The organism is Frankia torreyi (genome assembly GCF_000948395.1).
GTDB lineage: Bacteria > Actinomycetota > Actinomycetes > Frankiales > Frankiaceae > Frankia > Frankia torreyi.
Window position 1 is genome coordinate 1 of sequence record NZ_JYFN01000029.1, and the last position, 57,671, is coordinate 57,671.

Below are 57,671 nucleotides of genomic sequence, written 5' to 3' on the forward strand. Positions count from 1 at the left end.
ACCAGCGCCAAGTCCACTGGCACTTCACCACCGCCGACGCCCGCACCAAACTCCGCCACCTATACCCCAAACATTAGTGGCGACGGTCTACTAGAGCCAGCCGTTGCGTTTGAATGACCGGTACAGAAACAGGCATGCCGTCGCCATCACGGCAAGGACCGCCGGGTAACCCCAGGTCTGGCGCAGTTCGGGCATGTGCTCGAAGTTCATTCCGTAGATCCCGGCCAGGGCCGTGGGAACGGCGGCGATCGCGACCCAGGCGCTGATCCGCCGCATGTCCTCGTTCTGGGCGATCGTCACCTGGGTCAGGGTGGCCTGCAGCACCGACGACAGCAGCTCGTCGAAGTGTTCGATGCGCTCGCTGACCTGCTCGAGATGGTCGGCGACGTCCCGGAAGTACCGCCGCATCGCCGCATCGACCAGCCGCGGGCCGTCCGTCGTGAGCGTGCGCAGCGGGCCAGCCAGCGGCTGGACGGCGTGCTTGAGCTCCAGCAGCTCGCGCTTCAACTGGTAGGCGCTTTCCGTGGACGGGATCTGGTCGCGCCGGAACACGCCGGCCTCGATCTGGTCGACGTCGACCTGGATCTTCTCCACGGTGTCGACGTAGTTGTCGACGACGCTGTCGCAGATGGCATGCAGCACCGAGGTCGGCCCGTGCCGGAGCATCTCCGGGGCGGCCTCGAGTCGGCCCCGCAGCCTGGTCATCTCCCCGTGCTGGCCGTGCCGCACCGTCACCACGAAGTCCTCGCCGAGGAAGATCATGATCTCGCCGGTGGTGACCACCTCGGAGGTATCCGTCACCTCGGTGTGCGCCACATAGCTGGCGGTCTTGAGCACCACGAACAGGTGGTTCTCGTACTGCTCGAGCTTGGGCCGCTGGCCGCCGGTGACCGCGTCCTCCACGGCGAGCTTGTCCAGGCCGTACTCCTGCGCGATGGCGGCGAGCTGGTCGTAACTGGGCTCGAACAGGCCCAGCCAGGCGAAGCCGTCGCGTTCGGTCCGCGCCACCCGCAGCGCGTCGGAATGATCGACGTCCATCGTCACGCACTGCCCCTGGCTGTAGACCCCGCACGCCATCACCCGGCCGTCGGGCGTCGCCGGCAGCTCGACCCGCGGCGCCCGGCGGCGCTTGCGGCCGACCCGGACCAGCGACACCGGCCGGCTTAGCGCGCCGGCAAGCCGGTGCGCGTTCGCCGACGCCTGCCCCAGAGCGTCCTCCAGGGCGCCGAGCACCGGATGCTCGCCACCCACCTGGCCGGGCACGCCCGGGTGACCGCCCGGTCCCGCGCGCATCGGCTCCGCGCTTGCCGCGTCGTCTCGCACCATCGCCTCTTTTCCCTCGCCCGCTTTCCCGCCGCTCACGTTGCCAGTTACCCACGTTCCCGAGTTGCCACGTTCCCGGGTGCCTACGTTCCCGGGTGCCTACGTTCCGGGGTGCCTACGTCCTCGCGCTCGGGTGACCCGTCGCCCGGGGCTCCGGCCGCTCGAGCACCCGGCCGCCCACAGTCGATGGTCGCCGCGCGTTGCCGCGATGCGCCGGGCGGCCCGCGCGCCGTGGGATCCCGTTCGCCGACGTGGGCGGCCTCGTGGTCGAGGACGAGACGCGCGTCGTGTCCGATCCTGACGAGTTCCTCGCCGTACCAGGCTGATCCGCGACGCGGCGGGGGTGGACGGGCGGTCCGCAGGCTGATCATCCGCGCACTAGGCTGATCGGCCATGGTGAGCGATGACCTGCCGCAGCCCGTGCGACTCGACGCGCCGATCGCCTCGGTCGTCATCCACCCCCGGGGCGCCCGGATCATCCGGCGGGGCCGGGTCCGACTGCCCGTTCCCGTGGGTGACGGGTCCGCGGGGGCGGGCGTCCGGGTCGAGCTGGACGGCCTGCCCTGGGAGCTCGCGCCCGACTCGGTCCGCGTCGGCGGCCGGGGACCGGGCCGGGTGCTCGGGGTCGACGTGGTCGCCCGTACGCACCCGGAGCCCGCCGACACCGCCGGCGCGGATCTCGCCACGCGCCGGCTCGCGCTGGCCGCCGAGCTGTCCACCATCGCCGACGAGGATGACGCCGAGCAGGCACGGCGGGGCTTCCTCGACATCGCGACGCGCACCGCGGCCGCCGCCCTGGCACGGTCCTGGGCCTCGACCCCCGCTGCCGCCGAGGGGTTGGCCACCGCCGAGGACCTGCTCGCGGCCCGGATCGGCGAGGTCCACACCCGCCGCCGCGCCCTCGCCGAGCGCCGGGCCGACCTCGAACGGCGGCTCGCGGCGCTCGACCGGACGATCGAGGCCCGGCAGGCCCCCCGCGTCCCGGACACCCGCACCGTCGTCGTGAACCTCGACCTCGATGCTGGCGACAAGGCCGGCCGGAAGGCCGCCGACGAGGGAGTCGAGGTCGAGCTGGAGGTGACGTATCTGGTCCCGACCGCGGGCTGGCGGGCCGGCTACGACGCTCGCCTCGAGGGGGAGCGGGTCACGTTGACCTGGTTCGCGTTGATTGCCCAGCGCAGCGGCGAGGACTGGCCGGACACGGCCGATCTCGTGCTCTCGACGGCCCGCCCGGCCGCGCACGCGGAACTGCCCGAGCTCACCCCCCAGTTCGTGGACCTGAGCCAACCGCCGCCGCCCCCGCCGCCGGCTGCGGCCCCGACGCCGGCGATGTTCGCCGCCGGTGGGCCGCCGCAGGGCCTGTCCCGAGGTCGGTCGAAGGCGAAGCAGGTGAAGGTCCTGAGGACGGCGGTGGCCGACGAACCGGAGATCGACTTCGCCGGGTCGGCGACGTACCGGCCGCCCCGACAGGTCGCGATCCCGGCCGACGGCGACCGGCACCGCCTCACCGTCGCGGTAATCGAGTTCGGCGCCACTCTCGATCATCTGACCGTTCCCAGGATCTCTCCCGACGCCTACCTGCGGGCCACCATCACCAACACCTCGCCGCACACCCTGCTGCCCGGCAAGGTCTCGATCTTCCACGGCGGGGACTTCGCCGGCAGCGGCACCATCGGCACGGTGCCGCCGGGGGCCGAGGTCGAGCTGCATCTCGGCGTCGACGACCGGGTGCGGGTCGAGCGCGAGCTGGTCCACCGCGCCACGGGACGCCGCGTGGTCGGCGGCAACCGGCGGATCGAGGCCGGCTACCGCATCGAGGTGACCAACCACACCCCCCGGCCGGTCCGGACGGTGGTGCGCGACCAGATCCCGGTCTCCCGGCACGAGAGCGTCACCGTCCGGGACTTCCAGGCACGGCCCGAACCGGACGAGCGGACCGACGTCGGCCTGCTTTCGTGGACGCTTGCGCTCGATCCGGGCGCGACCGGGCGGGTGGAGTTCTCGTTCCGGCTGGAGCATCCTCGCGGGATGGAGCTGACCGGCTGGCGCGACTGAGCCGTCCGGAGAGGCAGTGCTGCCCGGAGAGGCAGTGCCGTCCGGAGCGGATGCCGCTCAGGTGGTCGTGTCCGCCGGGGCGCGCAGCCGGCGGGTCCACGCGCCCTCGACGATCTCGCCGCGGGCGTCGATGATCGCCCAGTCGACGACGTCGGCGCTGCGGATGCGCAGGGGTCGGCCCATCCGGATGTGCGCCACCGACGGGTGCGCGCCGTCGTTCAGGCTGCGCCCGCCCAGCAGGGTCGCGTGCTGCCAGTTGGACACCAGGGCCCAGGGCCATTCAGCCCCGTCCGGGACCGCCACCTGATGGCGGATGATCAGGGCCCCCAGGGGCGGAAGGTCATGGCCGAGAAACCGACGCCGGACGTCGACGAGGCGCGAGCGGGCGGCGAAGACGGCCTGGTCCCGGGCCATGGGGACATTACTGCCAATCATGTCCGCAATAGTAGTGGAATCCTTCCTTACGGTAGGCATCGATGTGGGCGACCGGCACCTTTTGTGATGCTCTCGGTCCCCTTGCGTGAGGACCGTCGGGATGCGGCCCCGGTCGCGAAGGCGTAGCTTCACTGTGCCAGTAACTCTCCGCTACGTTTCGACCCATCACGGGTGAGGTGATCATGGCTGAGACGTTGACGACCCTGGTGGACGCGGCGCACGAGGATGCTGTCCATCTCCTTGAACTGTCCCGCGACGGCCGCGACGCGGCCTCCCCCCCGGACGCGTCCCCCACCGATCCGCGCCAGGCGCTGCACGCCAGCGACGCGGCGGTGGCGGCCGTCTCGGCCCACCTCAGTGCGATGGAGGCAGTCGTCTACCCGGAGATGGCCCGCCGGGTGCCGGGCGGCCGGGCGCGGGTCGCGGAGCTGGGCCGGCTGGCCCGCCGGTGCTCGTCGGTGATGCGCGGCATCGAGCAGTACGTGCAGGGGGATCTCAATCGCCCGGCGGGCAGCGTCGCCAGCCTGCGGCGAGACCTCGCGGCGCTGCTCGCCGAGCACGCGAAGGCAGAGGACGAGCTGCTGCGTGAGCTCACCGAACGGCTCTCCGAGGCGGACCGCCGGCACCTGCTCGACCGCTTCGCCGACGCCATGCGCCACGCCCCGACCCGACCCCACCCGCATCTCGGGCACGGTGGGATCTTCGGCGGCAGCCTGGCGGTCCGGCTGCTCGGCAGCTTCGACCATCTGCTCGACGTGATGGATTCGCGCGAGGTGGCCGGCGCCCCGGTGCGGGCCCCCGCGCCTGCCGGGCTGTGGGGCTGGTACCTGCTCGGCCGGCCCACCTCGCCCGCCCCGGAGTGGCCGGCGGCGGATGAGCTCGCGCCGCCAGCCGACCAGTCCCAGTCCGGGTCCCAGTCCGGGTCCGAGAGCGGGTCCGAGAGCGGGTCCGGCCTGCGGCGCTGAGCCCACCGGCGCTCGCCCATCACGGGCCCGGTGTGGTCGTCCCCACGGAACTCCGGCGGATCGAGCACCGCCTGGCCTGACCCGATGGTGAAATAGTCCTAACCTCGCTCTGGTAGCGGCCGTGGCGCGTAGCGCGTTCGGCGTTCCGTTGCGCGCGGTCACCCCTGGGCATGCCATGCTTCGGGTCCAGGATGGGCCTAAATGGCCCGCGTGTCGTGCACTGCCGAGGAGATGTGTCAGGAACCGAGAGCACCGCGGTCCGGGTGCCAGGAACGGAACCGGCGGATGTGGTTTGGCCGATACTCCTCGTCGAGGACGATGACGCGGACGCCTTCCTGGTGTCCGAGCTGTTCGACGAGGTTGCGGCGCCGGTTGAACTAACCCGGGTGCGCACGGTGGCCGAGGCGGTCCGCCGTAGCGAGCAGGTCGCCTGCGTGCTGTTGGACCTCGGGTTGCCCGACAGCGAGGGCCTCTCGGCGCTGCGCCGGCTGCTGGCGGTGGAGGCGGGCGCGCCGGTGGTCGTGCTCACCGGTCTGGTCGACGAGTACCGGGGCGCCCAGGCGGTCGCCGCCGGAGCCCAGGACTACCTCGTCAAGGGCCAGGTCGATGGGCGGGATCTGGTGCGTGCCGTGCGCTACGCGATCGAGCGCAAGCGCGCCGACACGGCGGCCCAGGCGCTGCGCGAGTCGGAGCTGCAAGCGGACGAGCGGGCCCGGCTCGAACGGGGGCTGCTGCCCCGTCCGCTCTATGACGACCGCCGGCTGCGCCACGCCGCCCGCTACCGGCCTGGTCGGCAGCAGTCGCTGCTCGGCGGCGACTTCTACGACATGGTGTCCACCCCCGACGGGACGGTCCACGTGCTGCTCGGCGACGTCTGCGGGCACGGCCCGGACGAGGCCGCCCTCGGGGTCAGCCTGCGCATCGCCTGGCGCACCCTCGTCCTGGCCGGGGTGGCGGAGGCCGACCGGCTCGGGTATCTCCAGCGGGTGCTGGTCAGCGAACGCGAACACGAGGAGATCTTCGCCACCGTCTGTGCCCTCTCGATCGCGCCCGACCGGGATTCGATGCGGATGCGGCTGGCCGGCCACCCACCGCCCGCGCTGCTGCACCCCCGGCTTGCCGCGCTGCCCGGTGACGTCGTCGGGCCGGCGCTGGGCATCCTCGACGAGGACCTCACCGAGGATGTGCTGGTCGAACTCGGCCCGCGGTGGGTGCTGCTGCTGGCGACCGACGGCCTGCTGGAAGGTCGGGAGGGGCCGGGCGGGGAGCCCCTCGGCTGGGAGGGCGTGCTGCCCGAGATCGCCCGGCTCTGGCCCCCGGACGGGCCGGACGGCCTGCTCGACAGCCTCATCGACCGGGTCGAGGCCCGCAACGGCGGCCCACTCACCGACGACGTCGCCCTGCTGCTGCTGATGTGGGGGGCCGACTGATGGCAAAGCCCCGTGGATCTTCCGGCCCGGACGGCCCGTCCGGGCGGTTCGGGCGGTTCGGGTTGGCGTTCGCTCGAAGCTGGCGGTTGCGGCGCCGGCTTGGGGTGACCTACACGGCCGCGGCGGCGGCCCTGCTCATCATCGTCGGGCTGGTCGTGTCGTCGCTGGTGCGGCTCGACAACGCCATCCACACCCGCAGCGACATCATGGCCCCGGCCCTGCTGGGCTCCGCGCAACTCGTCAGCAGCCTGGTCGACCAGGAGACCGGCATGCGGGGCTACCTGCTCCAGGCCCGCGAGGAGTTCCTCGAGCCCTACGACAACGGCCGCCGCGAAGAGAGCGCCCAGCTTGCGGACCTGCAACGCCGCCTTGCCGAGCGGCCTGACCTGCTCGGGAAGCTCACCACCCTCCAGGACCGGATCCGGGCCTGGCACCGCGACTACGCCGACCCGGCCATCACCGCTGTCCGCGACCGGGGACCGAAGGCGGCGACGCTGCTGTCGCCAGAGCTCGGCAAGCGGCGCTTCGACGCGGTCCGCGCCGCGTCCGACGACCTGGAGTCGGCGCTGCGGACGAAGGCGATCACGGCCCGGGACAACGTCGGCGACGCGCTGCGCTTCCTCGTCCTCGCCCTGGCGATCGGCGCGCTGGTCCTGGTCGTCCTGCTGGCGGCGATCGCGCGGGCGTTGCGGGTCTGGGTCACCCGGCCGATCGAGCAGGTGGCCGGCGACGCGCGCACCGTGGCCTCCGGCCGGCTGGACCACGTGGTCAAACCCGCGGGGCCGCCCGACATGATCGCGCTGGCCAGCGACGTGGAGTCGATGCGCCAGCAGCTCCTGGGTGAACTGGGGGTCGCGCGGGCGGCGCGCATCGCGGTGGAGACGCAGGCCGAGGTCCTGCAGCGGTCCAACCGTGACCTGGAACAGTTCGCCTACGTCGCCTCGCACGACCTGCAGGAGCCGCTGCGGAAGGTGGCCAGCTTCTGCCAGCTGCTGGAGCGGCGCTACGGCGACAAGCTCGACGAGCGGGGCACGCAGTACATCGCCTTCGCCGTCGACGGCGCCAAGCGGATGCAGCAGCTCATCAACGACCTGCTCGCCTTCTCCCGGGTCGGGCGGACCACCGAGGGCTTCGTCGACATCCCGCTCGGCGACATCCTCGGCCGGGCCACGACCACCCTCTCCCTGACGATCGAGAGCCTGCAGGCCGAGGTCACCGCCGACGAGCTGCCCGTCGTGCGGGGGGATCCGGTGCTGCTCGCCCAGTTGCTGACGAACCTGATCGGCAACGCGCTGAAGTTCCGCGGCGACGAGGTCCCGCGCGTGCATGTCAGCGCCGTCGAGCGGGCAGAGGAGTGGGAGTTCGCCTGCGCGGACAACGGCATCGGCATCGACCCGGAGTACGCCGAGAAGATCTTTGTGATCTTCCAGCGCCTGCACGGCCGGGACGTGTACGAGGGCACGGGCATCGGGCTGGCCCTGTGCCGCAAGATCGTCGAGTTCCACGGCGGCAGGATCTGGCTGGACGCGACCGTGGATCACGGCACGACCTTCCGGTTCACCCTGCCGAAGAGGTCCCTGCCGGCCTCGATGTCCGAGCCGGCCGCGCTGGTCGACGCCGTCGGCCTGCTGTCCCCGCCGTCGGCGGCGTCGGCGGCACCGGCGTCCGCGGATGAACCGCCCGCACCCGCACCGTCCACCCCTGCCCCCGCCCCCAGCAGCGCACGGCCATCCGGAGGATCATCGTGAGCGAATCGCTCGTTCCTGTCGAGGTGCTTCTCGTCGAGGATGATCCCGGGGACGTGCTGATGACCCGGGAGGCGTTCGAGGATCACAAGCTGCGCAACCATCTCAACGTGGTCAGCGACGGTGTCGAGGCGCTGGCCTACCTGCGCGGCGAGGGGGAGTACGCGGGCGCGCCCCGCCCCGACCTGATCCTGCTCGACCTGAATCTGCCGCGCCGCGACGGGCGGGAAGTGCTGCGCGAGGTCAAGGCCGACGAGCGGCTACGGCGGATCCCGGTGGTGGTGCTCACCACCTCCGAAGCCGAAGAGGACGTGCTGCGCAGCTACGACCTGCACGCCAATGCCTACATCACCAAGCCCGTCGACTTCGAGCGGTTCGTGGCGGTGGTGCGCCACATCGACGACTTCTTCGTGACGGTCGCCCGCCTGCCCGGCCAGTAGACCCACCTGGCCCGCCGCCCGCCGCCCGCACCGCCGGGTGGCACGGCGCCGGTGGGACATCTCACCGGTGGCGACGGTGGCATCGCCGATGCTGGCCGACTGCGGGGTGGATGACCTGCCGGGCGGCGCTCCTCCCGCCGGTGCCGGGCGGTCCCGGGCGGGGCAAAGGTCGGGGAATCGGTGCGCGGCGCCCGTCGCGGTGCGCCCCGTCACGGCCGGCGTCGCCTAGAGTGCGGCTCATGGCGACCGGACCGGAACCCGCCCAGCGCCGCGCCCGCGCACAGCGGCAGGCGCTCGCGGATCTGCTCACCGACCTCGGCCCGGGTCATCCCACCCTCTGCACCGGGTGGACCAACCACGATCTGGTCGCGCACCTCGTCACCCGGGAGCGGGTGCCCTGGGCCGCGCCCGGCCTGGTCATCAGCAGCCTGCACGGCATCACCGAGCGGGCCGAGCGGGCCACCATGCGGGCCCATCCCTATCCCGAGCTGGTCGAGACCTTCCGGGCCGGACCGCCGTGGTGGCAACCGACCCGCGTCGGGCTGATCGACGATGCGGCGAACTTCGTCGAGTTCTTCGTCCACGCCGAGGACATCCGCCGCGCGGACGCCGGCTGGGAGCCGCGCCCGCTGGACGACACGGGCCGCGACGCGATGTGGATGGCCCTGTGGCTGATCGGATTCGCCGGGTTCCGCCGGGCCGGCGTCGGTGTCGTCGCCGAGCGCACGGATCGGCCAGGCCGGCGCACCCTGCACGCCGGCGAGCCGACCGTGGAGATCATGGGGCCGCCGGAGGAACTCGTCCTCTACGCGTTCGGGCGGGTCGAGGCCGCACGGGTCGAGTTGCGCGGCGCCGACGACGACGTCGAGCTCCTGCGCGCCACCCCCGTAGGTCTTTAGCGCGCCGTCCATGAACGTTGTACCGGGTTGGTGACACGCCGAGCGGCGTCCGCCCGGACGAGGCGGTCGGTGCGGGACGAGGTCACGCGACCGTGAGTACGATCTTGCCTTGGATGTGCCCACGGGCGGCTCGTTCGTGCGCCCCTCGAGCATCCGCAAGCGGAAACGTGCTGTCCAGGGCGACGCGCAGCGTGCCCGCATCGAGCAAGGATCCGAGTTCCGCGAGCTGCGAGCCGTTCGAGCGCACTTGGGTGCCCGAGATCGTGACGCCCAGCTTCGCGGTTTCCGCGGGGTTGTAGCCACCGAAGAACACCGGGTACAGTGCGCCGCCGCGCCTGAGCGTGCGCAGGAAACGACTGCTGTCGGGACCGCCGACGGTATCGAGAACGAGATCAACGTTGTGCGCGACTTCCTCGGGACGGCTCTTGGTGTAGTCGATGAACTGGTCGGCGCCGAGCTCGCGCAGGAACGACTCATGCGCACTCGACGCCACCGCGATGATGCGTGCACGCTTCCATTTTGCTAGCTGCACCGCGAAGTGCCCCACGCCGCCCGCGGCGCCGTTGATGAGCACCGTCGTGTCGGCGCCGAGTGCCATCGGGCGATGCTGCGTCGCTTGAAACGGCGACAGCTGATCGTGCCCGAGCTCGATCAGGAACTGCCAGGCGGTGAGCCCTGCCATGGGCACCCCTGCCGCCTGCACGTGATCGATGCGAGCCGGCTTGCGTGCGAAGTTCGACGCGGGCGCAGCCACATACTCGGCGTAGGCGCTGGCCTCGAGGCTGGGAAAGCGAAGGAGGCCGAAGACCTCATCGCCGCGGGAGAGGCCATCCACATCCGCGGCGACGGCCTCGACGACGCCCGACACGTCCGTCCCCGGAATGATGGGCAAGTGCAAAGGCGGCCTTATCTCAGGAGGCACGTTGGGCATTCCTTCGCGCACGTACCAGTCGGGGGGGTTGACGCCGACCGCGTGCACGCGAACGAGCACCTCGCCCGGCTTCGGCGCGGGAATCGGCACCTCGTCGTAACGCAGCACCTCGGGACCACCGTGCTCGTGCAGCCGAATCGCCTTCATCGTGCTCGTCGGCATCGCTTCCCCTGTTCAGCGCAGCTGGGTACACTTATCGGAGCACTGCTCCGAATATATGGAGCACTGCTCCGATTGTCAAGGTGGGCACTATGCGAGCCGACGCCAGGAAGAACTACGACCACCTACTCGCCGTCGCGCGCGCCGTCGTGACCGAGCAAGGCGCCGACGCATCGCTGCGCGACATCGCCCGCAAGGCTGGCGTCGGGCTCGGCACGCTGTACCGTCACTTCCCGACGCGAGAGGCGTTGCTCGAGGCCTTGCTCCGCACCGGCTTCGACGAGCTGACGGCAAGGGCGGGCGACCTCGAGACGTCGGGCTCGCCCGAGGATGCTCTCGTGTCGTGGCTACGCGACTTCGTCGCGTGCGCGCACACCTATCGCGGCGTTGTGGCGTCGATGATGGCCGCCATCGCGGACGCGCAGTCCGCACTCCATGCTTCGTGCGTCACGATGCGCGCGGCAGGCACGCGGCTGCTCATCCGAGCTCAGGCCGAGGGCATGGCGCGGACCGACATCGATGGCACTGACCTGTTTGCGCTGGCCGGGGCGCTCGCCTGGCTCGGCGACCAACCCTCGCTCGCGCCACGCGCCGATCATCTCGTCGGTGTTGTCGCGAGCGCGATCCTGACGGATCGAGCGAGCAGCGATGTCGGGGGGAATGCCGCCCGCGGGCCCGCCGCTGACGTTGTCGAGCACGCGGACAGGTGAACCTGGCCGTGGGACGGCCGCGATTCCCGCCACATCGCGACGGTTGGGTGCCGGTGGGGACGACCCGGGCTGCGAGGCTGGTGGGATGGCCCTGCAGATTCGCCTGGCCGCGCGGGTCGTGCTTGTCGACCCTTCCGACGCGGTGCTCCTGCTCAGGTCGCACGATCCGACCCTCGACGACGCCCCGCAGTGGTGGCATGTGCCCGGCGGCGGCCTTGACGAGGGGGAGAGCACCGAGCAGGCCGCGGTCCGGGAGGTGTTCGAGGAGGTCGGTTACCGCCTGGCCGACCCGGGCCCGGCGGTCGCCACCCGCCGGGCGTCGTTCACCTTCCTGGGCCGCACGTTCCAGCAGTTCGACACGTTCTACGTCGCGCGGGTCCCACACCGCCTCGAACTCGACCCGTCGTCCTGGACGGAGACCGAACGCGGGTCGCTCCTCGGCTGGGCCTGGTGGACCGTGCCCGAGCTGCGGGCGACGGAGCAGACCGTGTATCCGACGCGCCTGGTCGGCCTCGTCGAGGGTTGGCTGCGCTCGGGACCGCCGGCGGCGCCGATCCGACTGTGACGCCCCGCCACGCGGTTCACCACAGCGAGGCGTAGGTGGCGGCGGCGCTCGGGTTCTCGTTCGGGCCGACCAGGGACGAGTGCACGTTGCCGGCCTCGGAGTTGTTGAAGTACGTCTCGTAGGCGAGCACGTCCCGGTTCGCGGCGAACGTCTGGTACATGTTGCGGATGTAGACGGGGTTGTCCCCGCCGGCCTGCCCGGCCCGGCCCGCGCCCGTGTCGGACTTGGAGACCAGCCCCCACTCGGGGACCGAGAACTGCTTGCCGTGCACCCGCGCGAACGCGATCACCGAGCACAGGCCGGTCGGGTCGGCGCACTGCTGGGCGAAGGCCGCGTCGGTGGTGCTCGCCGGCCACTGGTCGTAGCTGTCGATGCCGATGATGTCGACGTACTGGTCACCCGGGTACACCGACCAGGCACCGCCGCTGTGGGCGTTGAGCGCCCAGTCGATCCGGGCCTGCGGGTCCGTCGAGCGGATCGCGCCGACGACCTGCCGGAAGCAGTTCACCCACGTGGTGGCGCTCGTCTTGGACACCGACCAGGGGAACCAGTTGCCGTTGAACTCCCAGGCGAGCCGGATGATGCTCGCCGGGCGGCCCTTGCCGACCAGCCAGCGGCCGAAGTCGGCCCAGTGGCCGGAGTAGGCGCCGCTCGCGCACGAGTTCATGTCGCCGCCGCCGGTCGGGAAGAAGGGCTGCGAGATGACCCAGGTGCCGTTGAACGTCGAGAACTTCTCCGGCCCGCTGCCGACCCAGGGGTTGGTGATGGTCTGCCAGCTCGACCGGTCGGCGAAGGTGAGCACGGCGTTGACGGACGAGCCGCGGAAGCTCTCCCACGCTCGCACCTGGGTCATCGAGCCGGCGGAGACGCCGCTCATGCCGCCGGGCACGGAGCCGCCCCCGCCGCCGACGGGCACGACGGGTACCTGGGCGGCCGGTGGCTTCGTCGTTGGCTGCGTGGTCGGGATCGTCGGCTTGGTGAGGGCCGGTACCGCCGGCTTCGCGGCGGTCGTGCCGGTCGGCGCGCCCGCGGCCGATTGGCTGGGAGACGACGGCGATGCGGCCGTGACGTGACTGCGGCCCGTGCCGCTCGGCCGCGCCGACGCGCTGGGCGTCGCCTTCGGGTCGCCGCCGCGATGGCGCGAGTTCACGTGGACGGCGGCGGCCTCGACGGTGGTGGAGCCGTTCTCGCCGGCCGAGTCGTGTGCGGGGGCGATGTTCCAGCCGAGGGCGGCCGCCAGCAGGGCCAGGACGCCGAGTGAGGCGATCCAGGCGGGATGGTGTGGGCGGCGGCGTCGACGTCGGGAGCCGGCTCGGGCTCTGGGCGGGCTGGGGTTGCCCTCCGATCGGTGTTTCACCGCGGGTATCCCTCCGTGCGTGGCGGTGGCGTCGTCAGAACCCCCCCGGGTCCCTGCTTCGGCGTCGAAGCTGATGACCTCCGTGTCGCGCAGCGGCCTGAGATGTATGGATCGGCTGCCGGGTTACCCCCTCGGTGCCCCGACTGGCTGCCTAGTTAGATACGACGAGACCCTACACGGACGGAATTCGAGGCGTTGTCCCAGCTCGGGCGCTATGGGTGATTCGTCCGCACTGGTGGCTCTCGAGCCATGTGTGTGCCTTGTGTGAGCCGTGGGTTTGATGGGTCCGGTGGCCGCTCGGGGACCCCCGGCTGTCCGCTGGTCCGGCGGTCCGGTGCCCGGGTCGTTCCGATCGCGCCGCGTGGTGTGGAACGTATGGTGGGCAGAGGTTCCGGTTGTGTCACAATGTGCGCGCGGACTGGGGCGCCGTGGTGGTTCACGTCGGTGACCCACGGATTCCGCAGGGATCGGGAGTCATGGCCGGCGCGCGTCGGCGGCTCCTGGTTTGGTGCCCCGGTGGTCATGCCAGCCAGGCGCGGCGGCGGCCGGGCTTCGGCCTGGACGCCCCGCCGACATCAGGAGCGCACCGTATGTCCCAGCCACCCGAGTACCCGCCGGGCGGGTACCCGCAGGGCGGTCACGACCAGGGTGGCCACCCCCAGGGCCAAGGCGGCTACGGCCAGGGTGGCCAGGGCCAGGGCGGCTACGGCCAGGGTCCGGGTCCGGGTGGCTACGGCCAGGGCCAGGGCGGCTACGAGCAGGGCGGCTACGAGCAGGGCGGCTACGGCCAGGGTGGCCAGGGTCCGGGTGGCTACGGTCAGGGCCAGGGCGGCTACGAGCAGGGCGGCTACGGGGCTCCGGCGCCTGGCTACGGACCGCCGCCCGGTGGGTACGGGGCGCCGCAGGGCTTCGGCGGCCCGGAGGGCTACGGAGCGCCGCCCGGCTATGGGGCTCCCGGGGGTTACGGCGGCCCCGGCGGATTCGGCCCGCCGCCGCCGTATGGCCGGCCGATCTCGAACTACCTCTGGCAGTCGATCGCCGTGACCATTCTGTGCTGCCTGCCTGCAGGGGTCGTGGCGATCGTCTATGCGACCAAGGTCGACGGTCGCCGGCAGATGGGCGACGTCAACGGGGCGCTCGACGCCTCGAAGAAGGCGCGGATGTGGTGCATCATCTCGGTGCTCGCCGGTGTGGCGTCGTTCGTCATCTTTCTCATCGTGGCCCTGGTCGGCGGTTTCGACAGCAGCTCGAGCACGTCGTACTCGACGCTCGGGCCGGCCGCGGTCTGAGGGCACTTCGCGGTGTCCAGTCCGCCCGGTGGTGAACGTCCGGATCCCTCCGGCGTCGGCCCGTCCTCGGCGTGGAACCAGCCCGTCGGCGACCCCGGCGATCCCGGCGACTCCGGCGATCCCGGACACCCCCGCTACGCCGACAGTCCCGGGACCACCGGCTGGCCGGACGGGTCCGGTCAGCCAGGCGGCTGGCCGCAGCCGGAGCCGGGCGGCGCCGTCGCGACGCCCGCCGCGGACCGGCCCATCCGGACCTACCTGTGGCAGTCGCTCGTCGCGACGCTGCTGTGCTGCCTGCCCACGGGGATCGTGGCGATCGTCTACGCCACCCAGACCCAGACCCGGCTGCAGACCGGCAATCTCGCGGGTGCCCGGGAGGCGTCGGGCCGGGCCAGGCGCTGGTGCATCATCTCGCTCATCGCCTTTGTGGTGGTCCTGCTGGTGTACGTCGTCGCCATCGTGATCACCGTGGCGATCGTGTCGCGCAACAACTGATCTTGCCGCCGTCCCGGTCCGTGGTCTCGCTCACCGGGGCGGGCGGGGCGGGACGGCCGCCCCCGGCGACCAGGCGGGATGCTCCCGGGCGGCCCACCAGACGGGCACCGTGCCGGTGCGCATCCCGACCAGTGCCACCGGGTCGTGGGCCGCCATCCACAGGTGCCCGACGACTCCGAAGAACAGGCCGTAGGCGAGCAGATCGTGCACGAACGTGGCGCCGGTGCGGTAGCCGACCGGAATCGGGCCCAGCGGCCCGGCCCCCCACTTCATGATCACGCCGGTGCCCAGCATCACGAGGGCGCCCCCCGCGACGAAGGCGGCGAACAGCTTCTGCCCGGCGTTGAACTTCCCGACGCCGGCCGCGATCCGGGCCCGGGCGGCGGCCCGCCGCCAGGAGCCGAACCGCAGGCTGGCACGCAGCCAGGCGCGGTCGGCCGCGGTGAACCGGTTGAGCGCCCGCAGGTCGCGGCGGTAGCCGGCCGAGGCGGCGGCGGCGAGCATGGGCACCGGCAGGGCGAGCCCGGCGTAGAGGTGAACGGTCTCGACGAGCGGGCGGCGACCGACCAGGCGGGCCAGCGGCGGTAGGTAGAGCGTGGCGCCGGTGAGCAGGCAGCAGCCCATCAGGGCCGCCGTCCACCAGTGCACCCACCGGGGCACCCGGCCGAACCGGCGGACCAGGCCCGCCGCGGGCGCGGGCAGGTCGGCGGGCGCCGGCGGCGGGTCAGACGGCTTCATCGGCCCGACCGTTCGACCGGCCGACCCAGCCGTCGACGTCGTACCCCTGGCGTTCCCAGTAGCCCGGAGTGACCGCGTCGACCACCTCGATCTCGCCCAGCCATTTGATCGACTTGTAGCCGTACATCGGCGCCACGTACAGCCGGACGGGCCCGCCGTGGTCGTGTGTCACCGGCGCGCCGAGCATGGTCAGGGCGACCAGGACGTCCGGTCGGGTGGCCTGGTCGAGGGTGAGGCTCTCGGTGTAGAGGCCGTCGAAGGACCGGAAGGTCAGCGCGGTGGCGGCGGGCTGGGCGCCGGCCGCCGCGAGCAGGTCGCGCAGCAGCACGCCCGACCAGTGCACCGCCCCGACCCGCCAGCCCGTCACGCACTGGAAATCGCGCACGAGGGTCGTCTGCCGCATCCGGCCGAGGTCGGCCAGCGTCAGCGTCAGCGGCCGATCGACCAGGCCGTGCACGCGCAGCCGGTAGTCGTCCGGGCCGAGCCTGGGGACGCTGGAGGTCACTGTGTAGTAGCGGAAGCCCCCGATGGGCACGAAGTCGGACAGCCCCGTCGGGTCCTTCTCCCGGATCGGGGTGACCACCCGCTCGACGGCACGCTCCACCGGCGCTCCGAACACGACCCCCGCGGCACCGAGGGTGATCATGCTGAGGACGACCCGTCGTCCCACCGGCGAGCCATCGGATGCCACACCATCCAGTGAACACCGCCACCGGCCCGGCCGGCCGCCGCGCCCGAGATCGACAGCGTTCCGTAAGCCCCGGGCCGCCGTCAGCCCGGGCCGTTGCGACCCCCGACGGCGGCCAGGACGCTCAGCAGGACGACGCCGGCGGCGGTCGCGGCCAGGCACCAGGCACGGCAGCGCCGGGAGGCCAGCCGCGCCCCGGCCACGTCGCCCCGGGCGAGCCGGTCGCTGGTCCGCAGCGAGTACACCAGCCCGAACGCCCCGACCGGCGCGCACAGGATGGTCGCCACGATGGACAGTCCGAGGTGGTTGCGGACCCGCACGGCCCGGTGGCTGGGCGCCCGCCGCTGCGGCAGCCGATCCCCGCCGCTCGCCCGCGTGCGGGCCGGCGGCCAGACCCGGGGATCCCGCGGATCGGGTCGCGGATCCGGCCCGCCCCGGGGCCCGCCCTCGGACTGGACGCCGTTCCCGCCTCGGGTACTGCTCGCGCCTCGGGTACCGCTCGTGCCTCGGGCACTGCTCTCGGTGCGGAGGCCGAAGCCGATGCGGAGGTCGAAGTCGGTGCCGGGGCCGGAGGCGGAGGCGGTGCCGGAATCGGAGCGGATGCCGGAACCGGTGCGGAGAACGGAGCCCGTGGGGGTGGCGGCTGCGCTGGCCGGCCGAACCGGCGGATACGCCGACCAGGCTGCCCGGCGGTGGGGATGGGTGCCCGGCCCCTGGGACCGGCTCGTCGGGTAGCCGGTCGAATAGTGGTGGCCGCTGGAGAAGAAATGGTGGCCGGTGGTGTCCCCGCCGCCCGCGACCCGGTGGGTGGAGCGCCGGGCCCGGACGTCCGCGGCTGGCGAGGTCGATGCGGCTGGTGGGTCCGATGCGGCTGGTCGGGTGGATGCGGGCCGCGGGGTGGCGCGTGCGTCCCGGTGCGGGCGGCCGGGGCGGCCGGTGCGGGCGTCGTAGTCGCCTCGCCACTTCTCGAGCAGCTCGTGCGATGCGACGATGAGCTGCATCGCGCGGATCGAACCGGGATGCCGGCTGCTCGGGTTGTCCGGGTGATGGGCGCGCACCCGGGCCCGGTAGGCGCGGCGGATCTCGGCGCGATCGGCGGAGCGGCTCACACCGAGGACGGCGTAGGCGTCGGTCCCGTCGAGTTCGCGCAGGAGCCGGTCGAAGGGGCTCACCGGGCAGGGCGATCGCAGCCGGCGGAGCGCCGCTGCCGTGTCGGAGGCGCCATCCGATCCCCTGTCGTCGTCGGCCGGGCACGTTAGGTGGTTATTATAGGCTTTGTCTGGCCCGCCGTCTGCTCTCATTGCATATGTGTGATCAGGCGGTGACATCCCGGCGCGACAGGGTGATCGCGCCCAGCAGGGCAGCCCCGAGCGCGTAGGCCGTCCCGACGAGCAGCGCCGTCCCGTAGCCGGCTTCGCTGACGCCGCCCTGGCCGATCGCGTCGAACACGAGGCCGGGCAACACCCGATTCGATGCGCCCCACGACTCCTGGATGATGTGCTCGATCGGGAACGTCCAGGCGACCCCGACCGCCAGGGTGAGCGCGGTCGAGCGCAGCACGAGCCCGAGCGCCGTGCCGGCCACCCCGAAGAAGGCGGCGGCGACCAGCGCGTTGAGGTAACCCGAGGCGAGATGCCGGACACCGTCGGCGCTCCACCAGGCGGACGTGTCGATCCCGCGCAGCGTCGCGACGACGTACCCGACGCCCACGCTCAGGACGACCGCGCAGATCAACGCCACCGCGGTCAGGGCCAGCGTCAGCGACATCCGACCGGCCAGCCAGCCCAGCCGGCGGGGTTCGCGCAGGAACAGCGTCCGCAGTGTTCCCTGGCTGTACTCGAGGGTGATGGTGATCGCGAAGACGAGGAAGACCAGCAGCCCGGTGAAGGTGCTGCTGCTGGTGAGGCCGAGAGCCATTCCGCCCGCCGTCGACACCTGTCCGGTGGTGACGTCGAAGCCTCCCGAGCCGCCGGCGCCGGCGGCACCGGGTTCGCCGGCATCGGCCAGGCCGAAAAGCAGAGCGGTGGACAGCACGCTGAGGACGGCGAGAATCGCCATCGCGACGGCGGTGCTCGGCCGCCACAGCTTGATGAGCTCGGCGTGGAAGGAACGTCGGGCTGCCAGGACGAGGTTCATCGCGAGATCTCCGGGTCGGTCGTGACGGGCGTGGGCGGCAGGACGGCGGCGTCGGCGCGGGACTGCGCGACCAGGCTCTGGTAGCGGTCCTCCAGGCTGGGTCGGCGCGGCGAGATCTCGATGAGGGTGATGCCACGGTCCGCGGCGGCCCGGTTGATGCCGGCGAGCAGGCGAGCGTGCTCCCGGGAGTCCGGCGCCATGCTCAGGCTGGCGACGACGTCGTGGACCCGGCGGACCGCCGGCACGGACAGGCCGGCGAGCAGGTCCGCGACCAGCGCGACGTCCTCGTCGTGTTCGGGGCGCAGCACGACGTCGTGCGCGCGGGTGGCCATCAGGCTCTCGGTCGGGCCCTGGTACGCCAGCCGGCCGCCCTCGACGACGATCAGCCAGTCGCAGATCTGCTCCACCTCGGCGAGCAGGTGCGAGGAGATCAGTACCGTGCGGGTGCGTCTCGGGCCGCCGGACGCGGCGGGCGCACCGGACGGGGCCTCCGCCAGCGTGCGGATGAGCTCGCGCATCTGGCGGATGCCGGTGGGGTCCAGGCCGTTCGTCGGCTCGTCGAGGATCAGCAGGTCCGGGTCGGCGAGCAGGGCGGCGCCGATGGCGAGCCGTTGCTTCATGCCCAGCGAGTAGGACCGGACCCGGTCGCCGCCGCGGCCGGCCAGGCCCACCTCGTCGAGGATGCCGTTCACCCGGGCGGGATCCTGGCCGCCGAGTACGGCGAGCGCGGTGAGGTTGCGAGCCCCGGACAGCGCCGGGTACAGCGCTGGACTCTCGATCAGCGCGCCCACCCGGGGCAGGTAGGCGGCGGGCGTGTGCAGCGGCCGCCCGAGCACGGTGCCCCGCCCGCCGCTGGGGCGGACCAGGCCGAGCAGCATCCGCAGCGTCGTGGTCTTGCCGGCGCCGTTGGGCCCGACGAAGCCGGCGACGACCCCTTCGGGAACGGCGATGTCCAGTCCGCTGACCACGGTGCGCCGGCCGTACCGTTTCGTCAGGCCGCGGACGTCGATGGCGAGACGGCGATCCGGGTTCGCTTCGCCCAGGGCCCCGCCGGGCCGGTGGACGGGGACCTCGATCGGAACGTGCGGGTCGGCCGCCGCGGTGCGCCGGCCTGTGGTTGTCGTCATGCCGATCAGAGTGCCGGCGCGACCGGGGGACGTCGTCCGTCGACGGACGACACCGGCGTACGCAAATGAGCGTGGCCCAGCGGTGTTCTCGGTACGCGCAGACGCGGGCCCGGTCCAGGCCGGGTCGGCTCAGACCAGGCCGGCTCAGACCAGGCCGGCCTGGTTGGCCAGGACGGCGAGCTGGGCCCGGTCGCGGGCGGCCAGCTTCACCATCACCCGGCTGACGTGGGTGCGGGCCGTCGCGGGGCTGATCACCAGCCGGGCGGCGATCTCGTCGTTGGACATCCCATGACCGACGAGGCTCATCACCTCACGCTCACGTACGGTGAGCCCACTCAGATCCGGGGCCGTCACGGCCGGTCGGCGGGCGAACGTCTCGATGACGAGCCTGGTCACCGTGGGCGACAGCAGCGACTCGCCCGCCGCCACGACCCGGATCGCCCGCAGCAGGTCCGCGGGCTCGGTGTCCTTGAGGACGAAGCCCGAGGCACCGGCGCGCAGGGCCTCGAAGACGTACTCGTCTACCTCGAAGGTGGTGACGATGACGATCCTGGTCGCGGCCAGTCGCGGGTCCGCCACGATCGTCCGCAGCGCCGCCAGGCCGTCGACCACCGGCATCCGGATGTCGAGCAGCACCACGTCCGGCCGGGTGGCCCGGACGATTTCGACGGCAGCCCGGCCGTCCTCGGCCTCGCCGACGAGGTCGAGATCGTCCTCGGTCTCGATGAGGACCCGCAACCCGAGCCGGACCAGCGGCTGGTCGTCGGCGATCACGACCCGAATCACGCGCGGACCTCCGCCTGCTCGCGGCGCAGCAGCGGCAGCTCGGCCCGGACCTGCCAGCCGCCGTCGGATCCCGGGCCGGCCGACAGGACCCCGCCCAGTTCCGCGGCGCGTTCACGTAACCCTGTCAGTCCCTGGCCACCCGGCCGCTGGCTGTCGGGGAGTGCGTTGTCCGCCCGCGCTGATCCGCCCGCGCCGAACGGTCCGGACAGGTCCGAACGTTCGGCGGGCGAGGGCCGGTCGGACGGCTGTGACGGCTCGGGCCGCTCGGGCCGGTCGGACGGCTGTGACGGCTCGGACGGCTCGGGCCGGTCGGTGACGTCGAGGGCGAGCCGGCCTCCCGCAGTGGCCAGGGCCACCCGGACCCGGGTGCGGCCCGGCGGCGCGTGGCGCAGGACGTTCGTCAGCGACTCCTGGATGATCCGGTAGGCGGCCAGGTCGAGGTCGGCGGGCAGCCCGGTCAGTAGGTCGCCGTCATCCTCGGTGACGAGCTCGATGGGAACACCGCAGAGTCGCACCTCGTGCAGCAGGGTCGGCAGTCGGCCCAGCCCGGTCAGCGGCGGCTCGGGCAGCGGGCTCGCACGGGCCGTGACGAGGGAACCGACCGAGCCGGCCCGAGTGGCCGCGTGCGGGCGGTCGTCGGCCGCGCCGGTGCTGCCTGCGACGGTCCCGCCGCCGATGGTCCCGCCGCCGACGGTCCCGCTGGCGGCGGTGCTGTTGGCGGTGGTGCTGTTGGCGGTGGTGCTGACGCCGTCGCGCTGGCCGTCGCCGACGACGGTTGCGCCGCCCTGCTGGCCGGCGCGGGTGAGGGCGAGGGTGGAGCGCAGCTCGTCGAGCGCGTCGACGCTCGTGCGGCGGATCGCTTCCAGGGCTACCTGGGCCTGCTCGGGCCGCCGGTCCAGCACGTGCAGGGCCACCGCGGACTGCAACGAGATGACCGACAGGCTGTGCCCGACCACGTCGTGCACCTCGCGCGCCATCCGCAGTCGTTCCTGCTCGATCCGGCGTCCGGTCGCCTCCTGGGCGGCCTGGGCCGCGGCGAAGCGGTTCAGCCGGATCAGCGCGCCGACCAGCGCCGGCGCGCTGCACAGCGTAACCCCGCCGACCATCTCGAACACAAACCCCCAGCCGCCGGTGGCGTAGCCGCGGGCATCGCCCACGGCCGACCCGGCCAGCAGGGCGACGTTCGCGACCAGCACCGCCCGCCAGGACGTGCGCCGATCATGGTGCAGGCCGACGGACAGTGCCGCCACGACCAGTGGAGTGACCGCCGGGCCGTGCGGGTAGCCGGCGGCGAAGTACGCACCGAGCAGCAGGCTCGTCGAGAGCAGCATCACCAGCGGGACGCGGCGGCGTAGCAGGACGGTCCCGGTGAGCAGGATGAGCAGCACGAAGGCCGGCGCGTCGAGGGCCCGGGCGGGTGGGACCTGGTCCTGGGCGGCACCGTTCGACCCGCCGATGACCACGGCGGCAGTAGCGACCAGAGCCGTGACGTCACACACGGCACGCGGGGGCCCCCAGCGTCGCGCCCCTGGGCGACCGGGCGGCGGCGAAGGGCGTGCGAGCGCCAGCGCCCGTCCGGCCGCCGACCTGTCCGTGCTCGTCATTGACATTGACGGTAGCGAGCCGGTGGCGTCGGGACATCCGTCGGTGGACGTACTCGACGTACCTGTCCCGACGTACCTGCCGTGACCGACCTGTCCCGACGTACCTGCCCCGACCTACCTGCCGCGGCGTGCCGACCGCGAGGCGCCCGGCTTGTTACGCTCCCGACCGGATCCGGTCGCCGCCGGGCCGGCCGTAGACTGCGCCCACGGCGGCGACCGGATCCGGTGGATGCCGTCGGCGGGGAGGCCGCATGCTCGTGTCGGGAACGCCGCCGACGTTGCTGTCGCTGTGGTATCTGGCGGCCTGCCTGGCCGAGCGGGGCGATCGGCTGGAGTACCGCCACCCCCTGGTCGCGGTCCGCAACGCGAACAACCTGGTCGTCGGCGGCCTGGACGTGGTGCGAGGCGAGCCGGTGGCGTCGGCGGTCATCCGCGGGGATGGCTGGTGGTCGCGCGCGGTGCTCGGCACCGCCGCCGCGGCCCTTCCGCCGATCGACGGCCAGGTGCTCACCGGGCTGTGGGCGACTTTCCAGGGCAAGGCGGGCGCGGTCGCGCTGCTGCCGTCCGAGCTGCGCTATGCCCGGATCGAGGCGGCGGCGGCTCGGGCGGGTATCCCCGCCACCCTCGCCGGCCGGCTGTTGAGCTGGTCCGACGCGGTCGTGGAGCACTTCCGCCGGCAGCCGGTGGCCGGATGATCATCGCCATCGAAGGCGTCGACGGAGCCGGCAAGAACACGCTGACCGGCAGGCTCGTCGCCCGGCTCACCGACTCCGGGCGCAGCGTGGCGACCCTCGCCTACCCGCGATACGCCGCCGAGCCCCTCGGCCCGGCCATGCGCGGGCTGCTCGGGGGCGACGCGCGGCTCGCCCCGCTGGCCGCCCTCCCCCGCGCCACGGCGATGATGTTCGCGCTCGACCGGGCGGCGTCGCGGCCCGAGCTCGACGCCCTGACCGACGCCAACGACGTGGTCATCCTCGACCGGTACATCGCGTCGAACGCCGCCTACGGCGCGGCGCGGCTCCCGGCGGCCGAGCGGGCCGGCTTCCCGGCCTGGGTCGCCGATCTCGAACTTGGCTCGCTGGCCCTGCCGGCCCCCGACCTGCAGGTGCTGTTGCGGGTGCCGGTCGCCAAGGCGCGGGCGGGCGCGGCGGCGCGGGCCGGCGACGACCCTGCCCGGCCGCTGGACGCCTTCGAGGCCGACGGCGGCCTGCAGGAGCGGTGCGCGCGGATGTACGAGGACCTGGCGGCCCGGAACTGGATCTCACCCTGGTTGATCGTCGACCGGGACAGCGCTGTCGGCATCATCGAGGGGTGGCTCGGCGCGCTGCTGCGCTGATCGCGTCGGCGGGCCGGCGGGCCGGCGGGTCGGCGGGTCAGCAGTCGACGAGGCAGCTCGGCAGGACGATCGGCGGCACCTGCACGACGACGCCGGAATCGGCGCGCGAGCCGTGGCCGCGCGGCGCGGGTGTCGGGGCGTGGTTCGACCCGGACGGGGCCACCGCGGTCAGGGCCGGCCGGCCGGTGCCCGCGGTGCTGCCGGCACTCGGGCCGGCGGAGACCGGGTTCGGCGCCGACGGGTGCCGGACGGTGGCGGGCCGAGGCGGGGACACCGAGTCCTTGCGCCCGCCCGACGGCGAGGTGGTGCCTCCGCCGGCCGCGACCGAAGCGGCGGCGGAGGGGCGGCCCGGGAGAGGCCGGCCGGGAAGGGGCGCGGCGGTGGTGCCGCCGGTGGCGGAGGGGGTCGGCTGTCTGGCGCCGACCGCGTCGTCTGGCGCGGCGGCGCCGCGCTGCCCGATCAGCACCGCGACGGCCACGGTGGCGATGGCCACGATCCCCAGCGCGAGTTGCGGAAAGGTGATCCGGTGGAGGCTCCCTCGGTGCACGCTCACGCGGGCTCCATCCGTCGACGGCGGCGACGGCCGGACCGTAGCACGTGCCTCCCAGATCGGGACACTATCGCCTGATCAGGGCACTACGGACACTCGGTGAAGCCCGCCCGGACGGCTCCGGTCAGACGGCGGTCAACGCCTCCGCGCGCCGTGCCAACCGGGCCTGGGTCTGTTCGAACTTCGCCTGCTGCTGCGTGGCGGCCGCATCGAGGCCGGCGAGGAAGGTGGCGACCTCCTCGCGGGCCCGTTCGCCCTCGGCGTCCAGTCCCGTCAGGTCGAAGAAACGCCACTGGCGCAGGATCGGCGTCACCACGTCGTCATGGTGGATGCGCAGGTTGTAGATGCCGGCCCGGGCGATCTGGATGGCCTTGCGGCCGAAGTCGCGGATGCCGACGCCGGGCATCTCGAAACCGAGGATCTCGTCCCGGATGGCCTCCACCGTCCGGGAGGGGGCGATCTCCAGCGCGGCGGCCACGAGGTTGCGGTAGAAGATCATGTGCAGGTTCTCGTCGGCGGCGACGCGGGCCAGCAGCTTCTCGGCGACCGGCTCCGCGCAGAAACGACCCGTGTTGCGGTGGCTGACCCGGGTCGCCAGCTCCTGGAAGGACACGTACGCCATCGACTGCAGCGGCGTGATGCCGGGCCGGTCGAAGCCCCGGCTCATCTGGTACATGCGGTCACGTTCGAGGGCGACCGGGTCGACCCCCCGGGTGACCATCAGGTAGTCGCGCATCGCGATCGCGTGGCGGCCCTCCTCGGCCGTCCACCGGTGCACCCAGGTGCCCCAGGCGCCGTCCCGGCCGAAACCCTCCGCGATGACCCGGTGATAGCTCGGGAGGTTGTCCTCCGTGAGCAGATTGACCTCGAAGGCGATCTGCGCCGCCTTCGCCAGGGATGACTGGCCGGGCTCCCAGGGAACGGTGTCGAAATCCCGGCCCAGGCTCCAGGGGACGTAGTCGTGCGGCATCCACTCGGTGGCGATGCCGAGATGCCGGTTCACGTTCGCCTCGGCGACGGGCTCCAGCTCGCGAATCAGCTCGGTGTCCGTGAGTGATCTCATTGGGAGACTGTTCCAGACTGGACGCCCGTCAACCATGTCCCACGGGTGTGGATTCCCGCTCGCGAGACTGTTCCGGCCGGCCAGTTCGCCTGCGCGACCAGGACTTTCACCACCGGGCCGAGGGCGGGCCGGCCGACGTGCGTTTCCGGTCCCTTCACATGGAACTCTCACGATGCTCCGATGAACTCGACATCCGGACCGGACCCGGACCAACCCGGACCCGGGCCGGCCGGTGGGCCGCCGGGCCCCGGCCACGGGACATCGAGGGAGCCGGACATGGTGGCAGCAGCTCCGCGGGTGCTGGTCGTCGACGACGAGCCCAACATCGTCGACCTGCTCCGGATGGCCCTGCGCTTCCACGGCTTCGACGTCCTGACCGCGGCGACCGGGCGGGCCGCGCTGGAGCTCGCGGTCCAGGCCCGGCCGGACCTGATGATCCTCGACGTGATGCTGCCCGACGTCGACGGCTTCGAGGTCTGCCGGACCCTGCGGGCCGGCGGTCAGAGTGTGCCCGTCGTCTATCTCACCGCCCGGGACGCCCACCGAGACAAGATCGCCGGCCTGACCTACGGCGGGGACGACTACGTCACCAAGCCGTTCGCGGTGGACGAGCTGGTCGCCCGGGTGCGGGCCGTGCTGCGCCGAACGTCCCCGCCGCGGCCCGAGCCCGCGCCCGACCCGCCGGCCATCCTTCGCTTCGCCGATGTCGAACTCGACCCGGACACCCACGTCGTCCGCCGGGCCGGCGAGCCGATCGAGCTGTCGCCGACCGAGTTCACCCTGCTGCGATACTTCCTGACCAACCCCAACCGGGTGCTGTCGCGGGCGCAGATCCTCGACGCGGTGTGGAGCTACGACTTCGCGGGCGAACCGACCGTGGTCGACCAGTACGTCAGCTACCTGCGGCGCAAGCTGGGCCGGCACGGGCCGTCGCTCATCCACACGCAGCGCGGCTTCGGCTACGCGCTGCGCCTGCCCGCGGCGGGGACCGACCGGTGACCCTGCGACTGAAGCTGATGGCCGGGCTGGTGGCGCTGTGCGCTCTCGGCCTGACCATCGCCGGCACGGCGAGCGCGTTCGCGCTGCGCTCCTACCTCTACGACCGCGTCGACCAGCAGCTCGGCCGCGCCGAGGTGCTCGGCCGGCTGCCGGTCGGGACCCTGCTGACCCGCCCGTCGATGCTGGACCGGGCCGGGGTGCAGCGAGCCCTGGGCCCCACCGACTACCTGGTGGAGATCCGTCGGCCCAACGGCACGGTGCTGCGGGTGGCCGGCTCCGCGAGCCCCCCGCCGCCGGCCACCCCGCTGCTGGACGTCGTCGGACGGTCCGGCGTCGGACCATCCGACGTCGGACGGTCCGGCGCCGGCGGTGCGGGCGGTGTTGCCGGGACCGGGCCGGGCTCGTCGCGGCGCCCGGTCCCCTTCACCGTCGTCTCCGATCACGAGCGCTACCGGGCGGTGCAGCGCACCTTCTCGGGTGGCACCCGGGTGCTCGTCGCGCTGCCGCTGCGGCCGGTCGCGGACACGGTGCGCCGGCTGGTGCGCATCGAGCTGGCGGTCGGGGCGGCCGTGCTCGCCGCGGTGGCCGCCCTGGCCTGGCTGTGGCTCACCCGTGGCCTGCGCCCGCTGCGGCAGATGGTCGACACCGCGGCGGCGATCGCCGGCGGCGACCTCGACCGGCGCGTGCCGGCCGGGCCGCCCAGCTCCGAGACCGGGCAGCTCGCCGCGGCGCTCAACGCGATGCTCGGCCAGATCCAGGCCGCGTTCGCCGCGCGGGTGGCCTCCCAGGAGCAGGTGCGCCGGTTCGCCGCGGACGCCTCGCACGAGCTGCGCACGCCGCTGACGTCCATCCGCGGCTACGCCGACCTGCTGCGCGCCGGGATGGTGCCGCCGGACGAGGCCGACCAGGCGCTGCGCCGCATCCAGCAGGAGGCGGCGCGGATGGGCGACCTCGTCGACGACCTGCTCTATCTCGCCCACCTCGACGAGCAGCGGCCGATGCGGCGGGCCGCGCTCGACCTCGCCGACCTCGTCCGCGACGCCGTCGCCGACCTGCGCGCCGTCGCCCCCGACCGCCCGGTGCGCGCCGAGCTCCCGGCGAGCTGCCCCGTCCTCGGCGACCCGGACGCACTGCGCCAGCTCGTCGGCAACCTGCTCACCAACGCCCGCGTCCACACCCCGCCCGACGCGGCCATCGAGGTGCGCCTGCGCGACGTGCCCCCACCGGCCGCCGGGTCCGCAGGATCACCCCACCCGGCCGGGCCGGGTGGATCGGGGGGCCGTCCTGAACCTCCGCCAGGTTCCGGCGGGCCGATGCCGCCCGGCGGCGCCGTGCTCGACGTGATCGACCACGGGCCGGGCCTGCCGCCCGAGGTCGCCGACCACGTCTTCGACCGTTTCTACCGGGCCGCGGACAGCCGGGCCCAGGGCCGGGGCGGCAGCGGGCTGGGCCTGTCGATCGTCGCGGCGACGGCGCAGGCCCACGGCGGCCGGGTCGAGGTCACCAGCGCCGTCGGCGCCGGCAGCACCTTCCGCCTGATACTGCCCCCGCAACCGGTCGCAGAGAGGCACGAGATCAGCAGCTTCCGGGTGGCACCGTCGGCCTGACCGCGCCGGATGGCGCCGGGGCCGCGACGTCGTAGAGGCGGGCGAGGGCGGCCGCGGCGCGAGCCAGGGCGGCGCGTAGCTCGGGGGGATCGAGTACCTCCAGCTCGGGGCCGAGTGCCAACAGCTCGCCCTGCGCGTGGCGGACCGACTCGATCGGCAGCCGCGCGCGGACCCATCCGTCCGCCTCCGGCGGCCCCGCGCTGTCCCGGATGCTCCGGCTGACGGCCGGTGGCAACCGGTGCGGCGCCAGCGCGAACCCGGCCGGCGACAGGCGCACCGTCGCCGTCGCCCGATAGACCTCCGCCTCGTAGCGGGCTGTCCAGGCGGCCCAGTAGGCGGCGAGGTCGAAGTCGGGCGGCCGGTCGAAGCCCTCCCCTGTCGGCGTCAACGACAGGATCTTCCCGACCCGGTACACCCGCGGCCCGGTGGGCACGCCGTCCACTCCGATCTCCTCGCCGTCGCGGCTGCCGTCCGCGTCCAGGGGCACGGCGGCGACCAGGTACCAGATGCCGCTCTTGAGCACGACGCCGAGCGGGTCGAGGACGCGATCGACCTCCCGGGGGGCCCGCCAGCGCCGGTAGGTGACCCGGAGGCGGCGCTGCGCCCAGACCGCGTCGGCCACCTCGGCGAGCAGGGGCGTCTCCTCGGTCGCCCGGAACCAGCCGGGCGCGTCGAGGTGGAAGCGCTCGCGCACCCGGCCGGCCCGCTCGCGCAGCGGCTCCGGCAGCGCCGCCAGCAGCTTCAGCTCGGCCGCCGCGAGCATCGCGCCGAGGCCCAGCTCGGCGGCGGCCCCCGGCATCCCGGCGAGGAAGAGCGAGTCGGCCTCGTTCGCGGTCAGTCCCGTCAGCCGGGTCCGGTAGCCGGCGAGCAGCCGGTAGCCGCCGGTGACCCCGCGGTCGGCCAGCACCGGGACGCCGGCCTGCGCGAGGGAGTCCAGATCCCGATGGACGGTCCGGACGGACACCTCCAGCTCGTCGGCGATCTGGCGCGCCGTCAGCTTGCCGCGCGTCTGCAACAGCATCAGGACGGACAGCAGGCGGCTGGCACGCACGCCCGCATTCTCGCGCGCCAATCCTGACAGAGGAAGTCAGGTATCCCGCCCAGGATGGGTGGCGCAGGCAACACCAGCAGGTCCGAGAGGAGATGACCATGACGGGAACGGAGACGGTCGCCGGCACTGTGGCTGAGGAGCCGGCCGCTGAGGAGTCGGCCGCCGAGGAGTCGGCTGCCGAGGAGACGGTGGTCGAGGCGGGCGTGACGCCGACGGTGTGGGCCGGGCTGATGCTCGACTGTCCGGATGCCCGGGAGCTCGCCACCTTCTACGGCGAACTGACGGGCTGGGGCGTCGGCGGCGCCGACGACGAGGGCGCCTGGGCCTACCTGACTCCGCCGGGCACCACGCTCACGTTCGGATTCCAGCGGGTGGCGGACTACCGGCCGCCGCGCTGGCCGGACCAGGAGGTGCCGCAGCAGTTCCACCTCGACTTCCGGGTCGCGGACCTGCCCGCCGCGATCCGCCGGGCCGAGGAGCTCGGCGCCACCCAGGCGGAGTTCCAGCCCGGCGGCGAGCGCTGGCGGGTACTGCTCGACCCCGCCGGGCACCCCTTCTGCCTGTGCCCGCCGGCCCCCCACCGACAGGGCTGACGCCGAGTCCGGGGTGATTCCCCCGCGCGCCGACGCCGTTGCGCGGGGGAGTCAGCCCATGGTGCGGGCGCCGTCGAGGGACTCGCGCAGGATGTCGGCGTGCCCGCAGTGGTGGGCGGTCTCGGCGATGAGATGCAGCAGGACCTGCCGCACCGACCAGCTCGCGCCGGGCTCGAACCAGGGCGCCACGGGCAGCGGGTGGGCGTCGTCGAGGTCCGCGACCTCGGCGACGATCCGTTCGGTGCGGCGGGCAACCTCGTCGAAGCGGTCGAGCATGCCGGCCAGCGTCTCCCCGGGCAGCAGCCGGAAGCCGTCGCGGAACTCCTCCTCGCGGGCCGTCATGTCGCCGTCGAACGCCGCGGCGCCGACGAGGACGAAGTTCAGCCACCGCTGTTCCACGACGGCGACGTGCTTGACCAGGCCGGCGAGGGTCAGCTCGCTGACCGTGGTGCGCCGCGAGGCCTGCTCGTCGTCGAGGTTCTGGACGGTGAACCGGAGGAAGGCGCGGCGCCGGGCCAGGTTCGCCAGCAGGTCCGCGCGCTCGCCGGTGAGCGCGGGCGGGGCGGGGTCCGCCGCCTGCTCGTCGGTCCCCGTGCTCGCAGTGGCTCTGGTCGCGCTCTCCATGGCGGGGCCCGCGCTGGTCGGGCTTGCTGTGGTCGAGATGGCTGTGGTCGAGATCGCCGTGGTCGCACCGGTTTGCGTGGTGGTCATCGCCTGTCGCCCTTCGTTGTCTGTCTGATGAGGTCACGCTAGGGGTCATTGCGGTCAAGTCCTGACCTCAATCGGATGGCAGGCCTTGGCTGGATGGGTCGCACAGCTCGTGGCGGGCGGGGGCCGGCTGGACGGCGTGGCCCGGTTCCGCAGGGAACGCCATGATCACCGAGGGTGGGTGCGGAGGCGTGGTCCGGTTCCGCACCATGATCGGTGGAACCGGAATCGGGGCCCGGCTGTGGGGTGCGGTTCCGCGGAACACCGGAATCGCTGGGGTCTAGGCCGGGGCTGCTGGGCCGGGGCTGCTGGGCCGCGGAGGCGAGTCCGCGTTCACCATGCTGACGCCCTACTGAGCGTAGGGGACTTACTCGTCTGGGTCTAGGACAGGGCGTAGACGCGGCGGGCGTTGTCGGCGCAGACGAGCCGGGCGATCCGGGCGGCGTCGGCGGCGGTCCAGGCATCGTCGTCGACGCCGTCGGCGAGGAAGGCGGCCAGGCCGCGGCGGAACAGGGTCGCGCCGAGCAGGAACAGCTCGCCGAGGGCGTAGGCGTCGGTGGAGAACAGGAACTTGCCGAACGGGGCGAGTTCGAGGGCCTGCGCGATCAGGCCGATGGAGCCGCGACCCGTGTTGTTGATCGCGAGCCCCAGGTCGAGGTGGACGTTGGCGAACACCTGGGCGAGGTAGGCGGCCTCGCGGTGGAACGGATAGCAGTGCAGCAGCAGGACGGCGACCTCGGTCGGCGCGATCGCCCGCAGCAGGCCGGTGAGCAGCAGCGGGTTGCCGCGGGCGAGGTCCAGATCGGCGTCGCCGTAACCGACGTGGATCTGTACCGGCAGCCGCGCCTCGACCCCGCACCAGATCAGGAACGAATGCAGGACGGGGTCGTGCAGCCGGATCGCGGCGCCGCCCCGGATCTCGTTGATCCAGGTACGGGTGGCGGCGGCGACCTCCCGATCGGTGGGTCGCCGCGCCGGCAGGGCCAGTCCGGCCCGGTAGGCGGCGACCGACTTCACCGCGACCGTCGACGGGGTGCGTTCCGCCAGCCGGGCGCGCACCGTGTCGGCGAGGTGGGTGACCCCGATCTGTCCGGTGAGCACGTCCACGGCCGCCCGTTCCGCGATCCGTTCGAGGCGCACGACGTCGAGACCCCGCCCGCCGGCGAACCCGGCGAGGTCCTCGGCGCCGGTCAGCGGCTCGGGCTGGAAGCCGGCGTCGACGCAGAAGGTGCTGATGCCGGACGCGCCGAGCAGCCGCCGGTGCACCTCGGCGTGGCCGAGCTCGGCCCGCCGCTCCAGGTAGGTCTCGGGGTCGGCGTGCGGCGGAAGGTCGAGCGCCGGGGCGCACCAGCGCCGCAGGGCGAGGCCGATCTGGCTGTCGAACAGCGTCGTTCCGGGTGGACCGGGCCGATCGGCCTCGGTGAGCATGCTCTCGAACTCCGGGCGGGTGAGGTCACGCCGGACGAGGCCGTGGCAGTGATGGTCGACGAGCTCGAGGTCGACGAGTCCGTGGTCGACGAGCTTGAGGTCGACGGGCCCGTGGTCGACGGGCCCGTGATCGACGAGGTCGGGTCCGCCGACACCTCCGGAGCGCCCCATCCCTGACTGATCCCCACGGGACGGCGCGGTCATGCCTGGCCACGGCAATCACCTTGAGTAACCATTCTCTGTGCGCGGCGCCTGTGGATAACATGTGGATTACTTTGGCCTGCCTGGGGACAGTCGAGCCGAACATCAGTGATGTTGGCGTATTTTCAGATCTTCTTGCCGAGGCGAAAGCTGTGGACAACTCCTCGGACGGTCGCCCGATGCACAGTGGGCATCTCCGGTGGGATCGCAACTCAATCTTACTGTCAGTGACAGTCGGACCGGTGTGGGCGGGGTCTCGTCCGGCGTCTCGCCCGACATGGAGTCCGCTGACGCGCGAGCATGGTGCCAGGCGAGAGCCACCCGTGGTCGGATCCGTGGGGAAGGCGACATCCGTGGGACAGCGATATCCGTGCCGCACGCGGCCTCCGCGGGAAGGCCGATCATGAACGACCCTGCGTGGGACCGCGCCGCGCCGCGGATCAGCGCCACCGGCGGCCGCGAGCGCGACCGGCTCGCCGCGGCGGCCCGGCATGCGGCGACGAACCTGGAGGTCCGCGGCGTCGTCTGCGTCGCCTGCACCTTCGTCGACAACAGCGGCATCACCCGGATGAAGGGCGTGCCGGTGGGCCGGCTGGACGCGGCGGTGGTGTGGGGCGTCGGCGCGTCCCCGGTGTTCGACGCGTTCGGCGCCGACGACGGGATCACCGCCGGCCGCGTCGCCGGTGGTCCGGTCGGCGACCTGCGGCTGCATCCGGACCTGGACCGGCTGACCGCGCTCGCCGCCCAACCCGGGTGGGCGTGGGCGCCGGCGGACCGCCGTGATCAGAGCGGTGTGCCCCATCCCCAGGACGCCCGGGAGCTCGTCCGGGTCGAGACGGCGCGCCTGGCCGCACGCGGGCTACGGGTGGCGATGGCCTTCGAGATCGAATGGGCTGTCGCGCCGGCCGGTGCCGACGGGTTCACCCCCGCCGCCGGCGGCCCCGCCTACGGGATGACCCGCGTCGCCGAGCTCGGCGACTATCTCCGCGACGTGGTCGCGGCGCTGACCGACGAGGGGCTCGTCGTCGAGCAGATCCATCCCGAATACGCGGCCGGCCAGTTCGAGGTCTCGGTCGCCGCGCAGGACCCGCTCGCCGCCGCCGATACCTGCGTGCTGGTGAAGGAGACTGTGCGCGCGGTCAGCGGGCGCCACGGCCTGCGCGCCTCGTTCGCGCCGAAGGTCCTCGCCGACGGCGTCGGCAACGGCGGGCACGTCCATCTGAGCCTGTGGGGCGAGGATGACGGCGAGGACGGGGGCGGCGCGGCGCCGGGCGCCGGGTGGAACGGCGGTAGTCGGGTCAACCTGATGGGGGGCGGGGACGGCCCGGGCGGACTGACCGCGGCCGGCGAGGCGTTCACCGCCGGGATCCTCGCCCGGCTGCCCGCGTTGATGGCGCTCGGCGCGCCGAGCGTGGCCTCCTATCTGCGGCTGGTGCCGTCCCAGTGGGCGAGTGCCTATGCCTGCTGGGGGTTGGAGAACCGGGAGGCTGCGCTGCGGATGATCCCCGGCCCGCCGGCGGCTGCGGGCCGGGCGGCGAACCTGGAGATCAAGTGCTTCGATCTCGCCGCCAACCCCTACCTCGTGGCGGCCGGGCTGCTCGCCGCCGGGCACGCCGGCCTGGACGGCGAGGCGCGGCTGCCCCCGCCCGTCGACGTCGACCCGGCCTCGCTCGACCCCGCCGAGCGGACCCGGCGCGGGATCGTCCGGCTGCCGACCGACCTCGGCCTGGCCGTCGCCGCCTTCGCGGCCGACGACGTCCTGCGCCGCGCCTGCGGTCCGGCGCTGCACGACACCGTCGCCACCGTCCGGCGCGCGGAGATCGACCGGTTCGCCGATGCCGACGCGGCTACCGTCGTGGCCGCCACCCGCTGGCGCTACTGATCCCGCCGGGGCTTCAGGTGAGGCGGTGCAGCCCGGCGGTCTGGAGGGCCCGCTCCAGGTCGTCCACGCCGAACGCCTCGACCGGGCCGAGTGCGCCGACGTGACGAACCGTGCCCGCGGCGAGGTGCCCCGCCATCCAGGCCATGATCCGCCCGGTGAACGTGTACGGGTCGTGGCCGGCCAGCGCGACGGTGGCGAGCTCCCGGCCGGCGCCGTCGCGGGCGCAGGCGATCACCCGAACCCCGGCGCGCGCCCGGCTCGGGGCGTCCGGGCCTCGCCCGCTGGTCGACCGGGCGGCGCGGGCCAGCGCGCCGAGCGCCGCCCGCGTCGGCGGCAGGCGCCGCAGCCCGGCCAGCGGGAACGACAGCGCCTGCGCCGCCCGGGCGCCGCCACCGCCGCCGAAGTAGGTGGCGACGTCGGTCAGCGCCGGCGCCAGGCGGGGCAGCGTGATCGCCTCCCCGCCGGACCACAACACGGCCCGCCGGGCGCGCCGTGCCGCCCGGCCGGCGTCCACGGCCCGGTCGGCGGGGGTCGAGAAGGTGCGCGCCTCCCGGGCGAGGGGACGCTGCACGAGCCGGCCGCCGCGCAGGGCGAGGACGCCGTCGCCGAGCGCGGCCAGCAGCGTCGCCCGCGTTCCGCTGCTCATCCCCGTCGGGCCGGTGACGAGGTAGCCGACGTCGAGCCGGCGGGCCGCGCCGCCGGCCTGGTGCAGGGCCAGCGCGCCGGCCAGGTTGCCCGGCACGAACTCGAAGCCGGCGCCGGGCAGCAGCGCGCACCCGGCCGCCGCCGCCTGCGGCCCGACGTCGGCGAAGACGTGGCGCAGGAACGCCCCTTCGCCGGAGCAGTCGACGTAGTGCGCCCCCGCCGCGGCGGCGGCCGCCACCGCCGGGCGGCCGAGCTGGTCGAACGGGCCGACCGTGGAGACGAGCACGTCGCCCGCGTGCAGCAGCCGGCGCAGCGCCGCGGCGTCCCCGGCGTCGGCGACGGCGGTCGGCAGCCCGTCATGGCCGGCGGCGAGCGCGGCGACCCGCGGGCCGGCGCGGCCGGCCAGCACCGGCCGGTGCCCGGCCGCGACGAGCGCGGCGGTGACCAGCCGGCCCGTGTAACCGGTCGCCCCGAACACCACGATGGTCCCCGGCGGCGCGGAGTTCGGCGGCGCGGAGTCCGGTGGCGCGGAGTTCGGCGATTGCATGAAGTTCTCCGGCCGCGTGGGGGCACCGCCCGCTGCGGCCGCCGCCGTGCCGTGGTCCTTCATAGCGCCGTCCTTGTGGTGACGTTTGTCTGAACAGTCGAACGTGACCCCCGACACGTTGCTTTGGCGCGTGGGAGCGTCGGCCCCTCACAATGATGCGCACCCCGTCCGAGGAGGCGCGCGTGCGTAAGGTTCTGGTCGCAAATCGCAGTGAGATAGCCGTCCGCGTCTTCCGAGCCGCACAGGAACTAGGGCTGCGCACCGTCGCGGTCTACACGCCGGAGGACGTCTCCGCGCTGCACCGGACGAAGGCGTCCGAAGCCTACGAGCTCGGCGGGCCGGGCCATCCGGTGCGGGGCTACCTCGACATCGACGCGCTGCTCACGGTGGCCAAGCAGGCGGAGGCGGACGCGCTGCACCCCGGCTACGGCTTCCTGTCGGAATCGGCGGTGCTGGCCGAGGCGTGCGCGGCGGCGGGCGTGACCTTCGTCGGCCCGCCGCCGGCGGTGCTGCGGCTGACGGGAGACAAGGTCGCCGCGCGCGACGCGGCGATGGCGGCCGGGCTGCCGGTGCTGCGCGCGTCGGCGCCGCTGCCGGACGGGCAGGGCGCGGCGCAGGCGGCCGAGGAGGTCGGGTTCCCGCTGTTCGTGAAGGCCTCGGCGGGCGGCGGCGGGCGGGGCCTGCGCCGGGTGGAGCGGGCGGCGGACCTCGCCGACGCGGTGGCCAGCGCCTCCCGGGAGGCCGCGGCGGCGTTCGGCGACGGGACCGTGTTCCTGGAGCAGGCGGTGGATCGCCCCCGCCACATCGAGGTGCAGGTCTTCGCCGACTCCTACGGCAACATCATCCACCTGTTCGAGCGGGACTGCTCGGTGCAGCGCCGCCATCAGAAGGTCGTCGAGATCGCCCCGGCCCCGATGCTGGACGAGGCGATCCGGGCGAGCATCTGCGCGGACGCGGTTCGCTTCGCCCGGCACGTCGGCTACGTCAACGCCGGCACCGTCGAGTTCCTCCTCGGCGCCGACGGCCGGTACACGTTCATGGAGATGAACCCGCGCATCCAGGTCGAGCACACGGTCACCGAGGAGGTCACCGGCGTCGACCTTGTCGCGGCCCAGCTCCGCATCGCCGACGGGGAGAGCCTCGCCGACCTCAATCTCGGCCAGGAGCAGATCACGCTGCGTGGCACCGCGATCCAGTGCCGGGTCACCACGGAGGACCCGGCGGACGGCTTCCGGCCCGACACCGGGACGATCAGCTTCTACCAGTCCCCGGGTGGCCCCGGCGTCCGCCTCGACGGCGCGACCTACGCCGGCGCGGAGATCAGCCCCTACTTCGACTCGTTGCTGGTGAAGCTGACCGCGCGGGGCAGCACGCTGGAGAAGGCGGCTCGGCGGGCGCGCCGGGCGCTCAACGAGTTCCGGGTCCGCGGTGTCCGGACCAACATCGACTTCCTGGGGCGGGTGCTGACCGACCCCGACTTCCTCGCCGGCGGGGTGACGACGTCGTTCATCGACGAGCGCCCGGAGCTGCTCCTGCCCGGCCGGGGCACCGACCAGACCAGCCGGACGCTCGCCCGCCTCGCCGAGAGCACCGTCAACGGGTTCCGGCGACCGGCGACCGCCCTGGTCGACCCGCGCTCCCGGCTGCCCGAGCTGCCGCTGCTGCCCGACGGTCAGGGGGTGCCGATCGGCCCCGGCTCGCCCGCCTGCCTCGGGGCCGGGGCCGGGGCCGCCGGCGTCCAGGGGTTGCCCGGCGCGGGCGTCGCCGGCGTCGGGGTGCCCGCCGGCTCGCGGCAGCTGCTCACCGAGCTCGGCCCCGCCGGCTGGGCGGCGCGGCTGCGAGCCCAGGAGGCGCTGGCCGTCACCGACACCACCCTGCGTGACGCCCACCAGTCGTTGCTGGCCACCCGGCTGCGCAGCTTCGACATCCTCGCGGCGGCGCCGTCGTTCGCCGCCCTGACGCCGAACCTGCTCAGCCTGGAGGCGTGGGGCGGGGCGACGTACGACGTGGCGCTGCGGTTCCTGGCCGAGGACCCGTGGGAGCGGCTCGCGGCGCTGCGGTCCACCGCGCCGAACCAGTGCCTGCAGATGCTGCTGCGCGGCCGCAACGCGGTCGGCTACACGCCGTACCCGGACGACGTGGTGCGGGCGTTCGTCGCCGAGGCCGCCGCGACCGGCGTCGACATCTTCCGGATCTTCGACGCGCTTAACGACATGGAACAGATGCGCCCGGCGATCGAGGCGGTCCTGGAGACCGGCACGGCGATCGCCGAGGGCACCCTGTGCTACACCGGCGACCTGTCCGACCCCGGCGAGCAGATCTACACCCTCGACTACTACCTGCGTCTCGCCGAGCGGCTCGTCGCCGCCGGCGTGCACGTGCTGGCGATCAAGGACATGGCCGGGCTGCTGCGTCCCGCCGCGGCGGCGACGCTGGTCACCGCTCTGCGTGAGCGGTTCGACCTGCCCGTCCATCTGCACACCCACGACACCGCCGGCGGCCAGCTCGCCACCCTGCTCGCCGCGTCCGCGGCCGGGGTGGACGCCGTCGACGCCGCCGCCGCGCCGATGTCCGGGGGCACCAGCCAGGTGAACATGTCGGCGCTGGTCGCCGCGACCGACCACACCCCGCGGGCGACGGGGATCGCGCTGTCGGCGCTGTCGTCGATGGAGGCCTACTGGGAGGCGGTGCGCGACCTGTACGCGCCGTTCGAGGCGGGCCTGCGGGCGCCGACCGGGGCGGTGTACCGGCACGAGATCCCCGGCGGGCAGCTCACCAACCTGCGCCAGCAGGCGATCGCGCTGGGGCTCGGGGAGCGCTGGCCGGCCGTGCAGGAGGCGTACGCGGTCGCCAACGAGCTGCTCGGCAAGCCGATCAAGGTGACGCCGACCAGCAAGGTCGTCGGCGATCTGGCGCTGTTCCTCGTCGGTGGCGGGGTGGACGTCGCCACACTGCGGGAGCATCCGGAGCGCTTCGACCTGCCCGCGAGCGTGCTGGGCTACCTCGCCGGGGAGCTCGGCACGCCGCCGGCCGGGTTCGCCGAGCCGTTCCGGGAGCGGGCGCTGGCCGGCCGCCACCCGGCGCCCCCGTCCGCCGACCTCGACCCCGCCGACGCCGCCGAGCTCGCCGTCCCCGGCGCCCGGCGCCGCGCGGCGCTGTCCCGACTGCTGTTCCCCGGCCCGTGGAAGGACTACCTGGCCGCCGCCGACAGCTACGGCGACTCCTCGCTGGTCCCGACGGAGGCCTACCTGTACGGGCTGCGGCCGGGCGCGCCGGTGGCCGTCACGCTGGAGCCCGGCGTCGAGATCATCATCGAGCTGGAGACGCTGTCCGAGCCGGACGACGCCGCCATGCGAACCCTCTACCTGCGGGTCAACGGCCAGCCCCGCCCGGTCCGGGTCCGCGACAACTCCATCACGGCGACGACGGCCTCGGCGCGGCGCGCCGACCCGGCGGACGCGAACCAGATCGGTGCCGGGCTGCCCGGCATCGTCACCTTCACCGTCGCCGCCGGGGACGCCATCACCCAGGGCCAGAAGCTCGCGGTGGTCGAGGCGATGAAGATGGAGGCCGCCGTGACCAGCCCCGTCGCCGGCACCGTCGGCGAGCTCGTCCGCGCCAGCGGCGACTCCGTCGAGGTCGGCGACCTCCTGCTCGTCGTCCGCCCCTGATCAGAGGGCTCTCGACTTCGCACCCGCAGGGCCCGCCGCGCGATCCCGGCGGCGGGCCCTGCGGGTCGGGTCCGGCCTCACCGGGCCCCGGGCGTCGCCGGGCGCGGGCGGAACACCCAGGCCCGCAGCAGCAGGAACCGGATGACGGTGGACAGCAGGTTCGCCAGCACGAGGACCGTGACCTCCAGGCCGCGGCCGGGATGGTCGCTCGCCGCGTGCAGCGTCGCGAGCGAGCCGCTGGTCAGCCCCAGCCCGATGGCGAACACCACCAGACCCTGCAGGTGGTGGCGGCCGGCCTGGGCCGCACCGGAGAGCCCGAAGGTGAGCCGCCGGTTCGCCGCCGTGTTCGCCACCGCGGTGATGAGCAGCGCCAACAGGTTCGCCGCCTGCGCGCCGGTGGCCGTCCGCAGCAGGACGAACAGCACCAGGTAGGCCAGGGTGCTGGCCACGCCGATGACGGCGAAGCGGACGAGCTGACCCGGCAGCCCCCGCGGCACTCCCGGCACCTGCACCCCTCCCGCCGCCCCGCCGCTACCGTCCATGCCGCCGCCGTTCACGCCGCTACCGTCCCCGCCGTTACCGTCCCCGCCGCCGCCGGCGAGGCCGGCCGCGGCGGTCAGCGGGCCGCGGCCGAACTCCCGGCGCAGCTCGGCCAGCGGCAGCGCCCCGGTACCCAGCGCCCGTAGCAGCCGGACGACCCCCTTGAGGTCCGCGATCGCCGTGTTGAGCACGTCGACGCGGCTGTCCGGATCGTCGATCCAGTCGACGGGCACCTCGTGGATGCGCATCCCGGCCCGCTCGGCGAGGACGAGCAGCTCGGTGTCGAAGAACCAGCCGGTGTCCTCCACCAGGGGCAGCAGCGCCGCGGCGGCGTCGGCCCGGATCGCCTTGAAGCCGCACTGCGCGTCGGAGAACCGGGCGGCGAGCGTCCCGCGCAGGATCAGGTTGTAGCAGCGGGAGATCACCTCCCGGCGTGGCCCGCGCACGACCCGGGAGGTGCGGGCGAGCCGGGTGCCGATCGCGAGGTCCGAATGCCCGCTGATCAACGGCGCGACCAGCGGCAGCAGCGCGGCGAGGTCGGTCGACAGATCGACGTCCATGTAGGCGAGCACCGGCGCGGGCGACATCGCCCAGGCCGCGCGCAGCGCCCGGCCGCGGCCCTTCGCGTCGAGATGCACCGTGCGCACCCCGGGCAGCTCCTCCGCCAGCGCCAGCGCGATCCCGAGAGTGCCGTCGGTGCTGGCGTTGTCGGCGATCGTGAGCTGGAACGGGTAGGGGAACGTGTCGCGCAGGTGCGCGTGCAGCCGCCGCACGCAGGGGGCGAGGTCGTCCTCCTCGTTGTAGACCGGGATGACGACATCGAGCACCGGGCGGGGTCGGCCATCGTCCTCCACCGCCGTGCTGGCGTGCGTCTGCTCCACGGGAACGCGCTGCGTGGGGGCACCGGTTCCGGTCGCCGAGGAAGGCATCCACGTCGTCATGCTCCTCACTCTCGGTCGGCGAGCTGTGTCACCCGTGTGCCCATGCTGTGTGCCGCCTGTGAGACTCCAGCCTTCGCCCTGAGCAGAGCCGTCGGCACCCCCACCAGAGTGGCGCACCACGCCCGGACACCGCGTGCCGCGGCCGGAGCCACTTCCGTCGACCTATAGTGATCGTGTAGCCTTCGAACGCATCACCGTCGATCCCGAGCGTATGGGCGGCCTTCCCTGCATTCGTGGCCTGCGAGTGACGGTAGGTGCGGTCATCGGGCAGCTGGCGGCCGGTAGATCCATCGGCGAGGTCCTTGTGGACTATCCCTACCTTGAGCACGCCGATGTTCTGGCCGCGCTGGCCTATGCGGCGGCGGCGGTCAGCGAACGAGAGCTACCACTGGCCACTTCGGCGTGAAGTTCCTCATCGACGCGAATCTGTCTCCTCGCGTCGCGGTGAGGCTTCGCGAGGGTGGTTACCCGGTCAGTCACGTCATCGATTCTTCTTCTTGCGAACCTTCCGCTTCTTGCGAACCTTCCGCGGGTTGCCGATGATCTGTGGGCCGGCGCGATTGTGACGATCGTCCGCGATCGGATGCGCGTGCGCCCGCTGCCCTTCCGCCCGGTGGATTGAATCTTCGTGCTCCGAATGTGGGCGCCTTGTCGGGTATCTGCCGCGACGCGGCGAAAGCCTGACCGGCGACGGCCGTGTGCTCCGGGCCTGGGGGAGGGCCCGGAGCGCACGGCCGGTCTGGTGATGACGACGGATCAGGTGGTGCGGGTGGTGGTGGTGGCGGCGGAGGTGCCGGTGCTCGCCTTGGGGGCGGTCAGGTCGTAGAGGGTGACCCCGCCGACCGTCTTCTCGGTGAAGGTCTCCGTCACCCAGGTGGCGATCGCCTGCGAGGAGTTGCTGCCGCCGTTGGCCTGGCCGAAGCCGCCGCCACCGATGAAGTAGTGAATCTTTCCTTCGGTCACGTACTTCTTGAACTGCGCCAGGGTCGGCGACGGGTCGCTGCCGTTGAAGCCACCGATCGGCATGACCGGTTCGCGGGTCGCGAGCTGGTAGCCGGCGGCGCTGTTCGAGCCCACCGCGGCCGCGACCCAGGTGTAGGAGTCGGCGTCCTGCTTGAACAGCTTCACGATGGCGTCGCTCGGCTTCGCGGCGTCGAGCAGGCCGCCCATGCCGCCGCGCATGCCGCCCCGGCCCTGGGTGGTGCCCGGGCTGCCCGTCGCGCCGTTGCCGGTGCCGCCGCCGGTCGTGCCGCCGGGGAATCCGGGGAATCCGCCGGTCTGGCCGCCGCCGGGGAAGCCGCCCTGGCCGCCGCCTGGGAAGGTGCCGGTCTGGCCGCCGCCCGGGAAGGCGCCGCCTGCCTGGTTGCGGCCTGTGCCGCCCGGCTGGCCGTTCAGGCGGCGCATGAAGCCGCCCGGGCCGCCCGGGCCGCCGAAGCCGGCGCCGGCCGGGCCGGCCGAGGGGATCGAGCCGGTGTGCGGCGTTCCGGCGGTGGCCACCGCGTACGCGCCCGGACCGAGCAGGCCGGCGACGAGGGCCACCGCGGCGACCCCGATGGAGGCCCGGCGGGGCAGCCGGACGGTGGCGAGGAAGCCGAGCGTGGCGATGATGCCCGCGACCAGCACGGCGTAGCGAATCCACGGGTGCCAGTCGGCGGTGCGGTGCAGCAGCGTCCACGACCACGCGGTGGTCGCCGCGATCGTCGCCGCGCCGGCCAGCGCGGCGGCGGGGTGACGCCGGTGCCGCCACAGCAGGACGGCTCCCATGCCCACCAGGGCGCCGACCGCCGGGGCCAGGGCCACCGTGTAGTAGGCGTGGAAGATGCCCTTCATCTGGCTGAAGATGATCCCGGTGACGAGCAGCCAGCCACCCCAGAGTGCGAACGCGGCCCGCAGCCGGTCGGTGCGCGGTGCCCGTCGGGTGATCCACAGCCCGGCGACCAGCAGAATCAGCGCGGCCGGAAGCAGCCAGGAGATCTGACCGCCGACCTCCGAGCCGAACATCCGGGTCCAGCCGGTCGAGCCCCACATGCCGCCGCGCCCGCCGCCGGGGCCACCGCCGCCCGGGAACGGCATCCCGCCGGCGGCGCCGTTCGCCAGCCCGGCCGCACCGCCCGTGCCCGTGCCGCCGCCCGGCAGCGCCGCGGCCGCGCCGTTCTGGAGTAGGCCGAAGCCGCGGCGGCCGCCGGCTCCACCGCCGCCGACGCTGCCGGTCTCGTTGCCGGTGAGCCGGCCGAGCCCGTTGTAACCGAGGGTGAGCTCCAGCAGGCTGTTGTGCTGGGAGCCGCCGATGTACGGCCGCGACGAGTCGGGGACCAGTTCCACGATCGCGATGAACAGCCCGGCGGGGATCAGCAGGCCGAGGCCGCCGGCCAGCGTCTGGCGGACCCGGCGCCAGAACGACGTCGGCGCGCAGGCCAGGTAGACCAGCGCGAAGATCGGCACCACGACCAGCGCCTGCAGCAGCTTCGTCAGGAACGCGAAGCTGACGAACACGCCGGCCAGCACCATCCAGCGGGTGCTGGCCTGCTCCACCGCGCGCAGCGTCGCGTACGCGCCGGCGACGAGCAGGAGAACCAGCAGCGCGTCCGGGTTGTTGAACCGGAACATCAGCGCCGCCACCGGGGTGAGCGCGAGCACCGCGCCGGCGAGCAGCCCCGCCCCGGCGGAAACCTGGCGGCGCACCGTCGCGTAGAGCAGCCCGACGGTGCCCACGCCCATCAACGCCTGCGGGACGAGCAGGCTCCACGAGTTCAACCCGAAGATGCGGGCCGACAGCGCCATCACCCACAGGGAGGCCGGCGGCTTGTCGACGGTGATCGAGTTGCCGGCGTCCGAGGAGCCGTAGAAGAACGCCTTCCAGCTCACCGAGCCCGCCTGGACCGCAGCCGAATAGAAGGCGTTGGCCCAGCCCGAGGCGCTCAGGTCCCACAGATACAGCACGCCGGTGCCGACCAGCAGGACGATCAGCGCCGGGCGGACCCAACGCGGGTCCGGCTCTGCGGCGGCGGGCGGTGCGGTGTCCTCGGTGGCGGGCCCGAGAACGGTGGGCGCGTCGTGGTCCGTCGGCGCGTCGTGGTCCGTCGGTGCAGCGGGGTCCGTCGGTGCAGCGGGGTCCGTCCTGCTCCACGGCAGCCGGCGACGGTGTCCCTGAGCGCGCCGACCCCCGGCGTGCGGAATCGGGTCGGTGAGAGTGGGCGACATAAGGGTCACCCTGGGCCATCGACCTTTCGAGTCCTTGTGCTCTGCCTGTGCGCAACCTGTGAAGCTCGGCCTGGGGCCGTCTCCACCTCACATCGCCGACGGTCCTGGCAGCGCGGTCAGGACCGGGGTCATGGTCGCCGGGGTCGCCGGCTCGCCCTGTGCCGAGACCGCGGCCGACCAGCGCGGCAGCGCGACGACGAAGGCCGTGCGCCCGGGTCGGCTGGTCGCCTCCACCCGGCCATGGTGGGCCTCGACGACGGCGGCGACGATGGCGAGACCGAGCCCGGTGCTGCCCGCGGCCCGGGATCGGGAGCTGTCCCCGCGGGCGAAGCGCTCGAAGACCTCGGGCAGCAGGTCGGGAGGGATGCCGGGGCCGTCGTCCACGATGGCGACGGTGACCTCGTCGTCGGTGACCGCCAGGCTGGCCGTCACCCGGGTACCCGGCGGGGTGTGGGCGCGGGCGTTGGCCAGCAGGTTCGCGAGCACCTGGTGCAGCCGGGCCGAGTCGCCGGTGACGGTGACCGGCTCCTCGGGCAGGTCGAGCGCGAAGCGGTGGTCGGGGGCGGCGACGTGCGCGTCGCTGACGGCGTCGACGACCATCCGGGAGATGTCGACCGGCTCGTGCTCCAACGGGCGCCCGGAGTCGAGCCGCGCGAGCAGCAGCAGGTCCGAGACCAGGGCCGTCATCCGCGCGCTTTCCGACTCGACCCGGCTCATCGCGTAGGTGACGTCGGGGGGGACGGGCTCGCGGGTGCGCCGGGTGAGCTCCGCGTAGCCGCTGATCGCGGCGAGCGGGGTGCGCAGCTCGTGGCTGACGTCTGCGAGGAACTGCCGCATCCGCGTCTCGCTGGCATGCCGGGCCGCCAGCGCCGCCCCGATGTGACCGAGCATCCTGTTGAGCGCCGAACCCACCTGGCCGACCTCGGTCCTCGGGTCGGTGTCGACGTCCGGCACGCGGATCGACAGCGCCACCTCGCCCCGGTCGAGCGGGATCTCCGCGACGCGGGACGCGGTCGCCGCGACCCGGCGCAGCGGTCGCAGGGTCACCCGGACGATCACCGTGCCGGCGAGCGCCGCCGCGGCCACCCCCGCCAGCGCGACCGCGCCGGCGATGGCGGCCATCTTGGTCAGCGTCGCGTTGACCTGCTTCATCGGCAGGCCGGTGACGACGGTGGTGCCGTCCGCCTGGGTGCGGCTGAGCAGCCGGTAGTCGCCGGCGTCCGCGAGACCGCGAGTATGCGTTCCGTTGTCGCGCGGGACGGCCGCGACGGCGGCGGCCTGACTGGCGGAGAGCACCTGCGCGGAGTCGGCCGAACCGATGTAGGCGCCGTAGATGCCGGAGTCGTCGATGACCGCGGCCAGCATGCCGGGCTCGACCGGCCCGGCGAAGAAGCGGCTGAGCAGGGTGCGGCCGCTCACGCCGTACAGCGTCTGCACCGCGGCCGTCGTCGTCCCGGCTGTCGTCGTGCCGGCCGCCGTGGCGCCGGCCGCTGTTGTCTTCGAGACCGCGGGGGAGATCACGCGCACGGATCCCCCTTGAGCCGTGACTGCGCGTGCCGAGGTGGTGCCGGTCGTGCTGCTCCCGCTGGCCGTGGTGGCCGTGGTGGCGGCAGGCTGCCAGGAGGTTGTCGTGCCCGAGCCCGTGCCCGAGCCCGATCCGTAGCCGTAGCCCGGCGCGGGGATCGTGCCTGATCCGGAGCCCGATCCGTCGCCGGGGAGCTGCTGCGGCAGGGGCGTGTCGAAGAACCGCGACGGCGGGGGGCGGTCCCACCGCTTGCTTGCCTCGTACAGCCGGTGGTCGAGTTGGTCGAGCAGGACGCCGCGCAACGCCACCGCGGTGACGAACACGATCGCCAGCGACACGGTGGCGAGCAACACCATGAGCAGCGCGAGCAGCCGTGTCCGCAGTGACCAGCGGGACGGGGCTACCGACCAGCCGTGCCGGTCGCGGTGCGCGCGCCGACGACCAGCGCGCGCCGAGGGCCCGACCTCGATCGTCGGGTCGGCGGGCTGCACGGAGGCCATCGTCGCGTCAGCTCCGGCGGGTGCGCCAATGGCCCCCGCCCGGTCCGCCGGACCGGTTGGGCCGGCCGGTCTCGGTGGCTTCCGGCGCGAGCTGCGCCGCCCGTCCGAGGTCCGCGCGGCTCTGCATCACGCCGGCTGCGCCCGCACCGGGGACGGCCGTGGCCGACCCGGCGCCCGCGCCCGCGGCGGTGCCGAACGCGCCGGCGCGGGCCGTCGCGGAGCGAGGCATGGCGGAGGGGCCGTCCGCCCGAGCCGCCGGATGGTCGGCCTCGGCCGGTCGCAGCACGTAGCCGGCGCCGCGCATCGTGTGAATCATCGGCGGGCGGCCGGCGTCGATCTTCTTGCGCAGGTAGGAGACGTAGAGCTCGACGACGTTCGCCTGCCCACCGAAGTCGTAGTTCCAGACGCGGTCGAGGATCTGCGCCTTGCTGAGCACCCGGCGCGGGTTGCGCATGAAGAAGCGCAGCAGCTCGAACTCGGTCGCGGTCAGGTGCACCGGGACGCCGCCGCGCGCCACCTCGCGGCTCTCCTCGTCCATGGTCAGATCGCCGACGACGAGCCGCGCGCCCTGCAGCGCCTCGGTCGTCCGCGCCGCGCGGCGCATCAGCCCGCGCAGCCGGGCGACGAGCTCCTCCAGACTGAACGGCTTCGTCACGTAGTCGTCGCCGCCGGCGGTGAGCCCGGCCACCCGGTCCTCGACGGCGTCGCGCGCGGTCAGGAACAGCACGGGGACGTCCGGGCTCTCCGCCCGCAGCCGGCGCAGCACCTCCAGCCCGTCCATGTCGGGCAGCATGATGTCGAGCACCACGGCGTCCGGCCGGAACTCGCGCGCGAGCCGCAGCGCGCCGCGCCCGTCCCCGGCGCTGCGCACCTCCCACCCCTCGTAGCGCAGCGCCATCGACAGCAGCTCCGCCAGCGTCGTCTCGTCGTCCACCACGAGTACCCGCACCGGTTGCATAGGGGACAGCTTCTCCCGAATGCCTAGCCGTTACCTGAGTCCCACCTGTGAACTTCCTGTGAGCGGCCGAGGCGAGGCGGCCGGATCGGTAGGCGCAGCACCTCGGTCCAGACCCGGCGGGCGGCGAGAGCGTCGACCTGACCCCGGTGGCCGCAGCTACTAGCCGTTTGGCCGCGACGAGCTTTCCGTGAGATCTCGTGCAAATCGGACAGAGTGACCGTATCGTTGCCTAGTGCATCTAGATGACGCTTTAAGCGGTTTGACGATGCTTCGGAGGGCATCGGCTCGGGGCGTCCCGCTACCGCACCAGTCGTTGACGCTGCTGTGGGCGGTGGAGCGCATCGGGGATGGAGTGCGGCTCCGTCGCTGGTCGGAAGTCCGCGACGAGCTGGCGGCTGCGCTGGTCGCGGGCGGGGTCGAGAACCGTGGACGAGTAGCACCTGAGTATCCCGTGGTGGCGCTGAGGCATTCCCCGCTCTGGGAGATCCGCGCCAGCTCAGCAGCGCCTGCGGCACACAGCTCGCAGCCACGCCGGTGGCTGGATCGGGAGGATCCCGAGTTTGGACTCTCTGCGCCCGCCTTTGAACTGCTACGAGACGAGCGCAACCGTGAACAGTTCGCGGCGGCGCTGCATCGTCTCCTTGACCGGGCGGCAGGTCCCGCCGGCCCAGACGCTGGCTTCTGGGAGATTCAGCCGGGGGTTGTGGTGGTCCGTCGCGACGTCCACGCGCAGTATGGCGGTCGACGGCAGGGCGGAATCGGCCCGTCCCGCTCCACTCCCAATGTGCTGCTCTTCACGGACCCGATACGGGGGAGGTCACACGGCTACTTCGACGGGTGGGGCGACGATGGATGTTTCCACTACACCGGGGAAGGGCAGCTCGGTGATCAGCGGATGGTACAGGGGAATCAGGCCATCCTGGGGCACCGGAGGGACGGCCGCACGCTTCGTCTTTTTCGCGTCGTGCGGGATGGCGTTGAGTATCTCGGGGCGTTCGAGATCGATCCCGATCGCCCGTGGTACACGAGCGAAGCGCCAGAAACCAACGGGGGGCCGCTGCGGACGGTCATCATGTTTCGGCTACGTCCGCAGGGGCCGGTGCAGTCGATCGATGCAGACCTCCCTGAGACTCCCACGACGATCAGCAGGGTCACCTCCGTCCCGGTGGAGGCGTCGAACGCTGAACAGTACGCAATGACCTCTCCGGCTGAGCCAACCACCGCCTTCCGGCGCGAAGCCGCGCTCGTCGGTGCCTACAGCGAGCATCTTCGATCCCTCGGCCATGAGGTGTGTCGAAAGCGGATTCTTCCTCCCAATGAACCTAGCCCCCTGTTCACAGATCTCTTCGACGAGACGACCGGCGAACTCATTGAAGCCAAAGGCACCGTCACGCGAGAAGCCGTTCGCATGGCCATCGGTCAGCTCATCGACTACCGCCGTTTTTTTGAACCACCGCCCCGCTTGGTCCTCCTGGTGCCCAGGAAGCCGCGTCCCGACCTCCTAGATCTGTGCTCCGCTGCAGGTGTTTCGGTGGTGTGGGGATCCGACGCCTCCTCGACGCCGACCTGGACGATCAACTAACCGCTACCCCCGGGCGTCACCGCCGGCGAGGGTACGCGCGCGCGCCCCGAACGTCCTAGGCCAGCCCGACCTGTCCGGTGGCGCTGTTCGGTAGGTCGTGGGGCCCGACCGGGCTACCAGTCGGCGGACCGGTCCACGACGGTGTCGGCGGCGTCCCGCGGTGACGATGCCGACGTCACACGGCTGTCACCCAGGTGACAGTGGGTACCCCTGGAGAGCACGCTGTGGTCTGTCGGGAGGACGACCTGGGAACTGCACCCCAAGGGGGGGTTCACCCGCGCAAACTGGGTAGGTGCTCCGCATGGCTCGACACCGTCGTCCTCAGTCCGCCCGCCATGGCGTGCGCCCTCGCGTGGCGCGTCGGGTGGTACTGCCCACAGCCACTCTGGTCACCGCGGGAGTCGTCACGGTGGGAACTGCCTTCGCCTGTACCGGGTCCTCATCCGCCACCGCGAGCACCGGGGTGATCGTGGCGCCCGTCCGCGACGTCGCCGCCGAGACCGTCGCCCCCTCCGCGCGCGATGCCGACGCCATCGACAAGGCGGTGCGCACCAGCCCGTACACGGCGCAGGTTCCGACCAGGAACTACGAGGTCGCCGGCACCCGCCTCGCGAGCAGCGATCCGAGCTGGGCGTACACGGAGCTGCACCCGACGGTCGCGGACCTCGATCGGGCGGAGGGCGTGCTGCACCGCACCGACGGCGGCTGGAAGCTCGTCCAGCTCGGCACCTACGAGGTGGGCTGCGGTGTCGCGCCGACCGCCGTGCTCGACGACTTCGGCCTGCAGTGCCCGCCCGCGGACGCGACGGACGACCTCGCCGCCGCGGACTCCGCGCGTCCCGCCTGAGCCTTCTCGCCGGGCCGGTCGCCTGACGTGGTGGTGCGGGCGCTCACCGCATCCGCGCAGGCCGTCTGTGCCGTCTCGGCGCGGCATGGAGGATGCTGCTTGCCGTCATGGCTGCGCCCGGCACCAGGCCGGGGCCGTACCAGCGGGAGGCGAACCGAGTGCCCGTTACCGAACTTGATGTACGCACGGCCGACGGTGTGATGGACGTGTACCTGCACACCCCCGACGACGGCGGGGGCACGACGCCGCCGGTCGTGATCTTCTACCCGGACGCCGGCGGCGTCCGGCCGGTCATGCACGACATGGCCGCCCAGTTCGCCTCGCGCGGCTACGCGGTGGCGCTGGTGAACTTCTTCTACCGATCCGGCAAGATCTCGTTCGACGTGGGCAAGGTGTGGTCCGATCCCGATCTACGCGCCGAGTTGATGGCCGTGATGGGCAAGGCGGCCCCGGCGCTGGTCGTGCAGGACACCGCGGCGCTGCTCGAGGTGCTGGCCGCGCGGTCCGACGTGCGGGCCGACAAGGTCGGCGTCGTCGGCTACTGCCGGGGCGGGCTGATGGCCTTCACCGTGGCCGGCGCCATCCCGGACCGGGTCGCGGCCGCCGCGTCCATCCACGGCGGTGGCATCGCCACCGAGGAGCCGACCAGCCCGCACCTGCGGGCGGACGACCTCCGCGCGGCGCTCTACTTCGGCGTCGCGGCGAACGACCAGTCCTGCACGCCGGAGCAGCAGGAGCTGCTCACCGCGGCGCTGGACAAGGCCGGCGCCCGCTACGAGCTGGAGCACTACACCGCCGCCCACGGCTTCGCCGTCGCGGACAACCCCAGCTACGACGCCGCGGCCGCGCAGCGGCACTGGGAGCAGGTCACGGCGCTGTTCGCGCGGGAACTGCCCACCGGCTGACGCGCCGGCCCGAGGTTCCTGGCTGAGGCGGGGTTCCTTGCCCCTCTGGAGGGTTCTGCGCCTGATTCGTCCCTCTGGAAGGGCAAGGAAACGGCCGGCGCGCGGCGTTACGGCGTGTAGATGATGTCCCAGAGGCGGGCGGTCATGTCCGTGCTGGTCGTCGCGAGCAGCAGGCCGAAGGGGGCGAAGGCACAGCTCATCACGGTGCTGCTGTGGCCGGTGAGGGTGGCGATCGCCGCGCCGGTCGAGACGTCCCACAGCAGGGCCGTGTCGTCGGTGCTCGCCGTCGCCAGCAGCCGTCCGTCGGGGGAGAACGCGCAGCTCTGCGCCGAGCCGGGCAGGGTCGCGACGGTGCTGCCGCTGCCCGCGTCGGTCAGCCGGGTGCCCTCGTTGCCGGCGGTCGCCAGCAGGCTGCCGTCGGGGGAGAAGGCACAGCCGCCGGCGAAGTTCGTGTGCCCCGGCAGGTTCATGATGGCCTCCCCGACGGAGACGTCCCACAGCAGCGTGGACTCGGCGCCCGCGGAGACCAGCAGCCGGCCGTCCGGGGAGAACGCACAGCCGTAGACCGTGCCGCGGTGCCCGTTGAAGGTGGCGATGTTCTTGCCGGTCGACGAGCCCCACAGCCGCACGGTGCGGTCGGTGCCGGTGGTCGCGAGCAGGGCCCCGTCGGGGGAGAAGGCGCAGCCGTAGACCGGGCCGCGGTGACCGGTCAGCGTCACCGTCTGCCGGCCGGAGGCGACGTCCCAGATCCGGGCGGTCTTGTCGCTGCCGGTGGTGGCCAGCAGCTTGCCGTCGGGGGAGAACGCGCAGCCGTGCACGACCAGGCTCTTGCGCCCGCTCAGCGTCAGCGCCACGCGGCCGGTCGCCACGTCCCACAGCCGGGTGCCGTCCTTGCTGGTGGTGGCGAGCAGCGCGCCGTCGGGGGAGAAGGCGGCGGAGGTGACGTCGCGTTCGTGGCCCTTGAGCGTGGCCCGCGCGGTGACCTCCACGCGCAGCGACGGGCGGCTGCTGCGTTCGAAGCCGCGCAGGTCCGCGGCGCCCGCCGACCCCAGCGGCGCCGGTCCCGAGGGCAGGGTGGTCGCGAGCCAGTCGGCGTCGCGGACCGGCGTGCCCGGCTCGGCGTGGGTGTGGATGAGGCTGCCCGGCGCCTCGACGGCCAGGTCGAACAGGGAGCCGTCGGTCAGCCGGACGCGAGCCAGCACGGCGCCCGGGTCGAAACGTTCGCCCGGTTCGACCAGCCAGCGCACCATCGTCGCCCGCCCGCCGGGGATGTCCCAGCGGGCCGGCTGCTCCACCGGGTTCGGCCGCGCGGCGGTGGTCCGCCGGGTCGACACCGACGACGCCCAGGCCGCCGCGCCGAGCACGACGGCGAGCTCCGGGTCGACCGGGGAGAACAACTGCTGGCCGGGCCAGTCGGTGCCGACCCCGAGCCGGCCCTCCAGGACGTCGGTCACCACCGGGATGCGTGAGCTGCCGCCGACGAGGAGCACCCCGCCGAGCTTGTCCGGCCCGTACCCCGCACTCTCCACCAGATGCTGGCAGCAGGCCATCGTGCGCGCCAGGGTCGGCGAGGCGAGCTGGGCGAACCGGTCGCGCTGCATGCTGACCAGCAGGCCGGCCGGGCTGAACACGTCCTCGACGACGGCGATGTCGGTGAGCTGGTGCTTGACCGCGCGGGCGAAGTCGAGCAGCTCGTGGCGGGTGCGGCTGGCCGTGGTCTGGTACATGTCGCCGATGCCCGGCGGGTTGAGCAGCGGCTCCAGCCCCGGGCCGTAGAGGCCGAGGATCTCGTCGAAGAGGATCTGGTCGAGGTCGCGCCCGCCGCAGTCGTGCAGCGCCGCGTGCGCGATCATCTCGTGCCGGCCGTTCTCGCCGACCGAGACCAGCGCCCCCTCGAACGTCCCGCCGCCGAGGTCGTAGACGAGCATCAGCGAACCGGGCTCCGGCTCGGCGCCGACCAGCGGCGACCAGGCCGCGGCGACCGGCTCGGCGAGTAGGTCCACGTCGACGAAGCCGGCGGCCTCCGCCGCCGCGATCATGAGCCTGCGCAGCGGGCCGGCCGGGTCGTAGCTCGCCGGCACGGTGACGACGGCCCGGGTCAGCGACTGCCCGCCGAGCTGCTGCTCCGCCTCCGCCTTCAGGGCGCCGAGCACGGCGGTGACCAGCACGTGCGCGGGGTAGCCACGGCCATCCAGGGGGACGGCGCCGTCGCGGGCCAGGTCGCGCTTGATCTCGCCGCGGTAGGCGGCGGGCCAGATCCGCTTGCGGCGTTCGGCGAGGGTACCGACGATCAGGTTGCCCCCGTCGGCGAACACCGACGCCGGCCAGCTCACCGAGCCGCTGGCGGGTTCCCGAACCGGTTCGATGCGGCCTTCGACGGCAAGAGCCGCCCGGGCACTGCAGGTACCGTAGTCGATCGCGAGGATCGGCTCGCCCACGGCACCCCCTGTCCACGTTTCTGGTGGGCAGATCGTAGCGGCGCCGATCGGGGCAGGCGTCGACACCCTCGTCAAACGGCAGGATAACGGGACCGTCCGTCCGTATCTGGTCGCGGCCCGTGGTTGCGCTCCGCCGTGGGCCGTCGTGCGCAGGGTGGCCCGGCCGTGGCCGGTCGGGTGCCGGCGGGTGCGCGGTGACCAGGGCGCGGTGACCAGGGCGCGGTGGCTGGGGCGCAGCGCGGAACGAGCGGCGGACTGCCGGCCTCCCCCGAAAAGGCCGGCAGTCCGCGGAACCACGCCGGTGCGCCCCCGACGCGGCACCTGGCCGTCTCGTCCCCCCGACGAACTGGCCTGACCCGTCGCACCGGCGTGGTCCCAGGACTCATCCTGCGGGATGCCGACGGCGCAGACCATCCCCGATTCATCGGGGGAAAAGCGCCGGCGCAAGCCGTCGAAGTCCGGTTTCCCGCTGGTTTTCCCCCGTCGTCCTGTCTGTCGTCGTCCTGTCCGTCGTCGTCACCGGTCCGGTCGGGACCTCCACCGGGCGGGGTGCCAGGCAGGCCGGCGCAGGTCCACAGCCGCGCCGTCCAGCGCCGAGATCTGCCGCGCGACCAGCCGGCCGAGGTCGGCGGCGAGGCCGTCCGGCAGCGCCGAACCCTCACCAGGGACGGCCTGTAGCCGCGCCACCACGGGCCCGACCTGGAGAATGCTCACGTGCCCGGCGCTCGGGGTGTCGCGGACGACGTGCAGCCGGACCTGCCCCGAGCCCCTCCCGCCGGTACTCGGCCCAGCGCCGCCCGCCCCGGCCATCGCCGGGTCGTCGCCCCCGCGTGCACAGCGTGGGTCGTCTGTCGCACCTGCGAGCGGCGGGGTGATCGGTGGTCCGAGCAGCTCCCGGGCGAGCTTGCCGGCCCGGCGCCGGCTCGGTAGCAGCCAGCGCGTGTCGTCGAGCCGGTAGAGCTCCGCGTCGGGCGCACCCAGCCAGACGGCCTTGCCCTGGTGCACCGTCCGGCCGCCGGACGGCGGGGCCGCGGCGTCGGGCGCCCTGATCCGGCACATTCCGGGTGGCAGCGCCGCCGCGTCGAGGAAGGAGGCGAGGAACACGGCACGCAGTCGGTCCGCCCGCGTCCGGTCCCCCTCCTCGCCGCCGCCACCCATCCTGACGAGGGTGTGGGCGCAGGAGACGTCGGGCAATCCCACGAAAACCGGGGGACGGGGCAGAGAAACTCTCGGCGCCGCCGGGACGCCGACCCAGGCGTGGCGCGCTCAGGACGGTTCGGGCGGCGATCGGACGGTTCGGGTGGGGATCGGACGGTTCGGGCGGGGATCGGTCGGGCTCAGTCGAAGCCGAGCTCGCGGGCCCAGATCGCGGCGGCGGCGCTCGGGGGGATCGTCGGCGGGGCGTCGGGATGGCTCGCGAGGTACTTGGCCCGTGCCGTGCGCAGGTAGTCGGCGACGACGCTGGTCTTGACGTTCATCGCCCGGGCCGCTTCCTTGTGGGACAGCCCCCGGCACCCGACGAGGACCATCACCTCGGCCTCCCGCGGCGAGGGCCGGTGCAGGCGGCGCCGGCGGCGGGCGGCGTCGAAGATCCGGGCGAGCAGGCCGTGTGCGTCGGGCGCCGCGAGCCCCCACTCGGCGCACAGCTCGTCGAGGTGATCCCCCTGGGCGAGGCCGCGCAGCAGGTTGCGTTCGTCGGCGCCGATCTCGCCGCGCGACAGCGGCCGCCGCTGCGCGTCCTCCAGCAGGAAGCCGGCGAGGCGGGCGGAGACGTGGTAGCCGCCCGCGGCGACGGCGGTCACCGCGGCCACGAACTGCTGCGCCGGCGCCGTCTTGTCGACGAACCCGCGGGCCTGCGCGGCGATCGCGTCGAGCACCTCGTCGGGCGTCGCCACCCCGGACGTCGCCAGGACGGGCAGGCCGCGGGCGTGCAGGTCGGCCACGGCCGCGGCGCCGGAGATCCCGGGCAGATGCAGGTCGCAGACGACCACGTCGGCCGTGGCGCCGCGGTCGAACGCCTCCAGGCTCGGGGCCGGCGCGAGGACCGAGAACCCGGCGCCGGCGAAGCGGGCGGCCAGCGACTCGGTGGCGATCGGATGGTCGTCGATGATCGCCACCGAGATCGGTCGGCGTTCGGCGCTCACCGCGGGCCCGCCCGCCCGGGCCCCGGGGACGGCGCGCCGTCGTCGGACGGGGACGAGGGCGTCCCACCACCGGGCGGCGTGGGCGGGGCCGGCCAGCGCAGCGTCACCTTGACGCCGTCGCCCGGTCGGGCGGTGACGAGCGCCTGCCCGCCGTGCCGGCGCAGAGCCTGATAGCTGCCGCTCATCCCGCCGCCCGGACGGACCGTCGCCGGGTCGAACCCGACGCCCCGGTCGCGGACGACGACGAGAACCGCGTCGGCGCCGCCCTCGACGAACAGGCTGACCTCGTCCACCTCGCCGGCGTGCCGCACGATGTTGCGCAGCGCCTCCCGGGTCGCGGCGACCAGCGCCTCGCGCACCGGCACGGGCGGCTCGCCCTGGATCGCCACGAAGGGGACGAGCGCGAGGCCCTCGTCGGCGAACGTGTCGACGACCGCCGACATCATCGCCTCGAACCCGGTCTCGCCCGGCTCGGGCGTCCCGCCGTCGCCGTTGCCGTTGCCGTCGCTGCCGCTGCCGTCGCCGTTGAGGACCCGTGGGTCCAGCCCGCGCGGGTCCATGATGATCCGCCGGGCCCGCTGCGCCCCGCGGCGGGCCTCCCGGACCAGTGCGGAGGAGGGCAGGCCGCCGCCGGCGACGTGGTCGACGATGGGCAGCAGATAGTCGTGGATCTCCCGGTGGGTGATCTCGCGCTGGCGCAGGCTCTCGGCCTCCCGTTCCTGCTCCACGGCGAGCCGGCCGGCGGTCCTGGCGGCGTCCTGGGCGGCCGCGGTCGCCGCGGACAGCGTCCGCAGCTCCCGGGCGATGAGCATCGCGACGACGTACCACAGCGCGAAGCCCAGCAGGTCCGAGCCGAGCTTGAGGGAGACGTCCGGCAGCACCGCCAGGCTCCACGCCGTCATCAGGGTCACCACCGCGGCCACGGCGAGCAGCCCGAGCCCCAGGCCGAACCCGACGCCGGCCGAGGCCACCAGGCTGAACGGCACCAGCTCGGTCATCAGCTTGTTGCGCTCGTGCGGCTGCGCCGCGCGGGAGCCGACCAGCATCAGCGCCACGCAGAAGGTGACGTCGGTGAGCACCAGCCGCCGGGACAGCCGGTCCGGCCCGTGCCACGCCTGCCAGGCGAACCAGCTTGCCTCGCCGGCGGCGGCGACCACGATCAGCACGGCGAGCCAGGGGTGACGCAGCCGGTCCCACCCGAACAGCGGGATGACCACGAACGTCGCGCAGGCGGCCCGCGCATACCCGACCATCCGCGACATGCGCTGCTCGGTGCGGTGGACGACGGCCCAGGGCGGATTCGCGGATCCGTCCAGCCCGGTCATAGGTCGCAACGGTAGTGACCGAGCGGTGGCGCGGCCACCCCCCGCGTCTGATCCGGTCGTGTGCGGTGTGCGCCGGGCGTCGCGTGGGCACCGCCACGAGATGGACACCATCTGCCTCATCCCTGCTCCGGAGCCGGGCCAGCGCGCGGCAGGGGGCACGGCGGTCCTGCCGCCGCCCGGCCCGGGCCCGTTTCCGACGCCTCCGGACCCCGTCCCGCCGACGCCCGTCCCCGATCCGGTGCCGCCGGGCCCGGGACCCGATCCGGTACCGCCCGGTCCGGGGCCCGACCCGGTGCCGCCCGGTCCCGGCCCGGATCCTGTCCCACCCGGCCCGGGCCCCGATCCCGTTCCGCCGGGCCCCGAACCGGACCCCGTCCCGCAGCTCGTCCCGCAGCTCGGCCCCCCGCCGGTTCCGCCTCCGATGTGACCACGGGCGGGCTGTCACCGTGGGTCGGCTGTCACCGTGGGTCGGCTGGGCCCACGGACCGGGGATCGGCGCGAAGGCTGGTGGCGGAGCGGGTACACCCAGGTCATGACGCACCGACCCGAGGGCATCCCCGCCCCCAACCTGGCCGACGACGACCTCGTCCGCGAGCTGCGGCACCTGCATCGGACCCGGCACGACGCCTTCATCGCCGGCAGCGAGGACGCGTTCGAGACTCATACGGCGCGCATGCTGGAGCTCGAACGCGAGTACCTGCGCCGCTTCCCGCAGGCCGCCAGCCCCGATCCGCGGCGCACCCGGGCCGGCCGGCGCCGCGCGGCCGGCGTCGCGGGCTGACCGGCGGGCGTCGCGGGCTGACCGGCGGGTGTCGCGGGCCGGCTCGGGCTAGGCGCCGGTCAGCGTGTCGACGTAGATGTCGAACAGGCCGTCCGCGTCCGGGGCGAGGTACGCGTGGCCGCCCGTGGCCCCGGCCAGGCGCTGCAGGCTGGCGAGATCCGCGCCGGGATCGCAGGCGATGACGATGAGCTGGACGGGCCGGTGCGGATCGGCGGCGGCCCGCAGCGCGGAGACGGCCTGGTCGAGCGTCGGCTCGCGGCTCGTCGCCGCGCGCCGCCCCGGCTGCTTGCCGTCGGCGTGATCGTCGCCGCCCGTGTCCGCGTCGCCGTCGGTGAACAGGACGACCTGGTTGAGCCGGCCGGGGGCGAACCTGGCGGTCAGCTCGCGCACGGCCGCGACGGCGGTCGAGTACAGGTCGGTGCTGCCGGCGGGTTGCAGGTCCGCCGGCGCCGCGGTCAGGTCGTCGCGCTGGGTGCCGGCGTGGCCCGCGGCGTCCAGCCGGGCGAGCGGGGCCAGTTCCCGGTGGCCGCCGGGCAGTTCGGCGGAGGACTGCCAGAGGCCGACCTCGCTGTCGTGCGCGAACAGCCGCAGGCCGGTCAGCGCCGTGTCCGTGGCCGCCTGCAGGCGCGTGCGACCGGCGTCGCCGGTCAGCGGCAGCGCCATCGAGCCGGACGTGTCGAGCACGGCGAGGGTGGCCCCGCGTTCACGGCTGTGCCGGAAGAAACGGCGGGCGGTTCCGAGCACGCTGTCCGAGGCGTCCGTACTGGCGAGTCTCGGCGGGGTGGAGCGCACGCCGTCGGTCGCGTTGAGGGTCGCCGACAGCCCGCCCGGGTCGTCGCGGCCCGCCAGTTCCGTCGGGGTGCGGAAGCCGGCCGCGGTCAGGGCCCGCCGCCCGGCGTCGCCGCGCAGGTAGGCCGCGAAGGCGTCCGCCGCGGCGCGCCTGGGCGCCGAATCCGTCGTCCGCTTCAGGACGATGTAGGGAACCGTCGCCGTGAACGCGCCGTCGGCGGGATAGGAGGCGACCAGGGTCGTCGCGGACCTGGGCCCCGTCCGGGCCGCCAGCGCCCGGTTGTAGGCGATGACGTCGGACTCCAGGGCGGGGAAGGCGGACGGCGCACTGCCGGCGGCGCCGTTCTCCGTGCCGCCGTCGCGGACCGAGTCGAACAGCTGGTGGTCGTACTGCGGCAGCCAGTCGATCGCGCGTTCCAGGTGCAGCACCGTGGCCTGGGCCGCGCGGTCCTGGTCGAAGGTGCCCGGCGTCATGTCCGCGGGAGCCAGCCGCCGCGCCGCGCCGACCGTGCCGATGACCGCCCGCAGCGCCGCCGCCGAGTTCTCGGGGTTGGCCATGGCGAGCCGGAACTCGCCCCAGCGGGGCTCCCCGCGGCCCGGCCAGAAGGCGGTCCCGTCCGCGTCAGCCGCGAGATCGGCCCAGGTCAGGTGATGTTCGGGCCAGCCGAGCCGCTGTGCCATCAGCCGGGGCATCGCGATGACGACGGGAGAGCCGGCGATCGTCGTCGCCCGTGCCGGCAACTGCTGCGCCGCGGTGTTCGACTCCTGCCCCAGCTCCAGCCAGTCCGCCGACTCGGGGATCCACACGTCCGGAACGGTCGAACCGGGCGCGTTCGGCCGCGACAACGCGTCGAGCGCCCGGTCGGACGGTGTGGCGGACACGTCGAAGGCCACACAGGGCCCGTCCTGGTCGGAGTGCGCTCGGCTGAACTCGGCGGCCAGCCGGCTGATCGGCGCGGTGAGGGTCGGGGCGGTGGTGATCGTCAGCGTGGTCCGGGCGGTGCCGTCGGCGCACTCGTCCGGCGGGCCGCCATGCC

At 73.6% G+C, this 57,671-nt stretch carries 47 protein-coding genes and 1 pseudogene (1 of these 48 running past the window's edge); 22 read left to right on the plus strand and 26 right to left on the minus strand.

All coding sequences use genetic code 11. The features are described 5' to 3' along the window. Positions 1–90: 90 nt before the first annotated feature. Positions 91–1,326 (minus strand): magnesium/cobalt transporter CorA, encoded by a 1,236-nt coding sequence (gene corA / locus FF36_RS17955; RefSeq protein WP_082122012.1) that lies wholly within the window; start codon positions 1,324–1,326, stop codon positions 91–93. 390 nt (positions 1,327–1,716) lie between these two features. Between corA and FF36_RS17960 the strand changes: the two genes are divergently transcribed. Next, on the plus strand, positions 1,717–3,378 hold the full coding sequence (locus FF36_RS17960) for a DUF4139 domain-containing protein (protein WP_044886261.1): 1,662 nt from the start codon (positions 1,717–1,719) through the stop codon (positions 3,376–3,378). 57 nt (positions 3,379–3,435) lie between these two features. On the opposite strand, the gene FF36_RS17965 is transcribed toward FF36_RS17960, so the two are convergent. Continuing rightward, a complete protein-coding gene (locus FF36_RS17965; RefSeq protein WP_236706059.1) occupies positions 3,436–3,792 on the minus strand; it encodes a hypothetical protein in 357 nt (118 codons plus the stop codon). 203 nt (positions 3,793–3,995) lie between these two features. On the opposite strand from FF36_RS17965, the gene FF36_RS17970 reads away from it, so the two are divergent. The 5 genes from FF36_RS17970 to FF36_RS17990 all read left to right on the plus strand — a co-directional run bounded on the left by FF36_RS17970 (position 3,996) and on the right by FF36_RS17990 (position 9,292). Further along, positions 3,996–4,778: a hemerythrin domain-containing protein gene (locus tag FF36_RS17970; protein WP_044886315.1), complete on the plus strand. Its 783-nt coding sequence runs from the start codon at positions 3,996–3,998 to the stop codon at positions 4,776–4,778. 191 nt (positions 4,779–4,969) lie between these two features. Then, positions 4,970–6,208, plus strand: coding sequence for a PP2C family protein-serine/threonine phosphatase (locus FF36_RS17975; RefSeq protein WP_236706060.1), 1,239 nt, complete (start codon positions 4,970–4,972; stop codon positions 6,206–6,208). Beyond that, on the plus strand, positions 6,208–7,956 hold the full coding sequence (locus tag FF36_RS17980) for a sensor histidine kinase (RefSeq protein ID WP_242422592.1): 1,749 nt from the start codon (positions 6,208–6,210) through the stop codon (positions 7,954–7,956). The genes FF36_RS17975 and FF36_RS17980 overlap by 1 nt, the downstream gene beginning before the upstream one ends. After that, positions 7,953–8,393 carry a response regulator gene (locus FF36_RS17985; RefSeq protein WP_044886264.1) on the plus strand — a complete coding sequence of 147 codons (441 nt, stop codon included), beginning with the start codon at positions 7,953–7,955 and terminating at the stop codon, positions 8,391–8,393. Before FF36_RS17980 ends, FF36_RS17985 begins: the two co-directional genes overlap by 4 nt. Before the next feature lie 239 nt (positions 8,394–8,632). Further along, positions 8,633–9,292, plus strand: coding sequence for a TIGR03085 family metal-binding protein (locus FF36_RS17990; protein WP_044886265.1), 660 nt, complete (start codon positions 8,633–8,635; stop codon positions 9,290–9,292). 82 nt (positions 9,293–9,374) lie between these two features. Here the strand turns inward: FF36_RS17990 and FF36_RS17995 are convergent, their stop codons facing one another. After that, a complete protein-coding gene (locus FF36_RS17995) occupies positions 9,375–10,385 on the minus strand; it encodes an NADP-dependent oxidoreductase (RefSeq protein ID WP_242422593.1) in 1,011 nt (336 codons plus the stop codon). Positions 10,386–10,474: 89 nt separating this feature from the next. Between FF36_RS17995 and FF36_RS18000 the strand changes: the two genes are divergently transcribed. Further along, entirely contained in the window at positions 10,475–11,092 is a 618-nt protein-coding gene (locus tag FF36_RS18000; RefSeq protein WP_044886266.1) for a TetR/AcrR family transcriptional regulator, read from the plus strand. 85 nt (positions 11,093–11,177) lie between these two features. Continuing rightward, positions 11,178–11,657, plus strand: coding sequence for an NUDIX hydrolase (locus tag FF36_RS18005; protein ID WP_044886267.1), 480 nt, complete (start codon positions 11,178–11,180; stop codon positions 11,655–11,657). Between the two features lie 16 nt (positions 11,658–11,673). Here FF36_RS18005 and FF36_RS18010 read toward each other — a convergent pair whose 3' ends face one another. After that, positions 11,674–13,014 (minus strand): glycoside hydrolase family 26 protein, encoded by a 1,341-nt coding sequence (locus FF36_RS18010; RefSeq protein ID WP_044886268.1) that lies wholly within the window; start codon positions 13,012–13,014, stop codon positions 11,674–11,676. 590 nt (positions 13,015–13,604) lie between these two features. On the opposite strand from FF36_RS18010, the gene FF36_RS40035 reads away from it, so the two are divergent. Both FF36_RS40035 and FF36_RS18020 read left to right on the plus strand, forming a co-directional pair. Next, entirely contained in the window at positions 13,605–14,303 is a 699-nt protein-coding gene (locus tag FF36_RS40035; RefSeq protein WP_044886269.1) for a CD225/dispanin family protein, read from the plus strand. 12 nt (positions 14,304–14,315) lie between these two features. Next, positions 14,316–14,798, plus strand: coding sequence for a CD225/dispanin family protein (locus FF36_RS18020; protein ID WP_044886270.1), 483 nt, complete (start codon positions 14,316–14,318; stop codon positions 14,796–14,798). 30 nt (positions 14,799–14,828) lie between these two features. Here the strand turns inward: FF36_RS18020 and FF36_RS18025 are convergent, their stop codons facing one another. The 7 genes from FF36_RS18025 to FF36_RS35505 all read right to left on the minus strand — a co-directional run bounded on the left by FF36_RS18025 (position 14,829) and on the right by FF36_RS35505 (position 21,772). After that, on the minus strand, positions 14,829–15,536 hold the full coding sequence (locus tag FF36_RS18025) for a cytochrome b/b6 domain-containing protein (protein WP_044886271.1): 708 nt from the start codon (positions 15,534–15,536) through the stop codon (positions 14,829–14,831). Beyond that, positions 15,523–16,182, minus strand: coding sequence for a molybdopterin-dependent oxidoreductase (locus tag FF36_RS18030; RefSeq protein WP_173667312.1), 660 nt, complete (start codon positions 16,180–16,182; stop codon positions 15,523–15,525). Before FF36_RS18030 ends, FF36_RS18025 begins: the two co-directional genes overlap by 14 nt. A 125-nt stretch (positions 16,183–16,307) precedes the next feature. Beyond that, positions 16,308–17,396, minus strand: coding sequence for a CD225/dispanin family protein (locus FF36_RS18035; RefSeq protein WP_044886273.1), 1,089 nt, complete (start codon positions 17,394–17,396; stop codon positions 16,308–16,310). 142 nt (positions 17,397–17,538) lie between these two features. Next, positions 17,539–18,360, minus strand: coding sequence for an ABC transporter permease (locus tag FF36_RS18040; RefSeq protein WP_044886274.1), 822 nt, complete (start codon positions 18,358–18,360; stop codon positions 17,539–17,541). Beyond that, positions 18,357–19,487 carry an ABC transporter ATP-binding protein gene (locus tag FF36_RS18045; RefSeq protein WP_242422594.1) on the minus strand — a complete coding sequence of 377 codons (1,131 nt, stop codon included), beginning with the start codon at positions 19,485–19,487 and terminating at the stop codon, positions 18,357–18,359. The genes FF36_RS18040 and FF36_RS18045 overlap by 4 nt, the downstream gene beginning before the upstream one ends. A 144-nt stretch (positions 19,488–19,631) precedes the next feature. After that, positions 19,632–20,273 carry a response regulator gene (locus tag FF36_RS18050; RefSeq protein ID WP_044886275.1) on the minus strand — a complete coding sequence of 214 codons (642 nt, stop codon included), beginning with the start codon at positions 20,271–20,273 and terminating at the stop codon, positions 19,632–19,634. Then, complete coding sequence (locus FF36_RS35505) at positions 20,270–21,772, minus strand: sensor histidine kinase (protein WP_157871723.1); 1,503 nt, start codon at positions 21,770–21,772, stop codon at positions 20,270–20,272. Before FF36_RS35505 ends, FF36_RS18050 begins: the two co-directional genes overlap by 4 nt. 356 nt (positions 21,773–22,128) lie before the next feature. Here FF36_RS35505 and FF36_RS18060 point away from each other — a divergent pair, with 356 nt between their 5' ends. Both FF36_RS18060 and FF36_RS18065 read left to right on the plus strand, forming a co-directional pair. After that, positions 22,129–22,572, plus strand: coding sequence for a hypothetical protein (locus tag FF36_RS18060; protein ID WP_044886277.1), 444 nt, complete (start codon positions 22,129–22,131; stop codon positions 22,570–22,572). After that, a complete protein-coding gene (locus FF36_RS18065; protein ID WP_044886278.1) occupies positions 22,569–23,213 on the plus strand; it encodes a dTMP kinase in 645 nt (214 codons plus the stop codon). The genes FF36_RS18060 and FF36_RS18065 overlap by 4 nt, the downstream gene beginning before the upstream one ends. Positions 23,214–23,250: 37 nt before the next feature. On the opposite strand, the gene FF36_RS18070 is transcribed toward FF36_RS18065, so the two are convergent. Further along, on the minus strand, positions 23,251–23,766 hold the full coding sequence (locus FF36_RS18070; protein WP_044886279.1) for a hypothetical protein: 516 nt from the start codon (positions 23,764–23,766) through the stop codon (positions 23,251–23,253). Between the two features lie 121 nt (positions 23,767–23,887). Then, positions 23,888–24,826: an acyl-ACP desaturase gene (locus FF36_RS18075; RefSeq protein ID WP_044886280.1), complete on the minus strand. Its 939-nt coding sequence runs from the start codon at positions 24,824–24,826 to the stop codon at positions 23,888–23,890. Positions 24,827–25,102: 276 nt separating this feature from the next. Here FF36_RS18075 and FF36_RS18080 point away from each other — a divergent pair, with 276 nt between their 5' ends. Both FF36_RS18080 and FF36_RS18085 read left to right on the plus strand, forming a co-directional pair. Beyond that, entirely contained in the window at positions 25,103–25,825 is a 723-nt protein-coding gene (locus FF36_RS18080) for a response regulator transcription factor (RefSeq protein ID WP_044886281.1), read from the plus strand. Next, on the plus strand, positions 25,822–27,432 hold the full coding sequence (locus tag FF36_RS18085) for a sensor histidine kinase (RefSeq protein ID WP_044886282.1): 1,611 nt from the start codon (positions 25,822–25,824) through the stop codon (positions 27,430–27,432). The genes FF36_RS18080 and FF36_RS18085 overlap by 4 nt, the downstream gene beginning before the upstream one ends. On the opposite strand, the gene FF36_RS18090 is transcribed toward FF36_RS18085, so the two are convergent. Next, complete coding sequence (locus FF36_RS18090) at positions 27,401–28,483, minus strand: helix-turn-helix transcriptional regulator (RefSeq protein WP_044886283.1); 1,083 nt, start codon at positions 28,481–28,483, stop codon at positions 27,401–27,403. The two genes, FF36_RS18085 and FF36_RS18090, sit on opposite strands and share 32 nt — an antisense overlap. A gap of 98 nt (positions 28,484–28,581) precedes the next feature. On the opposite strand from FF36_RS18090, the gene FF36_RS18095 reads away from it, so the two are divergent. Then, positions 28,582–29,076 carry a VOC family protein gene (locus FF36_RS18095; protein WP_082122022.1) on the plus strand — a complete coding sequence of 165 codons (495 nt, stop codon included), beginning with the start codon at positions 28,582–28,584 and terminating at the stop codon, positions 29,074–29,076. A gap of 51 nt (positions 29,077–29,127) precedes the next feature. Here FF36_RS18095 and FF36_RS18100 read toward each other — a convergent pair whose 3' ends face one another. Both FF36_RS18100 and FF36_RS18105 read right to left on the minus strand, forming a co-directional pair. Beyond that, positions 29,128–29,787 (minus strand): DinB family protein, encoded by a 660-nt coding sequence (locus FF36_RS18100; protein WP_110431470.1) that lies wholly within the window; start codon positions 29,785–29,787, stop codon positions 29,128–29,130. A gap of 378 nt (positions 29,788–30,165) precedes the next feature. Beyond that, positions 30,166–31,383: an amidohydrolase family protein gene (locus FF36_RS18105; protein WP_082122014.1), complete on the minus strand. Its 1,218-nt coding sequence runs from the start codon at positions 31,381–31,383 to the stop codon at positions 30,166–30,168. A 433-nt stretch (positions 31,384–31,816) separates the two neighbouring features. Between FF36_RS18105 and FF36_RS18110 the strand changes: the two genes are divergently transcribed. Next, positions 31,817–33,295 (plus strand): type I glutamate--ammonia ligase, encoded by a 1,479-nt coding sequence (locus tag FF36_RS18110; protein WP_044886284.1) that lies wholly within the window; start codon positions 31,817–31,819, stop codon positions 33,293–33,295. Between the two features lie 13 nt (positions 33,296–33,308). On the opposite strand, the gene FF36_RS18115 is transcribed toward FF36_RS18110, so the two are convergent. Then, a complete protein-coding gene (locus FF36_RS18115; protein WP_052681207.1) occupies positions 33,309–34,550 on the minus strand; it encodes a saccharopine dehydrogenase NADP-binding domain-containing protein in 1,242 nt (413 codons plus the stop codon). 119 nt (positions 34,551–34,669) lie between these two features. Between FF36_RS18115 and FF36_RS18120 the strand changes: the two genes are divergently transcribed. Continuing rightward, entirely contained in the window at positions 34,670–38,158 is a 3,489-nt protein-coding gene (locus FF36_RS18120; RefSeq protein WP_044886323.1) for a pyruvate carboxylase, read from the plus strand. 77 nt (positions 38,159–38,235) lie between these two features. On the opposite strand, the gene FF36_RS18125 is transcribed toward FF36_RS18120, so the two are convergent. Next, on the minus strand, positions 38,236–39,639 hold the full coding sequence (locus tag FF36_RS18125) for a bifunctional glycosyltransferase family 2/GtrA family protein (protein ID WP_199865429.1): 1,404 nt from the start codon (positions 39,637–39,639) through the stop codon (positions 38,236–38,238). Between the two features lie 133 nt (positions 39,640–39,772). Between FF36_RS18125 and FF36_RS18130 the strand changes: the two genes are divergently transcribed. After that, complete coding sequence (locus tag FF36_RS18130) at positions 39,773–40,045, plus strand: DUF433 domain-containing protein (protein WP_242422595.1); 273 nt, start codon at positions 39,773–39,775, stop codon at positions 40,043–40,045. A gap of 350 nt (positions 40,046–40,395) precedes the next feature. Here the strand turns inward: FF36_RS18130 and FF36_RS18135 are convergent, their stop codons facing one another. The 3 genes and pseudogenes from FF36_RS18135 to FF36_RS18145 all read right to left on the minus strand — a co-directional run. Further along, positions 40,396–42,840: an ArnT family glycosyltransferase gene (locus tag FF36_RS18135; RefSeq protein WP_044886286.1), complete on the minus strand. Its 2,445-nt coding sequence runs from the start codon at positions 42,838–42,840 to the stop codon at positions 40,396–40,398. 87 nt (positions 42,841–42,927) lie between these two features. Further along, positions 42,928–44,865, minus strand: coding sequence for a sensor histidine kinase (locus tag FF36_RS18140; RefSeq protein WP_044886287.1), 1,938 nt, complete (start codon positions 44,863–44,865; stop codon positions 42,928–42,930). 271 nt (positions 44,866–45,136) lie between these two features. Further along, positions 45,137–45,823: pseudogene (locus FF36_RS18145) on the minus strand (response regulator transcription factor); the annotation flags it as partial. A gap of 232 nt (positions 45,824–46,055) precedes the next feature. Between FF36_RS18145 and FF36_RS18150 the strand changes: the two are divergent. The 3 genes from FF36_RS18150 to FF36_RS18160 all read left to right on the plus strand — a co-directional run bounded on the left by FF36_RS18150 (position 46,056) and on the right by FF36_RS18160 (position 49,157). Further along, complete coding sequence (locus FF36_RS18150) at positions 46,056–47,405, plus strand: phosphorothioated DNA-binding restriction endonuclease family protein (RefSeq protein WP_479686789.1); 1,350 nt, start codon at positions 46,056–46,058, stop codon at positions 47,403–47,405. Between the two features lie 364 nt (positions 47,406–47,769). Then, positions 47,770–48,252, plus strand: coding sequence for a hypothetical protein (locus tag FF36_RS18155; RefSeq protein ID WP_236706064.1), 483 nt, complete (start codon positions 47,770–47,772; stop codon positions 48,250–48,252). Between the two features lie 107 nt (positions 48,253–48,359). Then, complete coding sequence (locus FF36_RS18160) at positions 48,360–49,157, plus strand: dienelactone hydrolase family protein (protein WP_242422597.1); 798 nt, start codon at positions 48,360–48,362, stop codon at positions 49,155–49,157. A gap of 107 nt (positions 49,158–49,264) precedes the next feature. On the opposite strand, the gene FF36_RS18165 is transcribed toward FF36_RS18160, so the two are convergent. From FF36_RS18165 to FF36_RS18180, 4 genes are all read right to left on the minus strand, one after another. After that, on the minus strand, positions 49,265–51,595 hold the full coding sequence (locus FF36_RS18165) for an Hsp70 family protein (RefSeq protein ID WP_044886289.1): 2,331 nt from the start codon (positions 51,593–51,595) through the stop codon (positions 49,265–49,267). Between the two features lie 516 nt (positions 51,596–52,111). Continuing rightward, on the minus strand, positions 52,112–52,795 hold the full coding sequence (locus FF36_RS18170; RefSeq protein WP_082122015.1) for a hypothetical protein: 684 nt from the start codon (positions 52,793–52,795) through the stop codon (positions 52,112–52,114). A gap of 137 nt (positions 52,796–52,932) precedes the next feature. Further along, complete coding sequence (locus FF36_RS18175; RefSeq protein WP_044886291.1) at positions 52,933–53,739, minus strand: response regulator; 807 nt, start codon at positions 53,737–53,739, stop codon at positions 52,933–52,935. Next, entirely contained in the window at positions 53,736–55,064 is a 1,329-nt protein-coding gene (locus tag FF36_RS18180; protein WP_242422598.1) for a sensor histidine kinase, read from the minus strand. Before FF36_RS18180 ends, FF36_RS18175 begins: the two co-directional genes overlap by 4 nt. Positions 55,065–55,596: 532 nt before the next feature. On the opposite strand from FF36_RS18180, the gene FF36_RS18185 reads away from it, so the two are divergent. Next, positions 55,597–55,845 carry a DUF6158 family protein gene (locus tag FF36_RS18185; RefSeq protein ID WP_011601946.1) on the plus strand — a complete coding sequence of 83 codons (249 nt, stop codon included), beginning with the start codon at positions 55,597–55,599 and terminating at the stop codon, positions 55,843–55,845. A gap of 48 nt (positions 55,846–55,893) precedes the next feature. On the opposite strand, the gene FF36_RS18190 is transcribed toward FF36_RS18185, so the two are convergent. Further along, positions 55,894–57,671 carry the 3' portion of a substrate-binding domain-containing protein gene (locus FF36_RS18190; protein ID WP_052681208.1) on the minus strand. The gene runs 265 nt beyond the window's last position, so the window shows 1,778 of its 2,043 coding nt (coding positions 266–2,043); its start codon lies beyond the right edge, outside the window; the stop codon is at positions 55,894–55,896.

Coding starts and splice junctions, on each gene's coding strand:
- corA (WP_082122012.1), bottom strand. CDS start 1,326: ATGGTGCGAGACGACGCGGCAAGCGCGGAGCCGATGCGCGCGGGACCG.
- FF36_RS17960 (WP_044886261.1), top strand. CDS start 1,717: ATGGTGAGCGATGACCTGCCGCAGCCCGTGCGACTCGACGCGCCGATC.
- FF36_RS17965 (WP_236706059.1), bottom strand. CDS start 3,792: ATGGCCCGGGACCAGGCCGTCTTCGCCGCCCGCTCGCGCCTCGTCGAC.
- FF36_RS17970 (WP_044886315.1), top strand. CDS start 3,996: ATGGCTGAGACGTTGACGACCCTGGTGGACGCGGCGCACGAGGATGCT.
- FF36_RS17975 (WP_236706060.1), top strand. CDS start 4,970: ATGGGCCTAAATGGCCCGCGTGTCGTGCACTGCCGAGGAGATGTGTCA.
- FF36_RS17980 (WP_242422592.1), top strand. CDS start 6,208: ATGGCAAAGCCCCGTGGATCTTCCGGCCCGGACGGCCCGTCCGGGCGG.
- FF36_RS17990 (WP_044886265.1), top strand. CDS start 8,633: ATGGCGACCGGACCGGAACCCGCCCAGCGCCGCGCCCGCGCACAGCGG.
- FF36_RS17995 (WP_242422593.1), bottom strand. CDS start 10,385: ATGCCGACGAGCACGATGAAGGCGATTCGGCTGCACGAGCACGGTGGT.
- FF36_RS18000 (WP_044886266.1), top strand. CDS start 10,475: ATGCGAGCCGACGCCAGGAAGAACTACGACCACCTACTCGCCGTCGCG.
- FF36_RS18005 (WP_044886267.1), top strand. CDS start 11,178: ATGGCCCTGCAGATTCGCCTGGCCGCGCGGGTCGTGCTTGTCGACCCT.
- FF36_RS40035 (WP_044886269.1), top strand. CDS start 13,605: ATGTCCCAGCCACCCGAGTACCCGCCGGGCGGGTACCCGCAGGGCGGT.
- FF36_RS18025 (WP_044886271.1), bottom strand. CDS start 15,536: ATGAAGCCGTCTGACCCGCCGCCGGCGCCCGCCGACCTGCCCGCGCCC.
- FF36_RS18030 (WP_173667312.1), bottom strand. CDS start 16,182: ATGATCACCCTCGGTGCCGCGGGGGTCGTGTTCGGAGCGCCGGTGGAG.
- FF36_RS18040 (WP_044886274.1), bottom strand. CDS start 18,360: ATGAACCTCGTCCTGGCAGCCCGACGTTCCTTCCACGCCGAGCTCATC.
- FF36_RS18045 (WP_242422594.1), bottom strand. CDS start 19,487: ATGACGACAACCACAGGCCGGCGCACCGCGGCGGCCGACCCGCACGTT.
- FF36_RS18060 (WP_044886277.1), top strand. CDS start 22,129: ATGCTCGTGTCGGGAACGCCGCCGACGTTGCTGTCGCTGTGGTATCTG.
- FF36_RS18065 (WP_044886278.1), top strand. CDS start 22,569: ATGATCATCGCCATCGAAGGCGTCGACGGAGCCGGCAAGAACACGCTG.
- FF36_RS18075 (WP_044886280.1), bottom strand. CDS start 24,826: ATGAGATCACTCACGGACACCGAGCTGATTCGCGAGCTGGAGCCCGTC.
- FF36_RS18080 (WP_044886281.1), top strand. CDS start 25,103: ATGGTGGCAGCAGCTCCGCGGGTGCTGGTCGTCGACGACGAGCCCAAC.
- FF36_RS18095 (WP_082122022.1), top strand. CDS start 28,582: ATGACGGGAACGGAGACGGTCGCCGGCACTGTGGCTGAGGAGCCGGCC.
- FF36_RS18100 (WP_110431470.1), bottom strand. CDS start 29,787: ATGACCACCACGCAAACCGGTGCGACCACGGCGATCTCGACCACAGCC.
- FF36_RS18105 (WP_082122014.1), bottom strand. CDS start 31,383: ATGGGGCGCTCCGGAGGTGTCGGCGGACCCGACCTCGTCGATCACGGG.
- FF36_RS18110 (WP_044886284.1), top strand. CDS start 31,817: ATGAACGACCCTGCGTGGGACCGCGCCGCGCCGCGGATCAGCGCCACC.
- FF36_RS18115 (WP_052681207.1), bottom strand. CDS start 34,550: ATGAAGGACCACGGCACGGCGGCGGCCGCAGCGGGCGGTGCCCCCACG.
- FF36_RS18125 (WP_199865429.1), bottom strand. CDS start 39,639: ATGACGACGTGGATGCCTTCCTCGGCGACCGGAACCGGTGCCCCCACG.
- FF36_RS18135 (WP_044886286.1), bottom strand. CDS start 42,840: ATGTCGCCCACTCTCACCGACCCGATTCCGCACGCCGGGGGTCGGCGC.
- FF36_RS18140 (WP_044886287.1), bottom strand. CDS start 44,865: ATGGCCTCCGTGCAGCCCGCCGACCCGACGATCGAGGTCGGGCCCTCG.
- FF36_RS18160 (WP_242422597.1), top strand. CDS start 48,360: ATGGCTGCGCCCGGCACCAGGCCGGGGCCGTACCAGCGGGAGGCGAAC.
- FF36_RS18180 (WP_242422598.1), bottom strand. CDS start 55,064: ATGACCGGGCTGGACGGATCCGCGAATCCGCCCTGGGCCGTCGTCCAC.
- FF36_RS18185 (WP_011601946.1), top strand. CDS start 55,597: ATGACGCACCGACCCGAGGGCATCCCCGCCCCCAACCTGGCCGACGAC.